We start from the raw sequence: 57,671 nt of genomic DNA, 5'->3' as shown, positions 1-57,671 counted from the left end.
TGATGTTGCCAATTACACTTTCGGAACCAATGCAGTAATCGACTCTGCCGTATTGTCTTTAAGCTTTGGTGGTGAATTTTATGGCGATAGTACCAGTAACTATAGCATTGATGTTCGTCAATTGAGCTCGAACTTAAGAGAAAGAACTTCTTATTTAAGCTCTGCACAATATGCAACCAATAGTACATTAATAGGAAACAGAACAGGTAAAGTATACCCAACTACTCCATTTAAAATTACCGACATTGTAGTAGGCAAACCTGATACCTTAAAAACAGTTTCGCCTCAAATAAGAATAAAATTAGATAATAGTTTTATCCAAAATAATATTGTTGCGCTTTCTGAGGCTACGCTGAAAACAAATTCTCGTTTTGCTGATGCTTTTAAAGGTTTATATGTACAGGTGAACAAGGTTGGTTCTACCGGCACAGGCGGTTTAATGTTCTTTGATTTTGCGAGCACTAAATCTAATTTAACTTTGTACTACAAAAAACAAAGTACAGCTACAACTACTGAGAAGGATACTGTGGCTACAAATTTCCCGATCGACAATAACTTCGGTCCGGTAGCCGCATCTATTAAACATGATTATACAGGAACGCCTATTGCTACGCAATTGGCTAACCCAACCCAGCAATATGGAGTAACCTACCTACAGCCATTAATTGGTGTAAGAAACAAGATTTCTTTTCCATATTTAGATAAATTTATGGCCGCTGCGGGTAAAATTGTAGTGAATAAAGCAGAATTGATCATTGATCTAAGTTCGGGTACAGATGCCCAACCTTTCAATGCAGCACCGCGATTAGCGCTATATAGGAATGATATTGCTGAAAAAAGAAAAGCACTGGCTGATGATGACCGTTCAGACTTCAGGTACCCTACAGATGCGTCTTATACCTTTGGAGGCACATTTAATGCAGTAAAAAAACAGTATGTTTTTAATGTAAGTCTATATGTACAAGATTTATTGAATGGCAAAACTAAAGATTATGGTACATTTTTGGTGCCTGTGGCAACTGCCGAGACATCGGGCTTTGCACCTACCTTAACATCTGGAGCCAGATCAGTTATTGGGGCCTTTAAAAAGAACCCAGCAACTGGCGATAACATTATGAAATTGAAGATTTACTATACGAAAACAAACTAATTTAATTTATAGTTATTTTTATTAATCCCCCGAGAAATTAAGTATTTTCGGGGGATTTACTTTTATGAAAAAAATTTATGTGTGGAATTGTAGGTTATATTGGCTTTCGTGAAGCTTGGCCAATTGTTATTAAAGGACTAAAAAGATTAGAATACCGAGGCTACGATAGTGCTGGAATTGCATTGATAGACCATGGCAATCTTAACATTTATAAAAAGGCTGGCAAGGTTCAAGAACTTGAAAACTATGCAGAAGGCAAAAATCTTGCTGGAACCATTGGCATGGGACATACCCGTTGGGCAACCCATGGCGCACCTTCAGACAGAAACTCTCACCCACATACCTCTAACAATGGCAGGTTAAGCATCATCCACAATGGTATTATAGAAAACTATGCTACGTTAAAAGAAGAGTTATTAAGAAGGGGGCATACTTTTAACAGTGATACCGATACAGAGATCTTGATCCACTTGATTGAAGAAGTATATAAAAACGAACATACAGACCTCCTAGAAGCGGTAAGATTAGCTTTAAACAAAGTTACTGGAGCTTATGCCATTGTAGTAATGGACCAGGATAATCCTGACGAGCTAATTGCGGCAAGAAAAGGAAGTCCGATGGTAATTGGCGTAGGTAAGGGCGAATATTTCATCGCCTCAGATGCTACTCCTATTATAGAATATACCAAAAACGTAATTTATTTAAACGACAACGAAATTGCCTATTTAAAACGTGATGAACTTTTAATTAAGCGATTAGATAATGTGGTACAAACTCCATATATCCAAGAGCTCGAGCTTCAACTAGAAATGCTCGAAAAGGGCGGCTATGATCACTTTATGTTGAAAGAGATCTATGAGCAACCTCGCTCCATTAGAGACTGCATGAGAGGCCGTATTTACCCCGAAGAAGGCAAAGTACAGCTAGGTGGCATTAAGGAATTTGCCGATAAGTTAAAAAACATAGATAGAATCATCATTGTAGCCTGTGGTACCTCATGGCATGCAGGTTTAGTGGGCGAATATCTGATTGAAGAATACGCCCGCATTCCGGTTGAGGTTGAATATGCTTCTGAATTCAGATATAGAAATCCGATCATTACTGAGAAAGATGTGGTAATTGCCATTTCTCAGTCTGGCGAAACGGCCGATACCATGGCCGCCATAGAAATGGCAAAAGAAAAGGGAGCTACTATCTTTGGTGTATGTAATGTGGTTGGTGCATCCATCCCAAGAATTACACATGCTGGTGTATACACTCATGCTGGCCCAGAAATAGGAGTGGCTTCTACAAAGGCATTTACTGCCCAAGTAACGGTATTAACTTTAATGGCCTTTTACATGGCCCAACAAAAAGGAACCATCTCTAACTCTAAATTAATAGAACTGTTAACAGAGCTAGATTGCATTCCTGATAAAATTCACTTAGCCTTACAAAGCAATGATTTGATCAAAGACATTTCAGAGAAATTCAAGGACTCAAGAAATTGTTTGTTCTTAGGCAGAGGAAGTGGTTTCCCTGTGGCTTTAGAAGGTGCTTTAAAATTAAAGGAGATCTCTTACATCCATGCCGAGGGTTATCCTGCGGCAGAGATGAAACATGGACCTATTGCTTTAATTGATGAAGAAATGCCTGTTGTGGTAATTGCAACTAAAAATTCATCTTACGAAAAGGTAATCAGCAACATTCAAGAAGTAAAAGCCAGAAAGGGTATAGTAATTGCCATTGTTACCGAAGGCGATGAAGAAGTTAAAAAAATGGCCGATTATTGTATCGAAATTCCTGATGCCAGTGAAGCTTTCTTGCCTTTACTAGCCACTATTCCTTTACAATTGTTATCCTACCATATAGCGGTACTTAGGGGTTGCAATGTAGATCAGCCTAGAAATCTGGCCAAATCTGTAACTGTAGAATAAATAAAAAAGGCTCGATAAATTATCGAGCCTTTTTTATGTTACCATTTGTGATTTAAAAGGGTAAATCGCCAGTTGCATCAACAGGACTTACAAAATCATCTTCGCTTTTTGGTGTACCACTACTCACAGGTGTGTTTTCAAAATCGCTTTTTCTACCCAACATGGTAAAGTTCTCAGCAACAACTTCAGTTACATATTTTTTTACTTTTTCTTTATCTTCAAATGAACGTGTTCTTAATTTACCTTCTATGTAAACCAACTTTCCCTTTTGCAGATATTTAGATGCTACTTCTGCCAAACCCCTCCAAAGCACAATATTGTGCCATTCTGTTTGTTCTACACGTTTTCCATCCTTATTGTAAGTTTCCGAAGTAGCCAATGGGAAGCTGGCTACTGTAACTCCTCCCTCTAAATGTCGAACCTCTGGATCTTTACCCAGATGCCCAACCAAAATAACTTTGTTAATACCCGACATACTTATATTTGATTAGTTTTTATGTACACGTCTATAAAATCGCTAATTACTTTTGGATGTGGTAAGTCCTCAAATTCCTCCAGCAAAACCGATTTAATGTCCGTCTTTAGATTAAAGTTAATAATATAATTATCTAAAGCAAAAAATTGAACATATATAATTTGGTGGGTTAATAAATGCTTTTTTTCTGAAACTAGCGTGATTTTAACATCCTCCCCAAACTCGTTTTTCACCTTTTTTATAAAATCAGCTTGGTTAAGACTTGGCTGTTCATCAGTCTCGATCAATGGAAAATCAAATAGCTGTTGCCATATATCTCCTGGGCTGCGTTGTTTAGTTAAAATATGTCCATCGCTAATCCCAACAAAATAATTAAACCATCTTTTTTTAACTTTTACCTTTTTTAATTTAATTGGTAGCACATCTACTTTTTTGTTTTTCAAGGCATAACAGCCCAACTGAATTGGACAGCTATGACATAGTGGCGATTTTGGCTTACACTGTAAGGCGCCAAACTCCATTATGGCCTGATTATACAATGCTGGCTGCTCATTTTCGATGAGCGATTGCGCAAGTGCTGTAAAAATCTTTTTACCGGCAGTAGAATTGATCGGTTCTTCTATCCCAAAATATCGGGCCAATACCCTAAAAACGTTCCCATCTAAAACTGCTTTTGCTTCGTTATTAGAGAAAGAAGAGATTGCTGCAGCCGTATATTCTCCAATTCCCTTCAGCTTTACCAGCTCATCGTATTGAACAGGAAAAGCACCATGATGCATATCAACCACTTGTTTTGCTGTAAACAACATGTTTCTTCCTCTAGAATAATAGCCCAATCCCTGCCAAAGTTTAAGCACCTGGATTTCTGATGCAGCGGCAAAAGAACTCACTGTTGGAAAATTTGCTAAAAATTTATTGAAATAGGGCAGTCCCTGTTCCACTCTGGTTTGCTGTAAGATAATTTCAGACAGCCAGATCACATAAGCATCAGTAGTATTACGCCATGGTAGTTCGCGTTTGTTAACTTTATACCATTTTATAATTTCATTTTGGAAGTTCATTTCCTCAAAAATACAATCAAAATATATCTTTTTTATAAAACTTGCAATTACATGATACGTTTCATTGTAAATAAATCATCTTTTATTTTCCTATCTCATTAAAAAGCAATACTTTTGCAACCCCAAAACAGTTATAATATTTAACACTCAATAACTTAATAAATAGAAAATATGACTAAGGCAGATATTATTTCAGAAATATCAACAAAAACAGGAATTGAAAAAGTAGATGTACAGGAAACCGTAGAAGCATTTTTCAAAGTGATCAAGAACAGCATGATTGGCGGTGAAAATGTATACGTAAGAGGCTTTGGCAGTTTCGTTGTAAAAAAGAGAGCGCAAAAAACTGCTAGAAATATTTCTAAAAACACTGCGATTATTATCCCTGAGCATTTCGTTCCTAGCTTTAAACCAGCAAAAGTTTTTGTTGATAAAGTAAAAAACAATTCAAAAAAAGTTAAAGCAGAAGCTTAATTTATCATGATAAACAATATCCGTTCAAAACAAGTTATAATTATTGTTGCAATGCTAGTGCTTGTAGGATTTTTGTTTACAAGAGAGATTAAAGGTTTAGTAAAGCCTAAAGACGAAGCAGGTCAAGCGCCAATGGCTTCAACAAACAAGGCTGCAAATACACCACAACTTAGTATAGAAGAGGTTTCTACAACCGCCAAAAATTTAATTAGCGGAGCGTCTGCCAAAGAAATATCTGCTTTAGAAGCTGCTTATTTAAGTGCTTCTGGTAGCGATAAAAACACACAGGCAACCTTATTGGCTCAAAAATGGGACGATTTGGAACACGCTATCCCTAGTGCAATGTATTTAGAGGTTGTAGCTAAAGGTGATCCGTCTTTAACCCATTGGGTAACTGCTGGAGACCGCTTTATGAAAGCCTTTGACAATACTAATCAGCAAGACAGTGTAGTACGCCCAGTAATGCTACAAAAAGCTAATGCGGCTTTTACAAGTGCATTAGCCTTAGACTCTAGTAGTACAGCGGCCAAAACCGGCCTAGGTATTACCATTGTAAACGGTATGGGTGCACCAATGCAAGGTATTACAATGTTGCTAGAAGTGGTAAAAAAAGAACCTAAAAATTTAAAAGCAAATATGAATTTAGGCATGTTTGCGATAAAATCTGGTCAGTTTGATAAAGCGATTACGCGTTTCAACGATATCATCAGCAATATTAAAGCTACTCCAGACGCCTATTTCTACTTGGCAACAGCGTACGAAAGTTTAGGCAAAAACAAAGAAGCAATAGACGCTTATTTAAATAGCAAGAAATTAGCAGCCAGTCCAACTTTATCAAAGTTTATTGATACAAAGGTGACTGAGTTAAAGAATAAACGTTAATTAACAGATTAATAAAAACATTTAAAACTTAAAATTATGCCAAGCGGTAAAAAAAGAAAAAGACATAAAATGGCTACGCACAAACGTAAAAAACGTTTAAGAAAAAACAGACACAAGAAAAAATAGGCTTTCCCTATTCGTGTATAGGCCAAAAATAAACACCCGATTGATCAGGTGTTTATTTTTGGATTCCATTGTTTTTTGTCCATGTGTAATAAGGCATTGATTTGCCTTAAAATCTGTAGCTTTTGGTAAAGGAATTAATAATCGATTCGACTCCTACGGGAGTAACCATAGCTTTAATTGAAGACAAATATCTTGTAGAGCTTCATAAGGAACACATCAACAACAATTACGCCGTAGGCGATATTTATTTAGGTCGCATAAAGAAAATTATGCCTGGCTTAAATGCTGCGTTTGTTGATGTAGGTTATGAGAAAGATGCATTCTTGCATTATTTCGACTTAGGCCCACAAGTACAATCTTTAATAAAGCTTACTAAAATTAAGCGTAACGGCACAGTTAATGGAACTTTATTAGATAATTTTAAATTAGAAGCTGACATCAATAAAGCGGGTAAAATCTCCGAAATTGTCAGTAAAAACCTGATCCTACCCGTTCAGATTGCTAAAGAACCAATATCTACTAAAGGCCCCAGATTAAGCTCTGATCTTTCTATTGCAGGAAGATACATTGTTTTAGTTCCTTTCTCTAACGTTATATCGATCTCTAAAAAGATTAAAAGCAATACCGAACGTAATCGTTTAAAAAAGATTATTGAAAGTATTAAGCCCAAAAATTTTGGAGTAATCATTAGAACGGTATCCGAAGGTAAAGGCGTTGCCGAATTACAAAAAGACTTATTGGATTCTGTATCCAAATGGGAAAGCTTTGCTAAAAAGCTACCTGATGCAGAACCTTCTAAAAGGGTTTGGGGGGAGATGGATCGTACTTCTACCCTAATCAGAGATATTTTAAATGCCGATTTTGCCAACGTTTATGTAAACGATGCAAATCTGTTCGAAGACATCCGTTCTTATGTTCATGAGATTTCGCCAGAAATGGAGAAAATTGTTAAACATTACAAACATAAAGAACCCATTTTTGAACATTTCGGTGTAGAAAAGCAAATTAAAAATGGTTTCGGTAAAACAGTTAATCTTGCTGGCGGAGCCTATTTGGTAGTTGAACATACTGAAGCTTTACACGTAATTGATGTAAATAGTGGTAATAGAACAGCTAGCAAAGAAAACCAAGAAGAAAATGCGCTTCAGGTAAACAAAGAAGCTGCTAAAGAAATTGCTCGTCAACTTAGGTTGAGAGATATGGGTGGTATTGTGGTGATCGATTTTATCGATATGCATAAACCCACCAACCGTAAATTGCTTTTTGACTACCTACGTGAACTCATGTTGTTGGATCGTGCTAAACACACCATCTTGCCTCCAAGTAAATTTGGACTTGTTCAGATTACCCGTCAACGTGTAAGACCTGAAATGAACATTGTTACTGTAGAAAAATGCCCTACATGTGATGGTACGGGAGAAATTAAAGCCAGTATCGTGTTAATGGACGATATTGAAAGCAATTTAACTTACATTTTACAAGAGCAGAACGAGAAGAATATTACACTTTGTGTACACCCTTATATTGAGGCTTTCATTAAAAAAGGATTGATTTCTTTACAATGGAAATGGTTTTTCAAATTTGGTCAGCGCATCAAGGTAAAATCTATCTCTTCTTATAACCTAACAGAATTCCATTTTCTATCTTCAAAAGACGAAGAAATTAAATTGTAAAGCTGTATTAAAAGCATTCAAAAGCCTGATTTCTATTGATGAAATCAGGCTTTTTTGTTTATGGAATAGGGTGTCTTTAGATTTCATAATATTACAAAAGGCTACCCAAAAAAGTACTTTGAGTAGCCTCAATATTAATGTTAGGTGGTATAGTTTGCATTACATGCCAATTCGCAATTTGCCATGTTGCCCGAGAAATGCATCGAGCAGCACCAGATACACTCTTGTCCTGAACCATGATTAGCATAACACCATATCGGATCAGTTGTTCCACCCATTACTTTTTTCATCTCAGCTTTGCTGAGTACATTTTGTTTGTTCATTGTTTAAGTTTTAATTTAGGTTAGTTTGTTTTTTTACCACGTAAAAACATAAAACGTTATCACATAACTCTGTGATAATCTTTAAATTAATAAATATTAACTAAAAAGAAAAACAAGAATAGCATTAAAATTTGGGGCTTCTATTTCAACATCCCATTCCGGCAATAATATCGGGTCTTCGTTGTTTAAAACTTCGTCGGGTTTTGCCACAAAATAAATCTAAATTCGCATTAGATAAATCTAAAATCAATTGGCTAAAACAAGATCAGCATATTTCTGTCAAAGTTGTGGTTACGAATCAGCAAAATGGTTGGGTAAATGCCCATCATGCAACCAATGGAATACATTTGTAGAAGAGGTAATTGATAAAGGTAATTCGCATGTGCCAACATGGAAATCAGCCTCTGGGAGCCAAAAATTAAGTAGACCCAATAAAATTGAAGAAATCCAGAGTGCTACAGCAGACAGAACCACAACCGGCGATGCCGAATTAGACAGAGTGCTAGGTGGGGGGCTTGTGGCAGGCTCCGTAACCTTAATTGGTGGTGAACCAGGCATTGGTAAATCTACTTTAATGCTGCAATTGGCCTTAAATATAACCGGCAGAAAGATTTTATATGTTTCTGGCGAAGAAAGTGAGCAGCAGATTAAAATGCGGGCTGAGCGGATTACCAATAGTCCAAAAGCAGATTGTTATATCTTAACCGAAACCTCCACACAAAACATCTTTAAACAGATAGAACAATTGATGCCAGAAATTGTCATTATCGATTCTATCCAAACTTTACATTCTGCCCATATTGAATCTACTCCAGGAAGTGTTTCGCAAGTAAGAGAGTGTACCGCAGAACTGCTCCGTTTTGCAAAAGAAACTGATACACCTGTTTTTTTAATCGGCCACATTACTAAAGATGGAACCATAGCAGGGCCTAAGATTTTAGAACACATGGTTGATACGGTGCTACAGTTTGAAGGAGATCGGCACCATATTTATCGCATTTTAAGATCGATCAAAAATAGATTTGGGGCCGCAGCAGAATTAGGCATTTATGCCATGCAAAGTAATGGCTTAAGAGAGGTTTCAAACCCTTCAGAGATCTTATTATCGCAAAGAGATGAAGAATTAAGTGGGATAACCATTGGAGCCACCTTAGAGGGCGCCAGACCCATGTTAATAGAAACCCAGGCATTGGTAAGCATTGCTGCCTACGGAACGCCACAACGTTCTGCTACAGGCTTTGACACCAAAAGAATGAACATGCTCTTGGCTGTTCTTGAAAAAAGATGTGGATTTAGGTTAAGTGCCAAAGATGTTTTCTTAAATATTGCTGGTGGTATTAAAGTTGAAGATCCGGCAATTGATTTAGCCATTATGGCAGCCATTATTTCATCACATGAGGATATATTCATCTCTTCTAAGATTTGTTTCGCTGCAGAAGTTGGCCTATCTGGCGAAATTAGGGCAGTAAATAGAATTGAACAAAGAATATCAGAAGCTGAAAAATTAGGTTTTGAGAAAATCTTCATCTCTAATTACAATTTAAAGGGATTGGTAAAGGATAAATTCAAAATAGAAATTGTTACGGTAAGCAAAATTGAAGAAGTATTCTCTTTGTTGTTTGGTTAATTGCTCAAAAATTAATTTCAAACACAACTTACAGGTGTGGAAATTATTTGCCCATTTTAAGAAAAATAGACTTTTATTTCCCCAGTCATTCTAAAAAAATTCAATTCATTTTTTAGATAAAAAACACTCAAATATCTGATTATCAATAACATATGTATTTTTGACTATAAAGACAAAATTCTGGTCGCTTTATTGCCTTATGCAGCATGTTCTTATCCAGAAATGGGTTTTAACAAACAATAGGGATGATTGACCTCACTGCTTTTTAGTAGTGGGGTCTTTTTTTTTTGTTTTAAAATTATTTAGAGAACCTTCCCTATTTAGAAAGATTTTAAATATTTTTGCTACAGATCAGATTACACCAAATTAAAATGAACTGCCAACTCTTGTTTTCAGTTCAACTAAAAAACAATAATAGATTATGAAAAAAATTATTTTAAGCTTGACTTTCTGCTTGTTTACAGCATTTGCATTTGCTCAAGATGCTACTTCATTTGAAGGAAAATCTTTTGGTGAAGGTGTAAAAAAAGGAGATGTAATTACAACTGCAGAAGTTGATGCCAAATTAGGAAAAGACACTAAAAAGAACATGAAAGTAACTGGAGTAGTTACTTTGGTTTGTCAAAAAAAGGGTTGTTTTATGAATTTAGCTTTGCCAAATGGCGAAACGATGTTCGTTAACTTTAAAGATTATGCTTTCTTTATGCCAAAAGACCTTGCTGGTAAAAAAGTAGTGGTTGATGGTTTTGCAGAAAGAAAAGAAACTTCTGTTGAAGATTTAAAACATTTTGCTGAAGATGCCAAAAAATCAGAGGCTGAAATCGCAAAAATTACAAAACCTAAAAAAGAAATTGTGTTTGAAGCAAAAGGAGTTGTAATTTTAGAGAATTAAAAAGGTTCTCCTTTTTAATATTGATTGGTTGAACCCTGCTCTCTCCGGAGCAGGGTTCTTTTTTTGCCTTCATATTGTAACAGCCGTAACAATTCTACATCTATATCATTATATATTTTATTTATATTTATAAAGGACTTAAAACAAACTGAAAATGATTTATGTAATCGTAATAGCAATTGCCGTTTTATTGATCGGCATTAGCATGTACAATTCTCTAATTAGCAAAAAGAACCAAGTTGCTAATGCCTTCTCTGCAATAGATGTCATGTTAAAGAAACGTTTTGACCTTATTCCAAATCTAGTAGAAACGGTTAAACAATACATGCAATATGAGGGAGATACCTTAACCAAAATTACTGAGCTGAGAGGAAAAGCATTGGGAACTAATGTAAGTGAAAGCGACAAACTCCAATTAGACCAACAAATTGGATCGGCGGTAAAAGGCTTAATGGTAAGTGTAGAAAATTACCCTGACCTAAAGGCTAACCAGAATTTTTTAAACCTACAAAGTACCTGGACAGAAAGTGAAGAACAAATTGCTGCAGCAAGAAGAAACTACAACTCGTCTGTTACCACTTACAATAATGCCGTTATGATGTTCCCTGGCAATATGTTTGCAGGAATGTTGGGCTACCAACCCATAGCAGTATTAGAAACTGTAGAAGAAGAACGTAAAAACGTAAGCGCTAAAGAGCTTTTCAATAGTTAATGTCTTCTAATTTCACTATAAATCCGGCAGTAGAAAGTGTACTGGCTGATTTAGAAATTCAGCGAAAAGAAATTGTTTCTAGCAAATTAAAAGGCTGGGGCGCTGTTGTTTTGGGTCTTGTTGGCTTAGTTGCAGTATCTACAACCGGACAAATGCTCATCGCATTGCTTGTTGGTGCAGCTGCAATTATACCCGGTGTGGTAATCCTTTATCGCCTAGCAGAAAAAACGGGCTTATATAAAAATCGTTTTAAAAACGAGGTAATTGGCGCGGCTTTAAGCACAATAGATCCTAGTTTGACTTTAAGCCCTTATGAAGGCATTTCTGAGGGTGAATTTAGGTCTTCGCAACTTTTTACTACTAGCCCAGATCGTTACCATACCGAAGATCTGGTAAGGGGTAAAGCAGGCAAAACAAGCTTTTATTTTGCAGAGGTGCATGCCGAATATAAAACAGAAACACAGACTAAAAGTGGCCGACAAGTGCAATGGCATGATATTTTGAAAGGTATTGTATTCTCAGCAGACTTCAATAAAAATTTCAATGGTGTTACGGTCGTTAGACCAAAAGATCTGGGTTCTTCTATTGGTGCATGGTTTTCGAAAAATGTATTTTCTTTCGGAGATAAAAATGTGGTCCAATTGGAAAATGACAATTTCAATAAAAAGTTTGTCACCTACAGCACTGACCAAATTGAAGCCAGGTATATTTTAACGCCAGCTATGATGGAAAAAATCAGTGCCTTAGACGAGCGCTCTGCTTATACGGTATCTGTATCTTTTGTCAACTCTAGCCTTTATATAGCTTTTCCACTGAACAAGAATTATTTTGAACCACCTGTTTTTAAAACCTTGTTAAAACCAGATTTGTTAGATGATGACATGTCTGTACTCGGTTTTATGTATGACATTATTCAAGAACTAGATTTGAATACCAGAATTTGGACTAAACAATAAGATTTTGCTGGTCGAGATTACAAATCCCGACCAACTGTAAACAAAAAATCCCCTAGCATTACACTAAGGGATTTTTTATTCTTTTGTATTTATATTATTTAGACAAATACATCGATTTATCTTTATATAACTTACGGAAGTAAGGATCTTCTAAATCTTTAATGAAACGAATAGCTTCTCCTGTCGATTTCATTTCTGGACCTAGTTCTTTAGTCACTTCAGGGAATTTATCAAAAGAGAATACTGGTTCTTTAATGGCATATCCTTCTAGTTTACGAACGATATTGAAATCTTTTAGCTTATTAACGCCCAACATAATTCTTGCTGCAATGTTAATGTAAGGTACATCGTAAGCTTTGGCAATAAATGGTACCGTACGAGATGCTCTTGGATTAGCTTCAATTACATATACCTTATCGTCTTTTACCGCAAATTGGATGTTCAATAAACCAATTACATTTAAGGCTCTTGCAATCTTTATAGAGTAGGCTTCCATATCGGCAATTACCTTCTCCGATAGGCTGAAAGGAGGCAATACTGCACTCGAATCTCCAGAGTGGATACCAGCAGGCTCAATGTGTTCCATTAACCCTACAATATGTACATCTGTACCATCACAGATCGAGTCAGATTCTGTTTCTTCTGCTCTATCTAAGAAATGATCAATCAGTACACGGTTACCTGGTAAATCACCAAGCAATTTCACTACCGCTTTTTCTAAGTCTTCATCGTTAATTACAATGCTCATCCCTTGTCCACCCAATACATAACTTGGGCGTACCAACACCGGGTATCCTACTTGGTTAGCCACTACAATTGCTTCTTCTGCATTTTCGGCTACTCCGTATTTTGGATAAGGAATATCAAGTTCTTTTAATAAGTCTGAGAAACGACCACGATCTTCGGCAACATCCATATCATTGTATGCTGTACCAATAATTTTGATGTTATTTTCATGTAGTTTTTCAGCCATTTTAAGTGCCGTTTGGCCACCCAACTGAACAATTACACCTATCGGATTTTCTAATTCTATAATTTCACGAACATGCTCCCAGAACACAGGCTCAAAGTATAACTTATCGGCCATGTTAAAGTCTGTAGAAACTGTTTCAGGATTACAGTTGATCATGATGGCCTCAAAACCACTTTCTTTTGCCGCTAACAACCCGTGTACACAAGAATAATCAAACTCAATTCCTTGTCCGATACGGTTAGGACCAGAACCTAAAACAATTACTTTTTTTCTATCAGAAACAATTGATTCGTTGGTTCCAAGTTCATCTCCGGCCGAAAGGATTTCCGTTCCAACCAATGAGATCTGAATTGGCGCCTCCTCAAAAGTTGAGTAGAAATATGGGGTTTGTGCAGCAAACTCGGCCGCACAGGTATCTACCATTTTATATACTCTTCTAATGCCTAATTCTTTACGGCGATTGTAAACTTCATCTTCTGTTACATTACCTAAAACATAAGCAATCTGGATATCAGAGAAACCTTTTTGTTTCAAGTTAAAGAAGAAGTCTTTAGGAATATTATTGAGCGAATAACGCTTTAATTCTACTTCTAGGTTAACCAGTTCTTGAATTTGAGACAAGAACCATTTATCTATTTTGGTTACCTTACGGATAGACTCAAGAGGCACACCCATGCTCATGGCATCTTTGATCAGGAACAAACGGTTCCAGCTTGGATGCTCCAAACCATACATGATCTCTTCGATGTTTCTTTTCTGTCTACCATCTGCACCTAATCCGGCTCTGCCAATTTCTAAACTCTGACAAGCTTTTTGTAATGCTTCGATAAAGCTACGTCCAATGGCCATTACTTCACCTACGGCTTTCATCTGAAGGCCCAACTCCATATTTGCACCTTTAAACTTATCGAAATTCCAGCGAGGGATTTTAACGATTACGTAATCTAAAGTTGGCTCAAAGTATGCTGAAGTTGTTTTGGTAATCTGGTTTTCTATCTCGTCTAGGTTGTAACCAATGGCCAACTTTGCTGCAATTTTCGCAATCGGATAACCCGTTGCTTTACTTGCCAAGGCTGACGAACGAGAAACACGAGGATTGATCTCGATGGCAATGATATCGTCGTTATCTGGATTAACAGAGAACTGAACATTACATCCACCTGCGAAATTACCGATGGCACGCATCATTTTGATGGCCTGGTTACGCATGTCTTGATAACACCTGTCTGATAAAGTCATGGCAGGCGCTACGGTAATCGAATCTCCTGTATGGATCCCCATCGGGTCAAAGTTTTCGATTGAGCAAATGATGATCACATTGTCATTGCTATCTCTCAACAACTCCAATTCGTATTCTTTCCAGCCCAAAACGGCTTTCTCTACCAAAACTTCGTGTGTTGGAGAAGCTTCTAAACCACGTTTTAAAGCGGCATCAAATTCTTCTTTTTTATGTACAAAACCACCGCCAGAACCACCAAGTGTGTAAGATGGACGGATTACCAATGGATAACCAATTTCTTGGGCAGCTTCTTTTCCTTCTAAAAATGAATTTGCAATTTTAGATGGCGCAACACCAACACCGATATCTACCATTAACTGGCGGAAAGATTCTCTGTTTTCTGTTTTCTCGATGGCAGCTACATCTACTCCGATAATTTTCACGCCATGAGCTTTCCATAAGCCACGTTCTTCTGCTTCAACACATAGATTTAAGGCTGTTTGTCCACCCATTGTAGGCAATACCGCATCAATGGTTGGTAAAGTTGGAGAGTTTGCGTGTTCAGTTAAAATTTGTGCTATCGATTCTAACGTTAAAGGTCGCAGGTACACATGATCACCGATTACCTTATCGGTCATGATCGTTGCGGGGTTAGAATTGATGATGGAAACAGAAATACCTTCTTCTTTTAAAGAAAGTGCGGCTTGAGAACCAGAATAATCAAATTCGCAAGCTTGACCAATAATAATAGGTCCTGATCCGATAATAAGTACTGAACGTATGGAAGTGTCTTTAGGCATGGGGGTTTTTAAAAAGTCTAAAGTAAAAAGTCAAATCTGACTGATAGCTGGGAGAGATCCTCTGCTATGAAATGAAAAATCCCAACTGCTCTGTCGGGATGCAAAGATAGGTTTTTTGAATAGAAATATGATTCAATTTTTAAAATATATTACAATAAAAAAGAGGGCCCTCAAGCCCTCTTTCCCTTTTCCACACACACAAGGTTTTATTGTTGTAATTTTATTTCACCAATATCTGTTGTAGCACTGTCTGTAACTGCCACATTTTCTACTGATGCATCTTTATAAGGAGCATTTGCTTTTACCCAAACGGTATAAGTACCTTTTTTAACATTGCTGAATACAAAAGCCCCATTGCTAACTTGACTTCTTAAGGTATCTGTACCAGCAATTGCTACCACTTCTTTTGCACCTTCGGCTGGCGATACCTTACCTTGTATTCCTCCTTCTTTGATTGAGCCGAATGCAAATAAACCTATTGATAAACCTGCAACGGCTAAAAAATTTAAACTCGCTCTTTTCATGACATTAATTTTTAGTTTAACTTCTATTAATTAAGCGTAAATTTTTTCCATCCTATTTTTAAAAGGTTCAATTTTTTAAGGTTCGTGAGTAAGTAACAGCCCTTCTATAAGATTGTTTTATTTTTATACTTTTATTTTTTAACCAATAGTTAATTGTTGGTGATCGAATGACTAGAGATCATTGCTAAAATTCCTTATCTCTACACACTGTTGTCTTAAAATAAATACAGATCATTTTCTTCAAAAAGTTAAAACCCAAATCCAATTTATTTGTTGTTTGTATAATATGAAAAAGATATTGCTTTCATTTATTGTACTTTCAATAGTTGTTTCGGGCTGTGCAACGGTGCAGTCTATTATCAAATCTACGTTTCCATATACGGCTACTTTAATTGTACCAACAGGGGCCAAAAGTGGCGTTACGCTAACTACAACGAGCACAGCAAGTAGTTTTGATCAGATTTTTGGCAATCAGACAGGGGCTGATTACATTAAAGAGGTAAGAGTTACTTCGGTAAAAATAGAGGCAAGCAATCCCGTTAATCAGAACCTAGGTATCTTCAAATCGGTAAAGCTTTTTATTGTAAATGGGAGTAACGCAGAAGTCATGGTAGCGTCAAGAAGTGATGTGTCTGAAAATATTGGCAACAATCTTGTACTAGACATAGACAATACACGTTTTGTAGATGACTACATTAAAGGAAGCAATTTGAAAATGAGAATGGAGTACACGTTAAGGAATAATTTAACAAGTGACGTGAGTGTGAGAGCGGCGGTAAACTTTAGTTCATCGCCAAATCCAAAATAGATCTAAAGCATCCTCGACAATCATTTGTCCGAGGGTATTCTTCATAAATAGTTTGTTTGGTTTATTATCCGGTAGGGGTTGTTCCCTATCGGATTTTTTGTTTTATAGGCATTCATATATCAAGAAATAAGCCTCAGCCCAATACTCAATACTATTTTATATTTTTGGAACATGTTATTAACGGCCGACGCCTTTAAAGATAGTTTAGCCCAATTCGTATATGGAACTAGCCCATTAGAATGGTTTGGTGTTTTCACCGGGCTGCTCTGCGTTTGGCTGGCCGCAAAAAACAACATCTGGAATTGGCCATTCGCTATTGCAAGCGTACTTACTTATATCTTTATTTTTTTCGAAAGTAAACTTTATGCAGATATGGGCTTACAAGGTTACCTGTTAATGATGAATATTTATGGCTGGTATTATTGGAGCGAACAAAGAAAAAATTCGGGTAAACAAAGACCAATTAGTCGAATTACAAAAAAGGAAATATTTTTATCCGTAGTAGGCATCATCATTTTCACTTTAGTTTTGGGCCAATTGCTACACAAAAACACCGATGCTTCATTTCCTTTTATAGATAGTTTTTGTACAGCTACCAGCATCATTGCTCAGGTTTTTTTAGCCAGAAGGGTAATGGAAAACTGGTTAATCTGGATTTTTGTAGATATTATTTATGTAATTGTTTATTGCTCAAAAGACCTTTACGCCACTGGGTTAATGTATGCCATATACATGGCCATAGCATTAATGGGTTATATGGATTGGAAGAAAATTTATCGTGAACAAAATCATTAAAAAAATAGCCATCGTTGGCCCCGAAAGCACGGGCAAATCGACCATTTCGCAACAACTAGCGAAGCATTACAATGTGCCTTGGGTACCAGAATATGCCCGTTATTATTGTGCTGCATTAACCACAGAATGTACCTTACAGGATGAAACCAATATGTTTCACGGACAAGTGGCTTTAGAAGAGTCGGTAATGGCAATGGCCAATACCGATTTTATCATCTGCGATACCACATTTGTAACTGTTAAAATTTGGAGCGACGAGATGTTTGGTGAAACTCCACAGGTTGTGTTAGACGAGTTGTACAAACGTCCTTATGATCTGTATCTTTTGTTGGATATTGATCTTCCTTGGCAAGAAGATCCACTCAGAGATTTTCCAACCATGCGTGAGCATTTTATGGAGATTTGGCACAAAGAGTTAAAAGCGTTAAACGCCAATTATGTGGTAATCGGGGGTATAGAAAACCGGCTACAAAATGCAATTACAGCTATCAATAATTTCTTAAAAACCTAATAAACAGCTAATAGAAGACTGTTTTTAGAAACAATTTTATAATATCAATCCTTTTACCTTACCTTTGTGCCATCAATAAGGGGTGCCTTGTTTTGTAAAAACACAAATACAGGCTGAGATCATACCCATTTTGAAAGGCTTAAGGTTAAAGGCTTAAGGCGTAGGGTAAAACCTTACACCTTAAAACCCTACACTTTTTACCTCTCAAATGCACCTGATCCAGGTAATGCTGGCGTAGGGATGGTTTATGGAGTTTAACTAAAGTCGGGAGTACCCCTACTGCCGGCAGGTTTAACTAAACAATTAAAAAAAATTGAAAAAATTGAAATTAATGGCAATCCTTGCCATGATGCTGCCTTGTTTCGCCATGGCACAAATTGCGCTTACTGGAAAAGTAAACGACAACAATCAAAAACCGCTTCCTGGAGCAACAATTAAATTAAAAAACAAATCAACTACAGTGATTAGTGATCTGAACGGAGCTTACACCATCAGCAACCTCTCTGCGGGGAAGTATGTATTGAGTGTAAGTTATGTTGGCTTTAAAACAGAAGAAAGAACGATTGATCTTTCTTCAAACACCACACTCAACTTTAATTTAGTGCAATTGAGCTACATTGCTGACGAGATTGTAGTGAATGCCACTCGGGCTTCAAAAAACTCGGCCACTACGTACAAAAATCTAGACAAGACCGAGCTTGCAAAAAACAATTTAGGTCAAGACATGCCTTATTTGCTAAACCAGACTCCTTCTGTAGTGGTTACTTCAGAGGCTGGCGCAGGTGTTGGTTACACAGGTATGCGTATCCGTGGAAGTGATGCGACAAGAATTAATGTAACCTTGAATGGCATTCCATTGAATGATGCCGAAAGCCATGGTAGTTTTTTTATCAACTTACCAGATCTGGCTTCTTCTGTAGACAATATCCAGATCCAACGTGGTGTAGGTACATCTACCAATGGTGCGGGTTCTTTTGGCGCAAGCTTAAATATCCAGACCACTACACGTAAAGACTCAGCTTATGCTGAACTAAACAACACTTATGGCTCTTACGAAACCTGGAAAAACACGGTGAGTGTAGGTACCGGTATGATCAATAACAAGTTCAGTTTTGATGGCCGTTTATCTCGGATCAAATCAGACGGTTATATTGACCGTGCGAGTTCGAACTTGAAATCATTCTTCTTTTCTGGCGCTTACTATGGCAAAAAAGATCTATTGCGAGTAAATGTATTTAGCGGTACAGAAAAAACATATCAAGCTTGGAATGGAGTTCCTGAAGAACTATTGCAAACCAATAGAACACACAACGATTTCACTTATGATAATCAGACGGACAATTACCAACAAGATCATTATCAGATGTTCTACACCCGAAACTTAAGTCCGAAATTGGTAGCCAATGCTGCACTTCATTATACTTATGGACGAGGTTTTTACGAAGAATATAAGAAAAAACAGACCTTAAGCGATTATGGAATCGCCCCTGTGGTAATTGGCAACAGTACAATAACACAGTCTAACCTTGTAAGACGTTTGTGGTTAGATAATGATTTTTATGGTGTTACCTATTCCTTAAACTATACCCCTAAGAATGACCTGAATTTTATACTTGGTGGTGCGTATAATGAATACAAGGGCAAGCATTTTGATGAGGTGATCTGGGCACAATATGCCAATTATGATGCAAGTAAATCATTACGTCATAGATACGATGACAACGATGCGCTTAAAACCGATTTCAACATTTTTGGAAGAGCAAACTACCGCATCGATCAGTTTAATCTTTTTGCCGACCTCCAGTACCGTAGGGTATACTACTCTTATTTTGGAAAGAATCTGAACAATACCCTATCACAACAAAATGCTACGCTTAACTTTTTTAATCCAAAAGCTGGTATAACCTATACCATTAATGCCAAAAGTAATATTTATGCATCGGTTGCTATTGGCAATAAAGAGCCAAACAGAAGAGATTTTACCGATTCGAACATCAACAGCAGGCCTCAGCCAGAACATTTAACAGATATTGAAGCTGGTTACCGCATACAAGCTACCAACTTTACTGCAGGCGTAAATGGTTTTGCTATGCTTTATAAAGATCAGTTGATCACTACTGGCGAACTCAATAATGTTGGAGGGCAAACTCGCCAGAATGTACCTGATAGCTACCGTGCGGGTATAGAGTTTGATGGCCGTTTACAGTTGACCAAAAAACTATCTTGGGCTGCCACAGCAACTTTTAGCCGTAACAAGATCAAAGAATTTACCGAGTATATTTACGATGAAGAAGACAAAACTGGAAAAACCTTTGTAAAAAGCACTTTCAAAAATACAGATATTTCGTATTCACCATCAGTAATTATGTCGAGTGAAATTGCTTATGGTATTATCAAAAATGGCGAGATTGCCTTGTTAAGTAAATATGTTGGCAAACAATACCTTAATAACATCTCTTCTGATGCACAATCATTGTCGAGCTTCTTTGTAAACGATATCCGTTTAAGTTATCAAACAGCTTTTACAGGGGTTAAAAATGTTGGATTAAGTCTTTTGATCAACAATGTTTTCAGTACACTTTACGAGAGCAATGGTGCTTCTTACCCTGCTTTATCTGAAGGTCTGGTTAGTCGTTATAATGTGTATTATCCACAAGCTACCCGTAATTTTTTGTTAAATTTGAGCTTAAAGTTCTAAAGATTACCTAAAAAACATAAGGTTAAACATTTGAACTACCTGATGAATATTAAACCATTCATCGGGTAGTTTGATTTAAGAGGTACCATGAAAAAATTCATCGAAAAGCTCCACTTCATTACCCATGACATTGCTCAGTACACGCATATTGAACAAACCCAATTGGCTTGTGAAGCAGGTGCCAAATGGATCCAATATCGCTGTTTAAGTAAAACTGACGATGACCTTTTAGCAGACATTAACCAAATTGCTGCGATCTGCGATGATTGGGGTGCAACTTTAATTGTTACCAATCATATCCATTTAAAAGGCAAAGCCGATATCCAAGGCTTTCATTTGGAAGATATGGACGCAGATTTTATCGCCCTGCGCAACCAGATTGGAGAAGAATTTACCTTAGGTGGTTCTGCAAATACGGTTGAAGGCTTGATCAGGTTAGCGAACGAAGGTGCTGATTATGCTGGTTTTGGCCCTTATGCCAGTACAAACACCAAACCCAATTCATTTCCATTATTAGGCTTAGCAGGTTATACAACTGCCGTTGAGCAATTAAAAATAGCAAACATTACCTTCCCAATTTTAGCTGTTGGCGGGATAAGCTTACCAGATGTAGGCCCTCTTTTACAAACTGGTATTGATGGTATTGCTGTTTCTTCAGCTATAGCACAGGCAGAAGACCTATACGAAGCTTATCAAGATTTCTATAAGCAAATAGAGTAAGCTGTTGAACGCTCAAATAAGAATGGCGAGGACGCCATTCCTCAGCAGTTGCATTGTGATGTGCTCACCTTCCCATTAGATAAATTTAGTGGTTAAAATCAGATCAAATTTAGTTGGATTGATTAGCTTTATCGTATAAAATCAATACATGGTTTATTTTATTAGTGGTTTAGGTGCCGACGAAAGAGTTTTTCAATTTTTAGATTTATCAAGAATCGATCACAAATTCATCCAATGGATTGAGCCACAAAAAAAGGAAAATCTTAATATTTATTGTGAAAAACTAATTGCCCAAATTGACACCACTCAAGAGGTGGTTTTAATTGGGCTTTCTTTTGGAGGAATCGTTGCCCAAGAGATCTCTAAAATTATTCCCTGCAAAAAGGTGCTGATTATATCGAGCATAAAGTCTATACAAGAATTTAGTTGGCAACTTAACCTTGTTCGTCAAACTCAAATCCATCGAATTGTTCCACATTGGCTTTTGGCTTTAAGTAATAAATTCACTGCTGATTTTTACTTTAGTACAGAGAACCCAGCAGAATCTAGGCTACTTCATCAGATTATAAAAGATACGGATCCTAAGTTCTTGTCTTGGGCAATCCATCAGATCATGAACTGGAAGAATGAAGTTTATCCTGAAAACCTTATTCATATCCATGGGACTAATGATCGGATTTTTCCAATAAACAAAATTTCTAATGTGATACAAATACAAAAATCAGGTCATTTTATGATTGTTAACAGGTTTCAACAAATTCAAGACCTTATATTTGAAATGATTATTAATGACTGACATGGAAACCTCAAATACCGACATTCTTAATTTGGCCGATGTAAAGACATTGGTTGACGATTTTTACAGCAGAGTTCGTGAAAATGAATTGCTATCTACAGTTTTTAATGCGGTAATTAAAGACAACTGGCCAGCTCATTTAGAAAAAATGTATGGTTTTTGGCAGACCATCTTATTGGAAACACCTGCTTATAGCGGTAGTCCATTTTTAAAACACGCCAAACTTCCAATCGCAAAAGAACATTTTGATACTTGGATCAGTTTATTCAACGAAACTGTTGATGCACATTTTAGTGGTGCAAAAGCAGATGAAGCCAAGTGGCGAGCAGCAAGAATGAGCGAAATGTTTCAATACAAACTAGATTACTACAAAAACAATCCCGCACAACCACTGATCTAAACGGTTAATTCCCTGTCAATTTTTGGTGTAATTTAGATTTAAGCTTTTCAGCACTACTGATTTAAGCCCGAAAGTCATACTTTTACCTGAAATTACTCTGCTTTGGAAGACCAATCTGCTCTACCCGAAAAAAAAGACCCTTTTGCCGCACTGCGCTACCGTGAATTTCGCTCTTATGTTGGGATGCGTTTTTTCTTTACGTTTGCCTATCAGATGCAGGCCGTAATTATCGGCTTTCACATTTACCACCTTACCAATGATCCTTTAGCCCTTGCATTTATTGGGCTTAGTGAGGCTATTCCAGCCATCAGTATCGCTTTATACGGAGGCTATGTGGCAGATAAAACAGAAAAAAGAGGGTTATTGTTAAAGATATTCTCTGGTGTTTTTCTCTGCTCTATCATTATGCTTATTGTGACCAGCAAACAGATGCACAGGTATGTACCCACAAGTTCTATTGTACCCATTATGTATGGTATGATATTTTGCATTGGGTTAGCTAGAGGTTTTTTCGGACCAGCTACATTTTCTTTAATGGCCCAGATCTTACCAAAAGAATTGTACCCCAATGCCAGTACCTGGAGTAGCTCCAGTTGGCAAATGGCCTCAATTGCCGGGCCAGCAATTGGTGGTTTAATTTATGGTTTCTATGGCATTACCACTACTTACATTGTCATCATCTCTTTTATCTTTCTGGCTTTAGTGTGTATTTTCTTTCTGAAAAAACACCCGCCTACATTTATTCCAAAAGAAAGTATTGCAGAAAGCTTAAAAGAGGGTATCAATTTTGTATTTAAGAGTAAAATGATGTTGGGAGCAATGAGCTTGGATCTGTTCTCTGTATTTTTTGGTGGGGCAGTTGCTTTACTTCCTGTATTTGCCAATGATATCTTAAAAGTAGGCTCAGAAGGTTTGGGCTTTATGCGGGCTGCTGCTTCTTTGGGCGCAGTTTTAACCATGCTGATGATGACCAGATTTTCGCCAATGGGTAGGCCTTGGCGTAACCTACTGATAGCGGTTACAGGATTTGCCATTAGCATTATTTGTTATGGCTTGTCTAAAAGTTTCTATTTAACCCTATTCTTCTTGTTCTGCGAAGGCGCTTTTGATAGTGTAAGCGTAATTATCCGTTCTACCATTATGCAATTGCTTACACCAGACCAGATGCGTGGTCGTGTTTCGGCAGTAAATAGCATGTTTATTGGTTCGTCTAATGAAATAGGAGCCTTTGAGTCGGGTTTAACGGCTAAATTAATGCGTACGGTACCCGCAGTAGTTTTTGGAGGTAGCATGACCTTGGGCATTGCCGCCATTACTTATTTCAAAACCAAAAGCTTATTGCCTTTAACACTCAACGACATTAAACCAGCTGATAAAATAGAAGACCAGATCTAGGTCTCTAAGAATAAAATAGTCAAACTGAAACCATCTAAGACACCTAAGAACAGCTAAGTCTAATTAAAACTCAGGTGAACTAAGCTGTCTTAGATGGTAAAAATTCATTCTGCTGGTTGGGATATGATATCCCGACCAACACTATTAATTATCGAGTCTTTCGCCAACCTGTTGTCTCCACATGGCAAAGTATAAACCTTTCTCGGCCAATAGATCTGCGTGTTTACCTTGCTCAATAATATGTCCCTTTTCTAAAACATAAATCCGATCTGCATGGCGAATAGTTGATAAACGGTGTGCAATTAAGATGGTAACATGACTGGTTAAAACGGAAACATCACGAATGGTTGCTGTAATTTCTTCTTCAGTTAACGAGTCTAATGAAGAAGTAGCCTCATCAAACACCAAAATATCAGGGTTACGCAATAATGCCCTAGCAATGGATAAACGTTGTTTTTCGCCACCAGAAACTTTTACTCCACCTTCGCCAATTACGGTATCTAATCCTTTATCGGCTCTAGCCATCAAATTCTGGCAGGCAGCCTGTTGTAATACCCGCATACAATCTTCGTCGCTTGCACCTGGTTTTACAAACTGTAGATTTTCTCTAATGGTACCTGAAAACAGTTGCGTATCTTGAGTTACAAAGCCTATTTTCTCTCTTAACTGATCGAGGTCAATTTCGGTTCCAGAGGTTTGGTTATAAAAAACCTCTCCTTCAATGGGTTGGTATAGGCCTACCAACAATTTAACTAGTGTAGTTTTACCAGAGCCTGATGGCCCAACAAAAGCAATGGTTTCGCCATTATTTACTGCAAAGCTAATCCCATTTAAGGCATTGGTTTTACCAGATAAATGTTTGAAACTTACATTGGCAAAGGCTAGGCTATTCACCTTTTCTAAAGTAACAGGGTTGGCTGGTTTTCTATCAACAGGTGTACTTAAGATCTTTTTAAAATTACCCAAAGAAACCTCTGCTTCTCTCCAAGCTAAAATCACATTACCAAGCTCTTGTAATGGTCCGAAAAGGAAAAATGAATAAAATAAGAATGAAAAATACTGGCCTGGAGTGATTGCTTTATCAAAAATTAACATCAGCAATACCACCACCATTGTACTTCGAACCAAGTTAACAGTTGTACCCTGTACAAAGCTCATACTTCTTACATATTTTACTTTTCTAAGTTCCAGGCCTAATATTTTATAGGTCGTTTTATTTAAACGTTCTATCTCTTGACTAGCTAAACCTAAACTTTTTACCAACTCGATATTACGCAATGATTCTGTGGTAGAACCTGCCAAAGCTGTTGTTTCTGCTACAATAGAACGTTGGATGGTTTTAATTTTACGACTTAAAAACCAACTTAAAAAACTGATGATAGGAATAGAAGCCGCATAAATTAGTGATACTTTATAACTTACGCTTAGTGAATAAACGATTACAAAAATCAGTCCGATCAAACTCACAAAAAGAATACTAATGAAAGAAGTAATAAACTTCTCACTATCTAATCTTACTTTCTGTAAAACCCCCAATGTTTCTCCGCTACGTTGGTCTTCGAAAACTTGATAAGGTAGTTCTAAAGAGTGCTTTAAGCCATCTGCATACATTTTTGCACCAACCTTTTGCACAATAATGTTGGTAAAATAATCCTGAAAGTTCTTGGCAATTCTAGACACCATAGCCGCACAAATGGCTAAACCAACTAAGCCTAAAATACCCCAGATATACTCTGATCTACTTAATTCGTTATGTCTGTTGATATATCTGTCTAAGATTCTACCTGTAAAATAAGGATCCATTAAAGAGAACCCGATATTAAAGGCAGCCAGTACTAATGCTAAAACTACAACCCACTTGTGGGCCTTTAAATATTGGAGCAGTAAATTCATCTTTTTGATTGTTTGGGTTGCAAAAATAAACAAAGGGAATGAAGCTCAGCTACATTCCCTTTTAAATTACATTTAGACTATACAGAGATTAGATCGTCATGATATCTTTTTCTTTCACTTCTGCATGTTTATCTACTTTAACGATATAAGCATCAGTAATTTTCTGAACCTCGCCTTCGCCTGTCTTGATTTCATCGTCAGAAACACTTTCTCCTTTTAATCGTTGTATTTTACTATTGGCATCTTTACGGATATTACGCACGGTAATACGGCCTCTTTCTGCCTCTTCTTTAACTTTTTTAACCAGTTCTTTACGACGTTCTTCTGTTAAAGGTGGTACAACTAAACGGATAATTACACCATCATTTTGTGGGTTGATCCCAATATTGGCTTCCATTATGGCACGTTCTATTGGCACTAATAATGATTTTTCCCAAGGTTGGATAATTAAGGTCCTTGCATCGGGTGTATTGATACTACCCACTTGTGCCAAAGGCGTTGGTGTTCCATAGTAGTCTACCATAATGCCATCAAGCATTCCTGCTGATGCTTTACCCGCACGTATTTTAGTTAATTCAGCTTCACAATGGGCAATTGCTTTTTCCATTGTTGCCTGTGCATCTTCTAATTGTTTCTTTATGAGGTCGTTCATAATGTGTTATGTTTATACAAAAATATAAAAAATGGTCAAAATTTAGCCCTGAACTAAGGTACCAATTTCTTCGCCATTTGCAATTTTCATAAAGTTACCCGTTTTATTCATGTCGAATACGATAATTGGAACCTGATTTTCTTCACATAAGGTGAAGGCTGTCATGTCCATTACGTTTAAACCTTTGGCATAAACCTCTTTGAAAGAAATTTCGGTATATTTTGTGGCTGTTGGATCTTTTTCTGGATCGGCAGTATAAATACCATCAACCCTTGTTCCTTTTAACACTGCATCTGCATTGATTTCTATTGCTCTTAATGCAGCAGCAGAGTCTGTAGTGAAGTATGGGTTTCCTGTTCCGGCACCAAAAATAACTACACGTCCTTTTTCTAAGTGACGAACAGCTCTTCTTCGTACAAATGGCTCACAGATTTGCTCCATTTTAATGGCTGATAATAAACGGGTTTTTAAACCTACTTTCTCTAGTGCATCTTGCAATGCCATACTATTGATTACAGTAGCTAGCATCCCCATATAATCTGCTTGGGCCCTATCCATTCCTGATTTCTCCGCACTCAAACCTCTAAAAATATTCCCTCCACCAATAACGATGGCGATTTCTAGTCCTTTAGCATGAACTGCCTTAATGTCTTCCGCATACTGCCTAACACGCTCATTGTCAATGCCATATTGCATTTCACCCATTAACGACTCGCCACTCAACTTTAGTAAAATCCGTTTATACTTCATGACCCCAAAAATATTAACAATTTTTTACTTAGCCGCTATGGTTTTAAATAAATGGTACAAATATCTATGATTTAATGATGGTGATGATAAAAAAACTTGGCTACGCAAAAGGCGGCACTTATTGGTGCCGCCTTTAAATAAGGTAAAAACTCTAGTTTACTGGGCTTTTGCCAACCATAGTGATGCATTTAAATGCAGTGCTGGATGTGAAGTATATCCAGATGGTACATCTCCAGACCAACCATTGAATAAATTATCATTGGGATCACCAGTACCATCATCAGAAGGAGAACTATCACCCACAAATGCTATTCTTCCCGTTCCATAAGTAGCAATTAGGGCCATCACACCAGTATTCCCTCCTAAAGTAGAACTATTGCGCCAAAATAAGCCTTGAACTGTTGAGTTTTGCGATGGGAACAAAGTGGCTGTTGTTCCATTGTAAAAGGCCAACTTGCTTGCAGTACCAGCAGCGCCATTTAAAACAATTTGTGCATTTGTACTTGTTCCAGTATAAACTTTTGTACTTGGTTTTTCACTGATATCAATGTAATCTACATTAAAACCGAAAGGCTTATTGTTGTTGATGCCATTGTTGCTCATCAGGTCATTCCATACTCTTGGCGAATCGTAACCATCGCCGTCTCTATCTGATGGATTGTAACCATTACTATCTGTTCCTGCAGTACTTGCTGCTGTATGATCTGCGACCATCATTAAACCACCACCATTGGCTACAAAATTCATAATAGCAGTTTTTTCAGCTGCTGTAAACAATTTGTTGGGTTCTATCACCACGTATACATCATAATTGCTGAGGTCTTGTGGGTTTGATGAATTGCCATAGGTAATTGCTGTTCCAACAGGTAGTGTTTCTACCAGTTCACCACGTTTAACCAGCTCAACAGCCCAAGCAGACATCGCTCCTTTCCAATAACTCTCAGACGTTGAAGCAGTTATTCCAGTATATGAAGGTGTCGGAAATCTTTGCGCTTTTAATTCAACAGTAGTTCCTCCAAGATAACTTGGTACATTTTCAGTTCCATCTGCATCAATCAGCCAATCTGCACTCCCTGCATTTTCCAATTTGGTAGCATCGAACAAAAATTTCTTCCCAGTTAATACTGTTCCAGGGTTCGTTCCTCCACCATTGTCATTGATGGTAATGTCATCGATATTGATTCGATTTGATCCGCCCGTTAATTTTCTGATTTCTAAACGTACATTTCCTGATACGTTTAATGTAAATGTACTGGTCAGTAAAGATGCTGTACTTGAAATATTTGCCCCTGTCTGTGTCCAAGAAGTACCTGCATTGGTTGAGTACCATAAACCCCACTCACATGCAGTATCTGAACCAAAGGTTGCCGATTTGATGGTAACCGTGCTAATCCCTGTCGAAACATCATGTAACATGGTTATTTTACCAGTATTTCGCATTCTTGCAGACCATTGTCCACTTTTTTTATCCGTTGCAAGATTACCGATCAAAGCATCGTATAAATTCCACGATTTTCCGTTCAATGTAACATTGTCTCCTGAACTTGAGCCAGCTGGCGCAACATCATAACTTGCTTTAGGGCTAGAGGCACCTACCTCAAAATCTTCTACAGTTTGAATACTGGTCAGTGCATTTGGCTGTGCTGCCAATGCCAAAGATTTTCCCGAATTTACACCAAGCTCGTTGCTGATCGCCTCTGTTTTTTTACAGCTATTCAGTCCGATTATTGAACTGAATAACAAAGTGGCCACATAGATTAATTTGAATTGTTTTTTCATAGGTTTTTGATTTAGTTTTTAAATAACTTAACTAACCTAAACCTAAGAAACACTCGTTAACTCTTTATTTCCAAGCAATTAAATTTTATCAACTCCCAAAATTGGCACCACTTATTTAAAAGCAGAAAAGGCAGTATTGAATTATTCAACACTGCCTTTAAATTAACATGAAGTACTGTTATTGGTTAAATCGGTACCTCAATCCCAATTGGATTCTCCAACGGGCCGTTTCATCTATACTATTCGAAAACGAGTTGACCAATGGTGTTGCATTATTCGCATTTAAATAAGGGAAAGAAAAAGTAGGTTTTCCACTAATTGCATCAATACCTTTAAAGTTTAACAAACCGTTGGCACGATTGGCAAACTTTGGTACTCCCCATGTTTTATTGATCATGTTTCCAAGATTGAACACATCAAATGTTAACTGCAATGAATGTTTTTTATTTGAAATTTTGGTAAATAGATCTTGGGCAATACGGATATCCATTACCCCAACCACGTTTCCAACAAGCCCGTTTCTTTCTGCGTACTTACCTCTTCTTTTATTCAAATAGCTGTCTTGGTTAATATAAGAATCGAGTTGCGACCAAATTTGGGCTTTTGTACGGGTATCTCCTGTGTTTTCACTTACCAGTTCAATTTCTGATTGATTGGCAGGCACATAAATCAGGTCATTGCCACTTAATCCATCATTGTTTAGATCACTTCCGTAAGTATAAGAGTATCTAAAGCCATCCTGTAGCTGATAAAACATGGAAATTGTAGTAGCTAGGTGATTGATATATTCCTTTTTATATACCATTGATGCAATGAAACGGTTTTTAACCATGTAGCTAGAATAGCTTAAAGCATCGGTATTCGGACTACCTGAAACCTGACGATCTCTCCACATCGATTGTGCGATGGAACCTCCATCATTCACTGACCTCGAATCGGTATAAGTATAACCCATTGTTGCAAAAAAACCACCTGCAAACTCTTTTGATAAAGTTCCAGTTAAAGCCAAACTATGACCTTTATTGGTATTGGTCATTACAATTGCATCAGAAATATTTGGATTTTCTGGCGTTGGTGTTGCCGCACCATAAATTCTTGAACTTGTGTATCGAGGGCGATTATCAGCACCCACCAATGGGGTAGAAGCCGAAGTGTTCAAGTTTGCATTTCTAAAGTAAACTGAATTGATATCTTTTGAATACAAGGCCTCCAATGTTCCTGTTACTCCACCTGGCAACTTTTGGTCAATAGCCAAATTTGAACGCCATACCTGCATAAATTTAAAGTTACTTTCTGTTACCGCTAGGTTATATGTGGTATTATTTTGCGCTGTAGCTTTATTTACGTTTCTGTAGGCATCAACATTTGGATCAAATGGCCTGTTTGTAGGGTTAACGATTCTTTCTGATCCAAACTGTACTCCATTGTTACTTGCTTGATTTGAGATCCAAACCAACGGAGGTCTACCAGCAAATAAACCAGTACCACCTCGTACTTGGGTTTTACCTTCTTTATTTACATTCCAATTGAAACCTAATCTTGGAGACCATAAAATAGATGATTTTGGATATCTGCTTACATCAATCTTCTCGCCGTTCTCGAAAGTCAGCTTTTCTACATTTGGATTTTTAAACACATCTGGAGATGAGATATCTGTTAAATCAGCTCTTAAACCTGCTGTTAATTTAAAACTATCACTAATGGTAAATGCATCTTGCACATATAAACCGTACATGTTCGATTGGATTCTTGCGTAAGGGAAAGACCCATCTGGTGTTACTGCATATTGGATCTGATAGAGCGACGGATTGGCTTTGTTCATGAAATCGGCCAAGCTGTTAAAGGTGTAGGCTCCGTAATAGTTTGGCGCAAAACCATTTAATGTTCTATAACCTTCATAGTTTGCACCAATGGTAAGCTCGTGCTTACCCGCATAGATATTGAAATTATTGGTGATTTGATACACCTTTGTTTTTAAGGTATTAAATGCAGTAAAAGGTTCAAATCCGAAGGCAGTAAGTGAACTTCCATCAGGATTCATGATATCCACCAAAGGAAAAGGTTTGTTTCCTTTTGATTCCCTAAAATCGTTCATGGCATTATAGCCCAATGTTAACTGGTTTGAAAATTTATTGTTGAAACGGGTTCTAAATTCAAGGTTAACATTATCCATATTGTTGTTGATGCCATAACCTGCAGATTGAAATGGCAGACCCAGTTGAGAAGGTTGACGATTTGCTTTTGGCGCACCGCTATTGCTTGGCAGGATATCTTTAAACGATCTGAAATAAAAATATTTTAAACTTAGCGTATTCTTATCATCGATATTATAATCTAGTTTTGCCGATAATTTATCACTTCGTGTGGTTAGCGCATAGTTTTCGTAAGGACCCGCCTCATATCCCAGTGTCTGTAAAAAAGAACTCAATTTATCCAAGTCTTCACCTTTGGCCTGAGAAACGTTTGGACCTGTACTGCCATTTCTAGAAGCTACAAAACTTGTTCCTGGATCTGATCTTCTTTCAAGCTCACCACTTGCAAAAAAGAATAATTTATTCTTGATAATCGGACCTCCAAAGGTGAAACCATATCCCTTTAAATTGAAATTATTAACTGGTGCTTTTAGACCTGCAAAATTGTAATCACTTACCAGATCCTGGTTTCTATAATAAGTATTCAAAGATCCTTGAAATTCATTTGTTCCACTTCTGGTAACCGCATTTATAGCCGCTCCAGTAAACCCACTCTGACGAATGTCATACGGTGCTATATTTACCGATATTTCCTCAAAAGCATCCATATTGATCGGTTGCGAACCTGTTTGGCTACCAATTGTACCTTGTAGCCCGAATGCATTGTTAAACAAAGCACCATCAACAGTAAAGTTATTTCCCAAATTACTTCTACCAGCAATACTTGGACTACCAAATTGCAAAGAGAATTGTGGGGTTAGTTTTACAAAATCGGTAAAACTTCTGTTCAATGTAGGCAAATTTTGAATGGCCGTTCTCGAAATATTTTGAGACGCACCAGTTCTACCAGAGTTAAAAACCTTATTTTGTTTAGTAGAAACCACAATTTCGGAAAGTGTGTTTTTGCTTTCACTGATAGAAACGTTTAGTGTATAGTTCTGCCCTAAAGCTAATTTCTCTACACGTTCTGTTTGGTTTTCATATCCTATAAAAGATACTGTAATTAAATAAGGACCACCGATACGCATGCTAGGCAAATTATACCTTCCGTCTGCCCTTGTTGACGTTGCATAGCGAGACCCTGATGGTTCGTGGATAGCTACTACCGTTGCCCCTGCTAATGGGCCTTTGGCATCGACTATCAATCCATTAATGGCAGAGGTAGTCTCATTTTGTGCCAAGGCATCTTTTTTGGCAAGAACCAGAAAAGATACAGTTAATAATAAAAGTAAAAATTTCTTCATAGTTTTTTTTGGTAAAAATACTATGACAAAACATGTTGGATGTTAGTTTAAGATTAATTTATCATGAACAACTTTCCTTGTTCTGGAAAAATCAGATTCAATTGGAGCTTGTTTTCTTTTTGCAGCTCTTGCTTAACTTCTGCATAATGGGGTGGTTTTATATGCGTTACAATTATTGACAGTTTTCCAAATGCCTCTGCATTTGTTAACTGTTGAAGCTTGCCCAATTCTTTATAAAAAAGCTTTGGGGTCAGGTGTCCAAAAAGTTGATTTTCTGGTTGTGAATTAGGGAATGATACTTCTAAAAAAATCGCTTTTAACTGCCCTGAGCTAATTAGTGGTGCTACCCTGCGCCATAGTTTCATCAGTTGGTCTGTTTTTTCTATTTCATCAGCCCCAGTATCACCTAGGTAAAGCAGATAATTGTTATTTGCTCCAATCAAAAATGCAGTACTTTGTGTAGGATTAACATGGCTTAATGGGTAAGCTTGCACCGTCATTTCGGTAGCTGTTAATTGCTCCTCCGTCCCCTCAACTAAGGGTTTATAGGTATATTTTTTTAATTGGGGCATTTCTCCCTCATTGCCAAAATTTGCCCAAGTATCCCACGAAAAATATTTATCTCTCATAATTCCCAATACTTTGGGCATTGCATAGATATATTTATTGGTATCTGCAGGCGAGTTAATAATCAGGCCTGCCACATGATCTAAATGTGCATGAGAGATTAAATATCCTTTAATATTTTTCCGCAAAAAATCTTCTACAACTCCCTTTAATGTTCCAAGGTCAATTGCTTTCTGAATGCCTGCATTTAGGGTTCCCGCATCCAAACTGATATAGTTGTTGCTATTAGATGGGGCAACCAGGTAAGCAGATAAGTTGCTTTCATCATTTCCTCCCTTAATGCCTAATGGAATTACCTTAAATGCATTTTGTGTCCACCCATTTAAATAAGCAAACAGCAAAAAGACTAAGAAAAGGCTTGGTTTTATGTTCATAATGAAATTAAAAGTATGCACAAATGTAGCAAATTCCAATGTCTGGTATTGATATGGTCAGATTAAGTTTTTGTAAATATGGCAGGGAAACCGTTCTTAAAACTAATAGTTATAAAGTTAGAAGGTACAGTATGTGAATTTAAGATAAATATTTTTGAAGAGCAGGTTCAGTACTCATCACTCCCACCAGCCCTGCTAAACGCTTTACTCCGCTCTTCTGGTACTCTGCTCCTCGCTCTCGCTTCGTGTTCGCTAATATCAGGTCTATTTAACAAAAAATCTGCTTTCTATTAGCCATAGATGAACATACTATAGGAAAAACACTTGTGGTTAGATCATACTTATTGTCTGCGCTTTTCCTTCTGTTTTAATGGCTTTTGTTTGATAGCCCCGATTGCAGCGCAAAGCCCGGAATGTAGCGCAGCGAAATGAGGACTTGTAGCCTAAAGCCTGCCTGCGGTAGGCAGGCGGGAACGGCGTTGTGAATAGCACTGAAATTGCGCTTCTAATCATTTAAAAGCAATTTCCTTACATTAGATGGAGATGCTTTGACCTCTAAAAATTACTTCTTTGAGATTGAGTTCTTTATCCAAAACCAATAGATCAGCCTGACAGCCAGCTGCAATTTTTCCGATTAGCTGATCTTTCTTCATTAATTTCGCTGGATACAGTGAACTCATTTTCAATGCATCGTTCAAATCAATACCACAATGGTTTACACAATTTTTAACGGCCTGTAACATGGTTAAAGACGAACCAGACAAGGTTCCATCGGGCATCACGAATTTATCACCAGTTAAATGATGTTGGTAAGGTCCGCTTGCACATGCTGTTACGGCATCTGTAATCAAAAACAGTCTTTCTTTTAACAGTTTTTGGCTCATTTTTACCACTTCAAAACTTACATGTTGGTTATCTACAATGATACTAGCCATTGCTTTGTTATGATTGAATACAGCTGTTGGAATACCCGGTTCACGATGATGAATTGGCGACATGGCATTGAAAAGATGGGTAGTGCTTTGTATGCCTTTATCATACGCAACCGTTGCCTCGTCAAAACTGGCATCACTGTGCCCTAACGATACAATTACACCATTATCCAATAAGTATTGGATTACCTCATCGTCTTGTAATTCAGGAGCTATGGTCATCATTTTAATTACGCCATCCCCAAAATCAAGTAAAGCCTTTACCTCATCTAAACTTGCTTTACGGATAAACGCTTCAACATGTGCACCCCTTCTTTTGGCATTGAGAAATGGGCCTTCCAAATGTAAACCTAAACAGTTCTTTGCTATTTTTTGGTGTTCTTTTGCAGCAACGATACAGGCATTAAAAACCTCAGGGGTATTTGTGGCCATACAGGCGAGAAAGCTAGTTGTACCTTTTTTTAACAGGTCATCTTCAATAATGGTTAAGGCTTCTACAGTTGGTTCTGCCGAAAACAATTTGCCTCCTGCACCATAAATCTGTAAATCTATAAAACCGGGTATCACCAAGTTATCGTTTTCGACACCAGCTATTGAATTTTCAATTTTTGAGATGTTTCCTCCCTCAATTTTAATATTTTGGTTCTTTACTAGTGTATCATCTTGAAAATAAGAACAATTGGAAAGTGCTGCTAACGACATATTTGATATAAATTTAATTTGACCTCGCTCAAAGTTAAATATAGTAAAGCATATATTTGGATAGAGATTACTTAACCAATTAACAAAAATGGATCAGAACCAAAGCCAACAACAACGAAGAAATTTTTTGAAGGCAAGTTTAACATTGGGTGCAGCAGCACTGATTACGCCTAGCCAGGCTGTGGCCAATTTACCTGCACAAGCTGATGAATTTGCTATTGCAGTTGGACCTTATCTACAAACCAATTTTGGTAACGAAATGACCATTTTATGGCTTACCAACAAAGCGGCAACAGGTTGGGTAGCATTTGGAGAAAACGCCAATCAACTAGATCAAAAAGCCTATGGCAAAACCGAGCTGGGTTTAAAAGCTGCCAATACCAAACTCAATGCAGTTACACTTCAAAATTTAAGTCCTGGAAAAACTTATTATTACCGTGTCTATTCTAAAGAGATCAAAGATTTTCAACCTTACAAGTTAACTTATGGGAATACCGTTAATACGGAGACTGAAAGTTTTGTCAATTCAGATATCACTAAACCAGAAGTATCTTTTTTAATGTTAAATGATATCCATGATCGACCACAATCCATCCCTTTGTTAATTGGACTCGACAAAGAAAAAAACAATGATTTTGTGTTCTTCAATGGTGATATTTTCGACTATCAGACCGATGAGCAACAAATTATCGATCATATGTTAAAACCTTGTGTAGACTCATTTGCGAAAAAAACACCCTTTATCTATGTAAGAGGCAACCACGAAACCCGTGGCAAATTTGCCAGAGAATTTCCTCAATATTTTAAACATGTAGGTCATGCCTCTTTTAGTCTGGGCCCGGTTCGTTTTGTGATACTAGATACGGGAGAAGACAAAGAAGATGCCCATCCTGTTTATGCCGGCATTGTTGATTTTGACCAATACCGAATAGAGCAGGCGGCATGGTTAAAGGAGGAGATCAATTCTAAAGCATTTAAAAAGGCTCCTTTTAGAATCGTGATGATGCATATTCCACCTCGTTTCTCTGGCGATGCGCATGGACCAAAACATTGTACAGAATTATTTGACCCTTTACTAAACCAAGGGAAAGTAGACTTGGTTTTAAGTGGGCATACCCACAAATATATCATCCACCAACCCAATAAGGCTGCAAATACCTATCCTTTGGTTATTGGTGGAGGACCTAAGGATGGTAACAGAACATTAACTAAAATTACTGCTACTGCTAAAGAAATAAAAGTGACAATGCTGGATGACTCTGGAAAAGAAGTAGGCAATTATACTGCAAAAAAACGTGCATAAAAAAAGGCCAGTTCAATGAACTGGCCTTTTTTTAAATTATGTTAGATTAAGCACCTAATTGTACGCGTTTGAAAGCAACAACAGTTAATCCTTTAACAGTATTATCTAAGAATTTACGAACATCTACTGAACCGTCTTTAACAAACTCTTGGTTTAATAAAGTACTGTCTTTGTAGAATTTATTCAATTTACCAACTGCAATTTTTTCAACCATTTCTTCTGGTTTACCTTCTGCACGGATTACATCTTTAGCAATTTCGATTTCACGCTCGATAGTAGCTGGATCAACACCGTCTTTATCAACAGCAACTGGGTTCATTGCAGCAATTTGCATTGCAACATCTTTACCTGCTTCAGTAATATCAACGCCATTAGCACCTTCGAATACTACCAAAACACCCATTTTACCGTTAGAATGGATATAAGAAACGATTTTTTCGCCAGATACATTTGCGTACTCTTGAATAACGATTTTCTCTCCAATTTTACCAGTTAGTTCAGTGATGGTTTCTGCAACTGTACGTCCATCTTCTAAAGTAATTGCTGATAATTCTTCAGCAGAAGCAGGATTATTTGCCACTGCAGCAGCTAAAACAGCCTGAGCTAGGTTACGGAAATCTTCAACTTTAGAAACTGGCTCAGTTTCACAAGCTAAAGCAACTAATTTACCATTTGTGCCATCTGCTGATACATTGATTGATACTAGACCTTCAGAAGTAGCATTACCAGAACGAGCGGCAGATACTTTTTGACCTTTTTTGCGCAATAAATCAACAGCAGCTTCGAAATCGCCATTGGCTTCTACTAATGCTTTTTTGCAATCCATCATTCCGGCACCGGTTTGTTGGCGTAATTTGTTTACATCTGCGGCAGTAATTTGTACTGTAGACATTTTTTAAATTTTATGAATTTTATAAAATGTTAAAAGTTACGGGTTACAGGTTAAGGGTTTAAACCCAAAACGCATAACTCGTAACTCGTAACTGAATTAAGCTTCTGTTGTATCTTCTGTTGAAGTTTGTGCTTCAGCAGTTTCTTTTTTGGTTGGTCTTTTAGCACCAGCTTCTCTAGGTGTTGCGCCTTCTGGAGCATCAGCAGCAGTTTTAACCGCTACAGCTTCTTTCTCAGCTTCATCATCTTTTTCACGTTTGCGCTCATCTAAACCTTCTTCAATTGCTTTGATAATTACATCAGTAATCAATAAAATTGATTTAGTTGCATCATCATTCGCTGGAATTGGGAAATCGATGTTAGATGGATCAGAGTTGGTATCAACCATTGCAAAAGTAGGGATGTTTAATTTCATCGCTTCTGCTACAGCAATATGCTCTTTTTTAACGTCGATTAAGAAAATTGCAGCCGGTAAACGGTTTAAATCTGCAATACCACCCAATAAGCTTTCTAATTTGATACGCTCACGTTGGATCATCAAACGTTCTTTTTTAGAAAGAATAGAGTAAGTACCATCTTTAGTCATTTTATCGATGGTAACCATCTTTTTAATTGACTTACGTACTGTAGCGAAGTTGGTTAACATACCACCTAACCAACGCTCGGTTACGAAAGGCATGTTTACTTTTCTTGCTTGCTCAGCAACGATTTCTTTAGCTTGTTTCTTAGTAGCTACAAATAAGATCTTACGACCTGATTTTACGATTTGTTTAATCGCTGCTGCAGCTTCTTCAGTTTTAGTTAAAGTTTTATTTAAATCTATAATGTGAATTCCATTGCGCTCCATAAAAATATATGGTGCCATTTTCGGATTCCATTTGCGGGTAAGGTGACCAAAGTGTACACCTGCATCCAATAAGTCTTGATATGTAGTTCTTGCCATTGTGTTTGTCTCCTTTAAGATTAACGTTTACTGAATTGGAATTTCTTACGTGCTTTTTTACGTCCTGGTTTTTTACGTTCAACCATACGCATATCACGGGTCATTAACCCTTTAGCACGTAATGCTGGTTTTTTCTCAGCATCTAATTCAACAATAGCCTTAGCGATTGCTAAGCGAACTGCTTCTGCTTGTCCTTTTACTCCACCACCGTTTACATTTACAGTTACATCAAATTTACCAACTGATTCAGAAACTTCGAATGATTGGTTAACAATGTATTGTAGAGGTAATGTAGGGAAATATTCTTTATGGTCTTTACCGTTAACGGTAATAGTGCCGTTGCCTTCTTTTAAATAGATACGGGCAACTGCAGTCTTTCTTCTTCCTGAAGTATTTGTAACTGACATTTCTTTTCTCTTTTAATTAAAGTTTAATGGTTTTTGGTGATTGTGCTGCATGCGGGTGCTCTGTACCTGCGTAAACAAAAAGATTGGTATACAATTTTTTGCCCAAACGACTTTTAGGTAACATTCCGCGAACAGCCTTCTCAATAACACGAGTAGGGTGTTTTGCCATTAACTCTTTTGGAGAAATGAATTTCTGACCACCTGGATATCCAGTGTATGAAACATATTCTTTTTCTTCGAATTTGTTTCCTGTCAATTTTACCTTGTCTGCATTGATAACAATAACGTTATCACCGCAGTCTACGTTTGGGGTAAACTCTGGCTTGTTTTTTCCTCTAATAATCATAGCGATTTTAGAAGACAAGCGCCCCAAAATCTCTCCTTCAGCATCAACAACAACCCACTGTTTATTAACAGTTTTGGCATTGGCAGAGACAGTTTTGTAACTTAACGTATTCACTTGCTTTTATTTAATTTGTTAAAAAATATTAATTATCCCAGTTTTTTAGGGACTGCAAAGATAGGGAGAATACTTTAATTACCAAAGGGTTGAGGCAAAAAAAGTTGAAAGTTAAAAGTTATAGGTTAAAATTTTGGGCAATTAGGGTAAAAAAAGCTCAAAATCAACCGAATAGATCCTTTTAAAAAGCAAGTACAGGAGTTCTTTTCAATCGGCAGTCTGGCTTTACGCTGTATTCCCGATGAAGAATCGGGAGATGCCGCTTCAATCCAGTTTAGTTAGCAAAGCTGGTGCAACTATCCAAGGTTACTAATAATATTTCATTACAGGTCATCTGGTTTAAAACCAATTCTTTTTCTAGGTTTGGCCTTCTTTTCTGTTAACTCGTCAATATAACTAAATACGAGCTCTATATTTTTATCCTGATTTTTCAGTTTCTTTTTAATGTCGTCTATCTCCAGTTTCAACTCACTGTTTTCATTAAGCAGTTTTCTCAATTTTGTAAAAACTCTTACAATCTAAATATTTACGGATATGGCTTGCGAACTATTTAAAACACTCGACAGCATTAAAACACCATGTTCAGTAAAAACAAAGGGGGCCTTCCGAAGACCTAGTCTTTCACGATTGGATATCACAATTTGTGATTTCCAATTCTCCAGCTCTTGTGTGTTTAATTGGAACATGAAATCTTCCGGAAAGCGATCCCTGTTCCGTTTTACAGCTTGATTTAACGTTCTTGTCTCTACACCATAAAGCTCTGCTAAATCTCTATCCAGCATTACTTTTTGATTTCTTATTTCATAGATCTTGTTCACAACACTATCATCAGATAGTATGGCAAGGGGTTGTTTGGTAATCATAGGTATACCAAATATAAAATTATATTTTGGCTTTAGGTTAGCATTACAGGCCCAAACAACTAATTCACAACCTTATAACTTTTCTTAAAATACAAACCTAGATGTAAGAGAACCGCTAAGCTAAAAACACTACTGATGGACAGAAATATCAAAGTATCAGTGCTGATAAAGTGATACTCCAATGAAGAATTTAAGATAAATATAGCTCCATAAATGATGGTGCCAATATAGTACAAACTCCACAAGCCTGTTAAATAATGCCAAATTTTCCATTGATAGTTAGCCAACTGGTAACTTCTTAAACTTAGCCAATTGAAAACAATAACCACAAGTATGCCAACAGTAGAATTAAAGGTTCCACTTTTTAAATACACCAGTAGGTAAACTATGGCCAATATCAAATTGATATAAGAGAGTTTTTGAAGCATTTTTCGGTTTTTTAGATAAAATTAGTCCCGTTTAATACATATGTACGTAAAATGACAAACAACTTTGTCGCAATTATGTTAAATAGATAAATATTGAAATTATGACAAAGCAAACGAAAATATTAACGGGTTTATTAGCTGGTGCGGCAGTTGGTGCTGTGGTGGCATTGGCACTTACATCTGATAGAAATGATGAGCTTAAAGGAAAAGTAAGCGATTGGTTCTGCGACCTATTGGGCAATTCGAAAGAAAAATTCGGTGCAATAGGCGATTTGGTCAAAAATAGTTTGGCAAAAGTTAAAGCCTAGATTTTAAGATAAGCTAAACCAATAGCTATCTTTGAAACATGGATGTTTTTGGTTTAGCACTTTCTGACTTTTACAAAAATGGTAATGCCGATATTTTGTGGTTGTACAACTCGTACGATGAACCTGAAGAAATGCCAATTGACATTTTCTTTAGAGATGGAGAAGAAATGCCCGATCTGGAGCACAAAGCACTGACACTTTGTTATGGAAAAACTTTAGATGTTGGGGCGGGCGTAGGTAGCCATGCCTTATTGTTGCAAGAGATGGGAGTGGATGTAACAGCCATCGATATTTCTGCGCCAGCAGTTAAAATCATGCAACAACGTGGTGTAAAAAAAGCTTTTGAACAAGATATCTTTTTAGCCACCGACAAATACGACACCCTTCTTTTTCTAATGAACGGCATTGGTTTAACTGGAACTTTGGCAGGATTTGCCAACTTTTTGGAAAAAGCCAAAAAGCTCATCCACCCAGATGGTCAGTTGATTTTTGATAGCTCGGATATTTCATATCTATATGAAGGTCTTCCAAAACCTGTAAACAAATATTTTGGGGAAGTGAGTTACCGGTATGAATATCAACAGCAAAAGGGCAATTGGTTTGATTGGTTGTACTTGGATCAAGAAACCTTAATTCGCACCGCAAACCAACAAGGCTGGCAATGCGGAATTGTTTTCGACGATGGTGAAGATCAGTACTTGGCTAGGTTATTTTTAGCGGAATAGCAATTCTCCGCTATCTCGAGCTTTGCAAAACCTTAGGCATTTTCTTCCCAAATACTTGCAATATTAACAATGGTTTGCACTGCTTTTTCCATATCCTGTACCGAAACCCATTCTTGTTTTCCGTGAAAAGCATGTTCACCCGCAAAAATATTCGGACATGGCAAACCCATAAAAGACAATCGAGAACCATCGGTACCACCTCTGATGCTTTGTTTTTTGGAGATTAAACCTGCTCTTTTTATCGCTTCTATGCCATTGGCCATAATCTGAGGGTATTGATCCAATACCTTTTTCATGTTTCGGTATTGTGCTGTTACCTTAAACTCGTAGCTCGAATTTGGATAGCTTTTCATTACTTCTTTCACCACATTTTCTAATGTCGCTTCATGCGCTTTTAACAATTCATCTTCAAAATCTCTGATGATAAATTGTGCCTCTGCCTGTTCGGCTTGCCCATGAAAACTAACTGGATGGACAAACCCTTCTTTTCCACTGGTTGCTTCTGGGGTTAATCGATCTTTTGGCAATGCCGATAAGATATCGGCCAATATTTTAATGGCACTTTCCATTTTACCTTTCGCAAACCCCGGATGGGCACTTACCCCATTGATAGTCAATTTTACGCCATCGGCAGAAAAAGTTTCATCTTCTATTGAGCCTAAAGTTTCTCCATCTATGGTATAAGCAAAATCAGCTCCTAACTTTTTCAGGTCTGCTTTGTCTACACCTCTTCCAATTTCTTCGTCGGGTGTAAATAAAATTTTGATGGCGCCATGTTTAATTTCCGGATTTTGGATTAAAAAAGCCGCAGCTTCCATAATTTCTGCTAGACCAGCTTTATTGTCTGCCCCCAACAGTGTTGTTCCACTTGCTGTAATGATATCATTACCAATTTGGTCTTTGAGGTCTTTATGTTCGCTTAGTTTTAATATAATTGAATGATCATCTGGCAACACCAAATCTTCTCCATTGTAGTTTTTATGGATGATTGGTTTTACATTCTCTCCGCTACAATCTGGAGATGTGTCCATGTGTGAGCAAAAACAGATTACTGGAACATTTTTTTCTGTATTGCTTGGAATTGTTCCATATACATAACCAAAATCATCCAAATGGGCATCTTCAACACCCATTGCCAACAATTCGGCCACCAATACTTTACCTAAATCTTTCTGTTTTAAAGTTGACGGGCAGGTTTTAGAGCTGGGATCAGATTGGGTGTCGATTTTTACATACTTAAAAAATCTGCCCTGAAGCTGTTGTTCTTTATTTGAATAAGTAATCATGTATCAAAATTAGCATATTGAAACAATAAGCAAGAGCAATTACGTAGAAAACTTGTTTTTTAAAGCCAATAGATGAAGAAAAGAGAATGTTACATTTGACGTCAAATAAAAAAAAGTAATTTAGTGCTTTAACCTTAATTTTAAACAATGAAGAAACTTTTACTTCTTTTACTTATAGCTATTCATATGGCATCCTTTGCACAACAAACTCCTTTTGAGCGTAGCAATAAAAAGGAAACCACCACATATACAGAAGCAATAACCTATTACGAAGGTTTGGCCAAAGCTTTTCCACAACAGGCCAAATTATTCACCTATGGCAACACCGATTTTGGAAAACCATTACATCTTTTGGTTTTATCAAAAAAGGGTGTATTCGACCCCAGCACTTTAAGGAAGAGCAACAAAAGGATTTTCTTGATCAACAATGGCATCCACCCAGGAGAACCTGAAGGGATAGATGCAAGTATGCTGTTGGCAAGAGATTTACTCAAAGGCAATAAACTACCCGAAGATGTGGTCATCTGTATCATTCCAGTATATAACATTGATGGCAGCCATAACCGCAGTGGCACCTCAAGGGCAAACCAAAATGGCCCCGTTGCTTATGGTTTCAGAGGGAATGGTAAAAATTACGACTTAAATAGAGATTTCATTAAAACCGATTCTAAAAATTCTCAGGCTTTTCAGCAAATTTTTAACACTTGGCAACCAGAAATATTTGTAGATACACATACCAGTAACGGAGCAGATTATCAATACACCATGACATTGATTCCTACCCAAAAGGATAAATTGAACCCCATTTTATCAAGCTACCTCACTAAAACGATGGTACCCGATTTGTATAGCCAAATGAAAGGTAAAGGTTATGAGCTGATCCCTTATGTCAACTCTATTAACGAAACACCAGATGCTGGCATTACAGGTTACATCGAATCTCCACGGTATTCTACAGGTTATGCAGCCCTGCACAACACCATTGGTTTTATGCCCGAAACACACATGCTTAAAACATTTGATAAACGGGTAGAATCAACCTATAAACTATTGCAGACCTATATTGATATTATTGTTCGCGATGCCAAAGTAATTGGAGAAAATAAACGCAAGGCCGATGAGTTTACCGCACAGCAAAAAGAATTTCCTTTAGACTGGAAATTAAATCGCTCTGTTTATGATAGTATTGACTTTAAAGGTTATGTTGGTAAAAAGAAACCAAGCGAAGTAAGTGGTACCGATCGTTTGTATTATGATAGAAATGACCCTTATACCAAAAAAATAAAGTATTGGGATCAATTTGAGCCGAGTTTAACCGTAAGCAAACCCATTGCATATGTTATTCCAAAAGCTTGGGATAAGGTAATTGAACTGCTGAAGTTGAACAATGTTAAAATGCAGCAATTAAGTGCTGATGCGAAACTGAACTTAGAGATGTACTACATTGGTGATATGAAAACTGGTACACGTCCGTATGAGGGCCATTACCAACACTCTGCTGTAGTTTTAAATCCGATAATGCAAAACGTACAATTTTATGCGGGCGACTATGTGGTATATGTAAATCAACCAAATAACCGTTATATAGTTGAAACGTTGGAACCACAGGCAATCGATTCGTTTTTCAACTGGAATTTCTTCGATTCTATTCTAGGACAAAAAGAAGGTTATTCTTCTTATGTTTTTGAGGATACCGCAGCCGAGCTGTTAAAAAAAGATCCAGAATTGAAACAAAAATTGGAAGCTGAGAAATTAAAAAATCCAGAATTGGCAAAAAGTGGAAGGATGCAATTAGATTTTGTCTATAAAAATTCCGACTATTACGAAAAAACCTATATGCGCTATCCTATTGGAAGGCTAAAACAGGACACCAAACTCAATTTGAAATAACATGATGCAATACCTTAATGAAACTCCAGTAGCTTCAATTATATTTCTTTTTACCATTGTAACAAGTATTTATGCCTTTAACGATGCTCAGGTATATGGTAAATTCATGATGCATCCTTACACAGTTAGCAAAGGCAAAAAACTCTATACTTTTATTACCAGTGGATTGATCCATGCCGATTGGGGACACCTGTTTTTTAACATGTTTACCTTCTATTTCTTTGCCTTTAAGCTCGAAACCATGATTGGGCATTGGCAATTTGGCTTATTGTATGTTTTGAGTCTAATTTTGAGTGATATACCAACGGTCATTAAACACAAGGATCATTTTTGGTACAATAGTTTAGGTGCATCAGGAGCAATTAGTGCCGTACTGTTCAGCTATATTTTATATAATCCTGTAAGTATCATTGGTGTAATGTTTATCCCCATGCCGGCCATTGTATTTGCGGTACTTTATTTAGTCTACTCTTGGTACATGTCTAAAAATGCAAAAGACAATATTGGTCACGATGCGCATTTTTTTGGCGCTTTAACCGGATTGATCTTTACAGTAATTTTTGTCCCAGGTATCATTCCACACTTTATAGAAGCATTAACGCTGGGCATACAGTCTTTAACCGGCGGTAGGTAAAAAGGGTTCTTCAAAATAGCTCATGGGCGCTGTTGGATCTTTGATGATCTCGAACAGCGTATGGCCCCAAGGTTTCCAGAAGTTTTCTAAAACCTGGCCATAAGTTTTGTTGGCCCAAGCATCAAAAAGTGCTTTGTTTTGGGTACCCCTTAATGGCATGGCATCAATATACACTATATCATTTACAGGCATAATGTTATATTCTGGCAATCGGTTAAATAAATAGGCCGAATAGAAAAAACGGGCCGCAAGCTCTTCAAACTGTTGTGCAGATAGGGCTCGCTCCTTAATAGAATCTAATATTTCTTGGTGGTATCTTTTATTAGTTCCATTATCTTGTAAACAAGCAATGATTCCAAAATCTTTAAATTTTAAAGAAAAAGTGAGCGTGTTAATTTCATCTCTAAAACTAAATGCAGTATCAGCGTCTGTTAAAGGCACCACAACAATAGACCAAGGTGTAAAATCTTCTAACACTACTTCGCGATAAATACTTTGCAACATGGTGTGTAGGTTGCCAAATTTATGCATCAAACCCTGCGACATGTTCATGCCATCGCCACTCAGTTGCTGCAAACGAATAGCCCCCTGCATTTCGATATACAGAAAGCTATACATTAATTTGCCAATCCAATTGAACAAGTCTATTTCTGGCAAAGCGACAACCCCAGCATAACCCTTACCAAAGGCCAGTGCAATTTTATCTTCTAAAGGAGATACAAATTGATCGTATACGGTGCTATTACAAGGCACAACCAAACTTTTATATGTACGGATAGTCTCGTCTAACAATTGGATCTGCTCATTACCTGTTAGGTTGGCCATAGACAAAAGCCAATCTGGCAAAACATTAATGGTTACCAAAGGTGATGTAAAACCATCGCCGCTTAGAAAGCATTTATCGGTCTTAAAATCGAAATTTTTAAAAGGATTGTATAAGCCAGTATTCATTGCTGCAATATTAGCTAATATATTTTTAGTGCCAATCCTTCTCTCTGTATTTTAACGTTCACATTACTTTTAAAATGAATACCATGCTCCTTAAACAAAAAAATCTCTATAGCCTAAACTATAGAGATTCTTTGATGTCATCGGTATCACAAAATTAATAGCGATTATAAAAGTATCCGATCTGGTCTACCAGTTGTGCATAAATAGGTTTGGTAAACTCTACAAAAAGTGCATCTGGTGGCGGTGGTAACGATTCTCTTCTTTTGGTCAATTGCAATTGTTGTTTGGTTAACGCCCTTTCATCACCTTTATAACTTGCCCAAGTATCTTGCCATATAAAAGTTCCAGGCAGCTTTTGCCTTTTGATAATTTTATGGCTTGCCCAATCTGTAATGGTCAAGTCTAATAATCCTGAAGAAGAAACTTTCTTGTCAAAAATGCTTAGCGTTGCCCTAACGGTTCCATAAACTTTTCCATCTGCTCTGGTTTCGCCAATTACTACACTGTCTCTTTTAAGTTTTTCAACCCTTTCTTTTACAAAGGTCTGGCCTACCACAAAATCATCAAAACTTAAGCTCAATACCTGGTCTGGTGTAATCCTTTGTTTTTCGGCCTGTTGTTCAGAGTAAAAAATAACGAATTTATTTTTTTGGTAGTCGGCCATAAACTGGTTCACCTGTTGCTGAAAATATTGGTTGCTCAATTTATAGTAATTGCTGTTAACAATAACTGGTTGTACAACTACTTTCAAAACAGCTGCCCAATAGGCATCTTCAATTTTGTCTTTTACATCTTTGTAATTTGGATACAATTGTTGTGCTTTTTCAAAACTGTAATAGGCATTTTTTGCGCTTACACGGTTGTTTTCGTTCAACAGTTTAATCCCTAAGGTATACCTCACCTCTGCAGCTTTGTATCTGCTATCTTCTACTTCTCTAACAAATCTTTGTGGATTTGGCACCACAGTTAAACAAGATGGGCAGCTATTGATCTCGTCTCCTAGTTGGTTGATCTGTTGATAATCTGCAAGAATAGATTCCCAGCGCAATACATTTGCAGATAGTTTTGCATCGTCTATTTTTCTAAGGTGATCTTTTAAGGCCAAGTCGTACGCTGTACCTAACACCTGTAATGCTTCTGTATTTTTTGGCGAACTCTTTAAACGGTCAACTGCTTTTGATACCGACGCATCATAATTCCCTTTTTGTAAAGCTTTTTTTCCTGTGGTACATCCAACAATTAGTATGGATAAATAAATAAAATACCGTAATCTTGAACTAGTTTTCATAACAATTGAGTTTAGCGTTATTAAATACAAATATAGGCTAGGATCAATCCCTTTTTAATAGTAAGACGATTTAAAATGAAGATAAGTTGCAAAGAATTTGAACTAGAATTAAAACATCCTTTTTCCATTTCTAAATTTACAAGAACAAGTACCCCTTTATTGCTTTTAAAGGTCGATTATAAAGGTTTCACCGGTTATGGTGAGGCCAGCATGGTACCCTATATGGGCGAAAGTTATGCATCGGCCAATGCTTTTTTAGCCAAAGTAGATTGGAATAGGTTCCAATATCCATTTGATTTTGCAGAGATTCATCACTATTTAGATCAATTAGAGCCGGGAAACCCTGCGGTAAAGGCCGCAATTGATATTGCTTTAAATGATATCAATGGTAAAATTTTAAATCAATCTTGCGCCACCATTTACGGTGCTGATTTAGCGAAGATGCCAATTACTTCTTATACCATTGGGATAGATAGCCCAGAAGTGATCAAAGAAAAGGTTGCAGATGCAAAAGGTTTTAAAGTATTGAAAATTAAACTGGGTAGGGACAATGACAAAGAGCTGATCCGAACCATTAGAAGCGTAAGCGATCTGCCACTTTATGTTGATGCCAACCAAGGCTGGAGCAATAAAAAAGAAGCGATTGACATGTGTTATTGGTTACATGACCAAGGTGTATTGCTGATTGAGCAACCTATGGATAAAAACAATTTAGAAGGCAATACCTGGCTTACACAACGAAGTCCGATACCAATTTTAGCTGATGAAGCCGTACAACGTTTGGCAGATATGGACAACCTAAGGGGCGCATACCATGGCATCAATATTAAACTGATGAAAAGTGCTGGAATGTACGAGGCCCATCAAATGATCTTAAAGGCTAGAAGTTTTGGAATGAAAATATTGATTGGTTGTATGAGCGAAACCTCTATTGCTACTTTGGCAGGAGCGGCATTAGCCCCGCTTTGTGACTGGGCAGATTTAGATGGCCCTTGGTTAACCAAGAATAATCCATTTGATGCGCCTGAGATGCTGGATGGTAAGTATATCTTAAACAACGAACCAGGCTTGGGATTGACTGGGATAACAGAAAGCTTATTTGAGAGCTGATAATTCTTGGACAACAACATCTGCAATCAGTTAAATAAAAAAGGGTCGACAAGAATAATCTCATCGACCTTTTGAGCATCAATTAGCGTAGTATTTATTGTTGTTTAGCCCACCATAAAGGAGTAAGTACAGCATCTTCTCCACCTAAATAACCAACTGCTTGATTATAACCTGTAGCATTACTGTTTTTTAAGCCAGAAGGGTATCTCAACCTTTGAGGGAAATTTTTCACACTATTGGTCATAAAGTTACCAGATGTTAAATTAGGTAAATTGACTAGCGGATTTTCAACAGCCGGATTCTCAAAAAATGGAAGACCTAACCTACGATGGTCGCTCCATGTTTCTAAGGGTAACCAAGGTGTTTGTGCAATAAATTTTTGGGTGATAATTTTGGTTAACAAATCATTCTTTACTGCCCCAGCTTTGTAAATCGTATTGTCCGGATATTTAATCTGAACCATACCGTCAGTATTTGTATAACCATCTTTATAATTCATCGCATGGCTTGCAGGTGGTTCAACTGTATGATCCCAACTTACTGAGGTTCCAGCATTGTTATAAGCTGTAGACATTAGGTATGTTGTGCTTTGGGCACCAACTCCCCAATACTCAAAGTTGGCTTTCACACCAGCTTCATAGGCGGCTTTGGCCGACATTGGTGCTGTCCAACCTCTCATTGCCCCTTCTGCCAATAAGAAATAAGTTTCCCAATTGGCAAAAAATATTCTCGAGCTTGTACTTGCCCTAAATGCATTAGAGGTACGTGGTATTGCACCATTAAATGCCCTAATGTTGTTTTTAGAACCTGGCACCCCCCAATCACCACTGGTATAAGCATTCCAACTGTACTTTGCATCTATTGTTTTTATAACTGCTGTCCCATCTGTTAACGTATTCGTAGTTGTTTCTGCATTATTATCCCAAGATGGATAACCGTTAAAATTTGGATTTGTAAAATCACCCGGAATGATAAAGGCTTTCAATGCTCTAGGGTCTATTTTATTTGGCAAACCATCTAACCAATACCCTGCAAAAGGATCATTTGTTTTCATTGTGAAATGATCTTGAAGGCGTAGACCAATGTAATTATCTGGTTTTACAAATGCTTGTATATCTGCACCTACTTGTGTGGTTGTTTCAATACCCCCAAGGTTGAAGGTTAGATTACGATATGCTGCACTCATCATTTGATCATTCCACTCTCTACTCATCACTCCAGTTAGGGCATCCCATCCCGGACGTTCATCCACTTTAAATACCTGATCAGTAGCCGTTAACAGTATCCCGCCAGCAGCTTCTTCAAAAGTTGCTTTTGCTTTAGCTACATCTACTTCTGATAAACGCATAGCCAATCTTAAACGCATTGAATTCGCATATCTTTTCCATTTATTATAGTCGTACTGAAAAGCTGGATCTTGTTTTTTAACATCATCTGGATTAACAACCGTCAAATCTAATTTTGCACTTGCATCTTTTAACTCATCCAATAAGTGATAATAAACATCTTTAACACTGGCAAATTGTGGGTTCGAACCCTGAAAGCTATTGATTGGAATTGGACCAAAATTATCAGATAACTCGCTCATCAAGTAGGTACGCCATATTCTTGCAACTTGTATCAAATTATTGGTGTACAGTTTACTTGTACCCTTGGCAATTTGCTCATTGCCAACCTGTATAGCTGAGTTAGCAGCATTTAACCAAGCAGACATGTAGCTATCATAATAATCAGATGACCACCCATCATTGTAACCTCCGCTTGAAATTCCTCCCCCCATTTGCTGACGACCAGCTGTTTTCCAATAAAGCACAAACATACGTTCAGCGATATGTGGGTCCATTTGCGCACCTATGATGCTATTATTGATAAAATAATCCACCTGAACCTGATCGCCATTGGCTGCCAAGGGATTGATATTAATTTCGTCAAACTTCTTGCATGATGACGCCATTACTAAAGCTGTAATTAGCAACCACGCTCCTTTATATCTATTTTTCATCTCTCTGTAATTTGTTTTTATATGTAATGAATTGGACATCATTTTTAATTCATTTCGTTGTCTAATTTGAACATCATGATCTTTTCATATTCTTATTTTAATTATTAAAATCCTAATGATAGGTTAATCAAAAAGGTACGCATTGTTGGCAAACCCGCATTTTCGAAACCTGTTGCATTGCTATTTGTTGCATATACAGATTCTGGATCTATGCCATTCATGTGGCTCTTTATTAGCCAAACATTGTTACATGAAACTCCAAATTTTGCATTCTTAATAGGTGCTTTTGCTAAAAATTTACGCGGGATAGTATAACTCAATTGAACATTTCTTAATCGCACATTACTTGCATCGTAAATATTCGCCTCTGTAACTCCTAAATTATTAGCAGTTGCTACTGCTAACCAGTATTCTTGTGGGCTCACTTCTTTGGTATTGGCAACATAACCACCATTGCCATTGCTTACTACGCCAGGAACAACAAAGCTATCTCTTGCACCATTTGGTGCAGTTACTGCTGCAGTACCACTAGCCTGCATAGCAACCTGTGTAGCAGAGAATATTTCGCCACCAATTCTGGCATCAATTAAGAATGAAAGGCCAATACCTTTATATTCAAAGCTGTTGGTAAAGCCAATAAGCGCTCTTGCTTGTTGATTTCCCAGTTTAACAATTTCTGGATCACGAGTAGGTACACCATTTGCATTTAATAATATTTGATTGAAAAATGGACTGCTTTGATCCTTTACTCTTGCATACCTTGTACCATAAATCTCTCCATATTTTTCGCCAACTACGGCCAAAACAGAAACGTCATCAAAGCCTCCAAGACCATATTTTGTAACCCCTTCTGATAATGCCTCTACGGTATTGTTGTTACGCGAATAATTAAATGAGGTATTCCAATTCAATCCATTTGGCTTACCGAATACCCTACCATCGATAACCAACTCAAAACCTCTGTTTTGTATATTACCCGCATTTATTTTCTTAGCCGCATAACCACTTAAGGCATCCATAGGCAAATTGATCAACTGGCGAGTAGCGTTCGTTTTATAATAAGAGAAATCTAGTCCAATACGGTTATGTAAAAACCTCATTTCAGTTCCTATCTCAAGCGACTTGATGAGCTCACTACGAACACTTGGATCGAACAATATTGTATTTCTTCCAGCAGTTGTATTTCCATTGGGATCTTTACCAATATTAAAAGTATTGTACAATTGATACGGAGAAAGGTCATTACCCACTTGTGCATAAGACGCTCTCAGTTTACCAAAGCTGAACCAGTTTGGCATTTTTGTACCCATAGCGATTAGCATATCTGAAAACACATAAGATAAACTCACTGAAGGATAGAAGAAAGAACGATTTTCTTTACTTAGCGTCGATGACCAATCGTTCCTGAAAGTAGCATCTATATAAAGGTAACCGTCGTAATTAATTTGAGCACTTCCATAAATTGAATTTATGCGACGTTTGGAAGCATCTTGACTAACTCCGGCAGGGCTTACTCCATTATTTAAGGAGAATAGGTTTGGCACTACTAACAATCCAACACTAGAACTTAATGCGCTGAAGTTGGTTTGCATCAAATTGCCACCTAGTGTAAGCATACCACCAAATTTACCAATTACATTATCCTTTGTAGCCGTTATTAATGTACTAAAATTGGTTTCTGAAAAAGTTTGTTTCCCCATTCCAAAACGACCTGAGGAGGCAATGGGACTGCCACCATACACTTTAGACTGGGTGTTTGTTGTATATAAATCAGCTCCTCCTTTCAGTTCTGCATTTAACCAATTCGTAAAATTGTATTTAACTGACCCATTTAATATGAATCGATCTCTCGAAGCCTCATTCAGATTATATTGGTTGCTCCAATAAGGGTTAACCTGACTTCCTGCTCCTGCAAACCAAAGCATATTACCAGCCGGATTTTTTGCTGCTTCGAAAGCAGTAATGTCCATAGAGCGAGGCAACAAATAAAGTGTATAGGCACTACTGTTATCTCTACCTCCAATTGGTCTGTTGTTAGCTTTCGTATTGCTGTATTGAATTTTAGTATCAGTTACCCAACGGTCATCTGCTCCAAATTTACTCACTGCCCGAGCAGTTAAGTTATTGCGCAAAAGTTTGGTGCCTGAAACAATACCCTCATCTTCTAAGCGATTATAAGAACTATAAATCGATGTGCCTTTAAAGAGCTGTTGGAAAGAGATACTATTGTTAAGGTTGGCTCCTTGTTGCATGAAGTTTCCAACATTATCATACGTAGCCAAGCCAATTTGTTTGCCATCCCAATTTACAACCGACTGGTTTTCGGCCTTTGGACCCCAACTGGTAGTTGAAGTTGCATTATAGGTGTTATTATTCCCTTGTGCATAAGCATTTTGGACTTCTGGATTGGTAAAGATATTAGACATCCCATAAGAGCTTGTAATTGTGATCCCTAAACCGTCTTGCGCTTTTCCCGTTTTAGTAGTAATTAATATAACACCATTTCCGGCTCTTGATCCATAAAGTGCCGCTGCAGATGGGCCTTTTAATACAGAAAGTGTTTCAATATCATCAGGATTGATATCGGCAATTCCATTCCCCCTATCTAATGGCCTATTCCAATATCCATTTTCTGAGGCACCAGTAAAGTTATCAATAGGTATACCATCTACTACAATTAAAGGCTGATTACTACCTGTAAGCGAGTTGCTTCCACGAAGTAATATCTTAGAAGACCCTGCTGGGCCATCACTTGACCTCACCACTTGCAAACCAGCAATTTTGCCTGTAAGGGTGTTGGCCAAATTAGATTCCTTTGCCGAAACTAAAGTTTCTCCTTTTACTTCCTGAACACCATAACCGAGTGATTTTTTCTCTCGTTTAATTCCTAAGGCCGTTACAACAACTTCATCTAGTTTACGCTCTGTCGCAGATAGGATGATGTTAAATGCTTGAGTATTTCCCACTAAAACTTCCTGTCTTTCAAACCCCAACATGGTAAATACAAGTACATCTGTTGGATTAGCAGAAATAGAAAATCTCCCCTTATCATCTGTTTGGGTCGCTTTTGTTGTGCCTTTAACAGCAACATTAACCCCGGGAACTGGCCCTGAATTTTCTCTTACCATTCCGGTAACAGTTTTTTGTGCAAATGCAGTAATACTTAGCATCATGAGCATAAGCACACTTAAACATCTTAAGTAGTTTTTTTTCATAGTTTTTTGGTTAATCGTTTTAGTAGATTGTTTTAAAGGTGTTTGTATTTGTTTTTAATAGTAATTAAATTTTTGAGGCTTGGTTTTTACTCAGCTTGGTAGCTTTTCACAATTACACCTGTAAATGCCAATCATTTAAATTGATCTTCGAATAAGCATCTCAGAGCTGAAGTATTCTTCATTTAAGAAAAGAACAATCCGACACATTTCGGGCTGCTTAAAGCACTTACTCTTGGCTATCTGCTAGTATAAATTTAGCGGTGGTTTTAAAGAAAAAATAACATTTCACCATGCGTTTTTTACAGGGCAAAAAAATTTAACAACATGATTTATTAACGTCAATAAATTAATTTCTTGAGAGTTTATTTAAGGCATTAACCAGTTTATTTTATTAACAAAGTGTTTAATTGTTTTCTTTTTGTTTTAACCGCTCGAAGACTTTAAGATCGTTTGAAAAATAATTCTATGAAAAAACAGCGCATTTATACGAACTATAACCCATAAAAACAGCCTTTAAGATATAAATTCTCCCATAAAATGAGCTGAGAGAAAAATCACAACAAACTAAGGGTCAGATGATTTGGCTATTTTAGTTGAGCCTAGACCTATGAAAAACGCAACTGGAAAAGTAATTAAAGCCGTTAGAAAGCATTTTAATTACAAACAAGAATTTTTAGCCAACAAGCTCCATGTTACCCTAACAACCTTAGCCAATATAGAGAATGGAAGAGTAGGGCTCGACTTAGAAAAGTTATATCGTTTAAGCCTAATTTTTAGGGTTAGGGCAGGCGATATCCTTAAACTGATTATAGAGATATTTGAAAATGGAAATGAAGAAGCGCTAAACTCCGCTTTAAAGATATCAAAAAGGATTCCTAGCGATGAAGATTAACATGAATTGTTAATGGCCTAAAATTGGCGACCATTAACAATTTATTTTCTAATGTCTTTTCTTACATCTTTAAGCAACTGGATCTTAAAGAACAAAAAAGCAGCAAATGTTGCTGCAAAAAAAGCAACAATTAACCAACTATTGTTGTTATAGGCCCATCCCATTCCAAAAATGGAAAGAATTAGTCCTAAATTATAGAATACATTGATAGCAATCTTTTTACCCATAAGTGAGAAATAATGATCGAATGGAAGAAATGATAATGTTATTTATGAATAGAATGATTGAATTGGCGCAACGTCATATTCAATCACTCAACATTCTTTATTCAAAATTAGTATACCGGCATATTTGGATCAAAAGCTTCTTGCCAAGCTAAAATTCCACCTTTTAGGTTGTACAAATTATCAAAACCATGCATTTGCTCCAATTGCATAATGGCTGCAGCACTTCTTTTACCGCTACGGCATTGTACAATTACAGGTTTGTCTGTAGCAATTTTATCCGTTTCAATTAAGATACCTCCCAATGGAATGTTTACACCATCAAGATTTGAAGTCTCATATTCGAAAGTCTCTCTAACATCGATTAACTGAAAATCTTCTTTGTTATCTATCTTTTGCTTAAGTTCTTGTACCGAAATCTCTTTCATGTTCTTTATATTTTTTACAAATATACAAAAAACACTTATTGTGAAGCTGTTGTTAATTGGCCCATTGGGATTTTGATTTTTTGGATCACAGAAACCCCATCACGGAAAGAAACATAATAAAGCATCTCTGTTTTTTCTTCATAAAAAGGATTGGTTTCAAAACTTTGTCCATTCACTTTTGGACCCAGATTTTTAGGTGTCGACCAATTTTTCCAAGTATCATCCAATCTGGTGCTTACATAAAGGTCAAAATCACCGTAACCACTATAGCCATTGCTGGCAAAAATCAGTGTCTTATTATCGCTTAACATAAATGGGTTGGTTTCATCTGCTGCTGTATTTAAACCCTTGCCCATGTTTTGAAGTAAGCCAAAGCTTTCTTCATCTTTTGGTTGGGTAAAGTAAAGATCGTAACCACCCTGAGTTAGATCAGATTCGATTCCAAAAATGAGATGTTGCCCATCTTTTGCCCAAAAGGCATCCGCATAATCGCCATAATTGTTATAGGCTATTATTTTTAATGGTTTCTGATAGGTAAAAACGCCTTCGTTCAGGTTAAAAAAATCAAAGCCTAATGCATCTCCATCTCTTCTAAATTTATTCTCACTACCCATCAATATCGTTTTGCTTGCCGCTGCATGGCCTAAAATGTAGTTTAGCTTTTTATCATTCTTAATCTTCTTCGTTACATCTATAATTTCCTTGGGGTTGGTCAAATCAACGGCATGGATCTCTCCAGCCGTTTGATATTTGCTGATGGTATAGAACAAGTCTTTCTCGATAACGAAGATAGAACTGAGGTCGTAATCGATATCTGGTGCATAAATGAATTTCTCAGCAGCTGGGAGTTGATCAGCACCATCCATCAAGTTAAGCTGTGGCTGAATGGGTTCTTCACTGTCGGAAATGGCAATGGCATCAATTTGTTTCTGCCCTGGTTTGAGCGAAAAATCAAACTCTACACGAACAATTTTAACCTTTTCTTCTGGCGCTTGTAAGAAAAAATAGGCAATATCCGCATTGCTTTCTACATTGGGCGCAACTTCTATTTTTCTACGTTTTCTATTGAAATAATAAGCCCTATCTGGATTTCCTTTCGACTGCAAGCTATTCATCCACCTGATAAAACTACCTTGTTTTCTATTTACCGTATGGAGCTTGCCAGCTGCATCGCCAACCATAATTTTGGTAATACAACCTGCATTTAGATTTTCGAATACAGCAATTTGTTTTACCGTTTGCGCCTGCTCAAACTCAACTTCAACATAGGCGCTGCCCAAAGCATCTTTAGCCACCCAGGCATTAGCACTTGTCCCACCTTGAGGAAAAGCATCTGGCTTGCCTAAAATTCGTTTCACACTATTGAGTTTTCCTCCAAGATCTGACGAATACTTAAGTACCTTATTTGCAAATTGGATTTGTTGAGCTTGTACAAATAATGGTGCGAGCAAAAAGCAGCAAATTATTTTTTTCATTGATTTGGCGTTGAGTTTATAAAAAACGGCTGCAGGTAACCCTGCAACCGAACCATAAACAATGTTGATTACACAACTAGTTGTTGACCTTAATTTTCTCTACTTTTTTGCCTTTAAAAGCAAAGATAAATTCCCCATCATCTGTAATGTCAATCCCATCACCATATCTTTCACTTCCGCCTTTACCTTTTGATTCTACCTTGCCTTTTATTGCCCCATTGGTCATATCAACACCATAGATTACATTTTTGGAGTTTTTCTGGTTACGCAAAAAGTAATTTCCACCAATTTCATAGAAGAAATCAACATCTGGTAGTTTATCTGTAGCATACACTCTTTTACCATCTGCCTTTTTGTAGCTGGCCAAACCTTTCTCTGATAATACCACCACAATTTCTCCAAAATCAATTACATCTGTTGCTTTACCTACTCTGGCATCATTGTGTTTCACATCGAACAACTGTTTGCCTGATTCAATATCATAGGCATAAAATTCATCTCCATCACCTACAAAAACTGTTTTGTCTTCATTGATGATCATGTCTGTAATTCGTTTGTCAAAGCGTTCAGAACGCCATACTGTTTGTCCAGTATTGTCATCTAAAGAGAGGATTCCATTTTTCTGATTGATGTAATCTGTATAAATTTTGTATTCTGTTTCAACCCCACTGGATGTTCTTCTGGTTTCAATTTCTTGAACTTCTACCTTTCCACCTACTTGTACCATTACCCTGTTGTTTGTTCTGTAGATATGCGGCATAGAAAATGCACCTGCAATTTTTTCTGAGGCCCAAATAAGCTTACCTGTTTCCAGATCGTGTTTTTCTACATACTTGGTACGGCTACGGTTGGCAAAGATGACAATATACACTGCGTCTTTAGTGAAAATGGGATTGG

At 37.2% G+C, this 57,671-nt stretch carries 52 protein-coding genes (2 of these 52 only partly in view); 24 read left to right on the top strand and 28 right to left on the bottom strand.

The window, feature by feature from the left end:
• Both AQF98_RS17185 and glmS read left to right on the top strand, forming a co-directional pair.
• Positions 1-1,150, top strand: the 3' portion of a protein-coding gene (locus AQF98_RS17185) for a DUF4270 domain-containing protein (RefSeq protein ID WP_055133200.1). The gene continues 266 nt to the left of window position 1, outside the view; only the last 1,150 of its 1,416 coding nucleotides appear in the window; the start codon falls outside the window, past its left edge; its stop codon occupies positions 1,148-1,150.
• Between the two features lie 77 nt (positions 1,151-1,227).
• Positions 1,228-3,066 carry a glutamine--fructose-6-phosphate transaminase (isomerizing) gene (gene glmS, locus AQF98_RS17180; protein ID WP_055133199.1) on the top strand — a complete coding sequence of 613 codons (1,839 nt, stop codon included), beginning with the start codon at positions 1,228-1,230 and terminating at the stop codon, positions 3,064-3,066.
• Between the two features lie 52 nt (positions 3,067-3,118).
• On the opposite strand, the gene AQF98_RS17175 is transcribed toward glmS, so the two are convergent.
• Together AQF98_RS17175 and mutY are read right to left on the bottom strand one after the other, a co-directional pair.
• Positions 3,119-3,541, bottom strand: coding sequence for a single-stranded DNA-binding protein (locus tag AQF98_RS17175; protein WP_055133198.1), 423 nt, complete (start codon positions 3,539-3,541; stop codon positions 3,119-3,121).
• 2 nt (positions 3,542-3,543) lie between these two features.
• Positions 3,544-4,602, bottom strand: a complete 1,059-nt coding sequence (gene mutY / locus AQF98_RS17170) for an A/G-specific adenine glycosylase (RefSeq protein ID WP_055133197.1) — start codon at positions 4,600-4,602, stop codon at positions 3,544-3,546.
• Positions 4,603-4,773: 171 nt separating this feature from the next.
• Here mutY and AQF98_RS17165 point away from each other — a divergent pair, with 171 nt between their 5' ends.
• The 3 genes from AQF98_RS17165 to AQF98_RS17155 all read left to right on the top strand — a co-directional run bounded on the left by AQF98_RS17165 (position 4,774) and on the right by AQF98_RS17155 (position 7,757).
• Complete coding sequence (locus AQF98_RS17165; RefSeq protein WP_055133196.1) at positions 4,774-5,076, top strand: HU family DNA-binding protein; 303 nt, start codon at positions 4,774-4,776, stop codon at positions 5,074-5,076.
• Positions 5,077-5,127: 51 nt separating this feature from the next.
• Positions 5,128-5,958: a M48 family metallopeptidase gene (locus AQF98_RS17160; RefSeq protein WP_235524257.1), complete on the top strand. Its 831-nt coding sequence runs from the start codon at positions 5,128-5,130 to the stop codon at positions 5,956-5,958.
• A 248-nt stretch (positions 5,959-6,206) separates the two neighbouring features.
• On the top strand, positions 6,207-7,757 hold the full coding sequence (locus tag AQF98_RS17155) for an Rne/Rng family ribonuclease (protein WP_055133194.1): 1,551 nt from the start codon (positions 6,207-6,209) through the stop codon (positions 7,755-7,757).
• A 140-nt stretch (positions 7,758-7,897) separates the two neighbouring features.
• On the opposite strand, the gene AQF98_RS22065 is transcribed toward AQF98_RS17155, so the two are convergent.
• A complete protein-coding gene (locus AQF98_RS22065) occupies positions 7,898-8,080 on the bottom strand; it encodes a hypothetical protein (RefSeq protein WP_152969748.1) in 183 nt (60 codons plus the stop codon).
• 250 nt (positions 8,081-8,330) lie between these two features.
• On the opposite strand from AQF98_RS22065, the gene radA reads away from it, so the two are divergent.
• From radA to AQF98_RS17135, 4 genes are all read left to right on the top strand, one after another.
• Complete coding sequence (radA, locus tag AQF98_RS17150) at positions 8,331-9,707, top strand: DNA repair protein RadA (protein WP_055133193.1); 1,377 nt, start codon at positions 8,331-8,333, stop codon at positions 9,705-9,707.
• 421 nt (positions 9,708-10,128) lie between these two features.
• A complete protein-coding gene (locus AQF98_RS17145; protein WP_055133192.1) occupies positions 10,129-10,599 on the top strand; it encodes a DUF4920 domain-containing protein in 471 nt (156 codons plus the stop codon).
• 154 nt (positions 10,600-10,753) lie between these two features.
• Entirely contained in the window at positions 10,754-11,311 is a 558-nt protein-coding gene (locus tag AQF98_RS17140; RefSeq protein ID WP_055133191.1) for a LemA family protein, read from the top strand.
• Positions 11,311-12,267 carry a DUF3137 domain-containing protein gene (locus AQF98_RS17135; RefSeq protein WP_055133190.1) on the top strand — a complete coding sequence of 319 codons (957 nt, stop codon included), beginning with the start codon at positions 11,311-11,313 and terminating at the stop codon, positions 12,265-12,267. Before AQF98_RS17140 ends, AQF98_RS17135 begins: the two co-directional genes overlap by 1 nt.
• A gap of 94 nt (positions 12,268-12,361) precedes the next feature.
• Here the strand turns inward: AQF98_RS17135 and carB are convergent, their stop codons facing one another.
• Positions 12,362-15,259: a carbamoyl-phosphate synthase large subunit gene (carB, locus tag AQF98_RS17130; RefSeq protein WP_055133189.1), complete on the bottom strand. Its 2,898-nt coding sequence runs from the start codon at positions 15,257-15,259 to the stop codon at positions 12,362-12,364.
• 206 nt (positions 15,260-15,465) lie between these two features.
• Positions 15,466-15,783, bottom strand: a complete 318-nt coding sequence (locus tag AQF98_RS17125) for a hypothetical protein (RefSeq protein ID WP_055133188.1) — start codon at positions 15,781-15,783, stop codon at positions 15,466-15,468.
• Between the two features lie 286 nt (positions 15,784-16,069).
• Here AQF98_RS17125 and AQF98_RS17120 point away from each other — a divergent pair, with 286 nt between their 5' ends.
• From AQF98_RS17120 to AQF98_RS17085, 8 genes are all read left to right on the top strand, one after another.
• Positions 16,070-16,591, top strand: coding sequence for a hypothetical protein (locus tag AQF98_RS17120; protein WP_055133187.1), 522 nt, complete (start codon positions 16,070-16,072; stop codon positions 16,589-16,591).
• Between the two features lie 171 nt (positions 16,592-16,762).
• Complete coding sequence (gene pnuC / locus AQF98_RS17115) at positions 16,763-17,386, top strand: nicotinamide riboside transporter PnuC (protein WP_055133186.1); 624 nt, start codon at positions 16,763-16,765, stop codon at positions 17,384-17,386.
• A complete protein-coding gene (locus AQF98_RS17110) occupies positions 17,370-17,897 on the top strand; it encodes an AAA family ATPase (protein ID WP_055133185.1) in 528 nt (175 codons plus the stop codon). The genes pnuC and AQF98_RS17110 overlap by 17 nt, the downstream gene beginning before the upstream one ends.
• A gap of 331 nt (positions 17,898-18,228) precedes the next feature.
• Positions 18,229-20,595: a TonB-dependent receptor gene (locus AQF98_RS17105; RefSeq protein WP_055133549.1), complete on the top strand. Its 2,367-nt coding sequence runs from the start codon at positions 18,229-18,231 to the stop codon at positions 20,593-20,595.
• An 87-nt stretch (positions 20,596-20,682) separates the two neighbouring features.
• Positions 20,683-21,315 carry a thiamine phosphate synthase gene (locus tag AQF98_RS17100; RefSeq protein WP_055133184.1) on the top strand — a complete coding sequence of 211 codons (633 nt, stop codon included), beginning with the start codon at positions 20,683-20,685 and terminating at the stop codon, positions 21,313-21,315.
• Between the two features lie 148 nt (positions 21,316-21,463).
• Entirely contained in the window at positions 21,464-22,111 is a 648-nt protein-coding gene (locus AQF98_RS17095; protein ID WP_055133183.1) for an alpha/beta hydrolase, read from the top strand.
• A complete protein-coding gene (locus AQF98_RS17090; RefSeq protein WP_235524256.1) occupies positions 22,104-22,511 on the top strand; it encodes a group III truncated hemoglobin in 408 nt (135 codons plus the stop codon). Before AQF98_RS17095 ends, AQF98_RS17090 begins: the two co-directional genes overlap by 8 nt.
• 102 nt (positions 22,512-22,613) lie before the next feature.
• Complete coding sequence (locus AQF98_RS17085; protein ID WP_055133181.1) at positions 22,614-23,906, top strand: MFS transporter; 1,293 nt, start codon at positions 22,614-22,616, stop codon at positions 23,904-23,906.
• Positions 23,907-24,050: 144 nt separating this feature from the next.
• Here AQF98_RS17085 and AQF98_RS17080 read toward each other — a convergent pair whose 3' ends face one another.
• The 7 genes from AQF98_RS17080 to nagA all read right to left on the bottom strand — a co-directional run bounded on the left by AQF98_RS17080 (position 24,051) and on the right by nagA (position 35,051).
• On the bottom strand, positions 24,051-25,799 hold the full coding sequence (locus AQF98_RS17080) for an ABC transporter ATP-binding protein (protein ID WP_055133180.1): 1,749 nt from the start codon (positions 25,797-25,799) through the stop codon (positions 24,051-24,053).
• An 88-nt stretch (positions 25,800-25,887) separates the two neighbouring features.
• On the bottom strand, positions 25,888-26,451 hold the full coding sequence (gene frr, locus AQF98_RS17075; protein ID WP_055133179.1) for a ribosome recycling factor: 564 nt from the start codon (positions 26,449-26,451) through the stop codon (positions 25,888-25,890).
• 42 nt (positions 26,452-26,493) lie between these two features.
• A complete protein-coding gene (gene pyrH, locus AQF98_RS17070; protein WP_055133178.1) occupies positions 26,494-27,201 on the bottom strand; it encodes a UMP kinase in 708 nt (235 codons plus the stop codon).
• Between the two features lie 156 nt (positions 27,202-27,357).
• Positions 27,358-28,980 carry a hypothetical protein gene (locus AQF98_RS17065; protein WP_055133177.1) on the bottom strand — a complete coding sequence of 541 codons (1,623 nt, stop codon included), beginning with the start codon at positions 28,978-28,980 and terminating at the stop codon, positions 27,358-27,360.
• A gap of 178 nt (positions 28,981-29,158) precedes the next feature.
• Positions 29,159-32,416 (bottom strand): TonB-dependent receptor domain-containing protein, encoded by a 3,258-nt coding sequence (locus AQF98_RS17060; protein ID WP_055133176.1) that lies wholly within the window; start codon positions 32,414-32,416, stop codon positions 29,159-29,161.
• A gap of 53 nt (positions 32,417-32,469) precedes the next feature.
• Entirely contained in the window at positions 32,470-33,417 is a 948-nt protein-coding gene (locus tag AQF98_RS17055) for an MBL fold metallo-hydrolase (RefSeq protein WP_055133175.1), read from the bottom strand.
• A 533-nt stretch (positions 33,418-33,950) separates the two neighbouring features.
• On the bottom strand, positions 33,951-35,051 hold the full coding sequence (gene nagA, locus AQF98_RS17045) for an N-acetylglucosamine-6-phosphate deacetylase (protein WP_055133173.1): 1,101 nt from the start codon (positions 35,049-35,051) through the stop codon (positions 33,951-33,953).
• An 88-nt stretch (positions 35,052-35,139) separates the two neighbouring features.
• Between nagA and AQF98_RS17040 the strand changes: the two genes are divergently transcribed.
• Positions 35,140-36,354, top strand: coding sequence for an FN3 domain-containing metallophosphoesterase family protein (locus tag AQF98_RS17040; RefSeq protein WP_055133172.1), 1,215 nt, complete (start codon positions 35,140-35,142; stop codon positions 36,352-36,354).
• Between the two features lie 46 nt (positions 36,355-36,400).
• Here the strand turns inward: AQF98_RS17040 and tsf are convergent, their stop codons facing one another.
• From tsf to AQF98_RS17010, 7 genes are all read right to left on the bottom strand, one after another.
• A complete protein-coding gene (tsf, locus tag AQF98_RS17035) occupies positions 36,401-37,246 on the bottom strand; it encodes a translation elongation factor Ts (protein WP_055133171.1) in 846 nt (281 codons plus the stop codon).
• Positions 37,247-37,342: 96 nt separating this feature from the next.
• Complete coding sequence (rpsB, locus tag AQF98_RS17030) at positions 37,343-38,188, bottom strand: 30S ribosomal protein S2 (protein WP_055133170.1); 846 nt, start codon at positions 38,186-38,188, stop codon at positions 37,343-37,345.
• A 20-nt stretch (positions 38,189-38,208) separates the two neighbouring features.
• Positions 38,209-38,595 carry a 30S ribosomal protein S9 gene (rpsI, locus tag AQF98_RS17025; protein WP_055133169.1) on the bottom strand — a complete coding sequence of 129 codons (387 nt, stop codon included), beginning with the start codon at positions 38,593-38,595 and terminating at the stop codon, positions 38,209-38,211.
• 16 nt (positions 38,596-38,611) lie between these two features.
• Positions 38,612-39,055 carry a 50S ribosomal protein L13 gene (gene rplM / locus AQF98_RS17020; RefSeq protein WP_055133168.1) on the bottom strand — a complete coding sequence of 148 codons (444 nt, stop codon included), beginning with the start codon at positions 39,053-39,055 and terminating at the stop codon, positions 38,612-38,614.
• 323 nt (positions 39,056-39,378) lie between these two features.
• Complete coding sequence (locus AQF98_RS22290; RefSeq protein ID WP_235524255.1) at positions 39,379-39,552, bottom strand: hypothetical protein; 174 nt, start codon at positions 39,550-39,552, stop codon at positions 39,379-39,381.
• A gap of 21 nt (positions 39,553-39,573) precedes the next feature.
• A complete protein-coding gene (locus AQF98_RS22285; RefSeq protein WP_235524254.1) occupies positions 39,574-39,918 on the bottom strand; it encodes an ORF6N domain-containing protein in 345 nt (114 codons plus the stop codon).
• A gap of 59 nt (positions 39,919-39,977) precedes the next feature.
• Complete coding sequence (locus AQF98_RS17010) at positions 39,978-40,346, bottom strand: hypothetical protein (RefSeq protein WP_055133167.1); 369 nt, start codon at positions 40,344-40,346, stop codon at positions 39,978-39,980.
• A gap of 101 nt (positions 40,347-40,447) precedes the next feature.
• On the opposite strand from AQF98_RS17010, the gene AQF98_RS17005 reads away from it, so the two are divergent.
• Both AQF98_RS17005 and AQF98_RS17000 read left to right on the top strand, forming a co-directional pair.
• The gene (locus AQF98_RS17005; protein ID WP_055133166.1) at positions 40,448-40,654 is read left to right on the top strand and encodes a hypothetical protein; all 207 of its coding nucleotides are present in this window, start codon (positions 40,448-40,450) and stop codon (positions 40,652-40,654) included.
• Between the two features lie 38 nt (positions 40,655-40,692).
• Positions 40,693-41,379 (top strand): bifunctional 2-polyprenyl-6-hydroxyphenol methylase/3-demethylubiquinol 3-O-methyltransferase UbiG, encoded by a 687-nt coding sequence (locus AQF98_RS17000; protein ID WP_055133165.1) that lies wholly within the window; start codon positions 40,693-40,695, stop codon positions 41,377-41,379.
• Positions 41,380-41,411: 32 nt separating this feature from the next.
• Here the strand turns inward: AQF98_RS17000 and pepT are convergent, their stop codons facing one another.
• Positions 41,412-42,665, bottom strand: a complete 1,254-nt coding sequence (pepT, locus tag AQF98_RS16995) for a peptidase T (RefSeq protein WP_055133164.1) — start codon at positions 42,663-42,665, stop codon at positions 41,412-41,414.
• 147 nt (positions 42,666-42,812) lie between these two features.
• On the opposite strand from pepT, the gene AQF98_RS16990 reads away from it, so the two are divergent.
• Positions 42,813-44,555 (top strand): M14 family metallopeptidase, encoded by a 1,743-nt coding sequence (locus AQF98_RS16990; RefSeq protein WP_055133163.1) that lies wholly within the window; start codon positions 42,813-42,815, stop codon positions 44,553-44,555.
• A gap of 4 nt (positions 44,556-44,559) precedes the next feature.
• On the top strand, positions 44,560-45,189 hold the full coding sequence (locus AQF98_RS16985; protein ID WP_082435181.1) for a rhomboid family intramembrane serine protease: 630 nt from the start codon (positions 44,560-44,562) through the stop codon (positions 45,187-45,189).
• On the opposite strand, the gene AQF98_RS16980 is transcribed toward AQF98_RS16985, so the two are convergent.
• Complete coding sequence (locus AQF98_RS16980) at positions 45,172-46,140, bottom strand: hypothetical protein (RefSeq protein WP_055133161.1); 969 nt, start codon at positions 46,138-46,140, stop codon at positions 45,172-45,174. The genes AQF98_RS16985 and AQF98_RS16980 overlap by 18 nt on opposite strands.
• 154 nt (positions 46,141-46,294) lie before the next feature.
• Entirely contained in the window at positions 46,295-47,428 is a 1,134-nt protein-coding gene (locus AQF98_RS16975; RefSeq protein ID WP_055133160.1) for a hypothetical protein, read from the bottom strand.
• Positions 47,429-47,503: 75 nt separating this feature from the next.
• Here AQF98_RS16975 and AQF98_RS16970 point away from each other — a divergent pair, with 75 nt between their 5' ends.
• Positions 47,504-48,538, top strand: coding sequence for a dipeptide epimerase (locus AQF98_RS16970; RefSeq protein WP_055133159.1), 1,035 nt, complete (start codon positions 47,504-47,506; stop codon positions 48,536-48,538).
• 94 nt (positions 48,539-48,632) lie between these two features.
• Here the strand turns inward: AQF98_RS16970 and AQF98_RS16965 are convergent, their stop codons facing one another.
• Together AQF98_RS16965 and AQF98_RS16960 are read right to left on the bottom strand one after the other, a co-directional pair.
• Positions 48,633-50,540: a SusD/RagB family nutrient-binding outer membrane lipoprotein gene (locus AQF98_RS16965; protein ID WP_055133158.1), complete on the bottom strand. Its 1,908-nt coding sequence runs from the start codon at positions 50,538-50,540 to the stop codon at positions 48,633-48,635.
• Between the two features lie 104 nt (positions 50,541-50,644).
• The gene (locus AQF98_RS16960; protein WP_055133157.1) at positions 50,645-53,755 is read right to left on the bottom strand and encodes a SusC/RagA family TonB-linked outer membrane protein; all 3,111 of its coding nucleotides are present in this window, start codon (positions 53,753-53,755) and stop codon (positions 50,645-50,647) included.
• 607 nt (positions 53,756-54,362) lie between these two features.
• Here AQF98_RS16960 and AQF98_RS16955 point away from each other — a divergent pair.
• Positions 54,363-54,647, top strand: coding sequence for a helix-turn-helix transcriptional regulator (locus AQF98_RS16955; RefSeq protein ID WP_055133156.1), 285 nt, complete (start codon positions 54,363-54,365; stop codon positions 54,645-54,647).
• A gap of 41 nt (positions 54,648-54,688) precedes the next feature.
• Here AQF98_RS16955 and AQF98_RS16950 read toward each other — a convergent pair whose 3' ends face one another.
• The 4 genes from AQF98_RS16950 to AQF98_RS16935 all read right to left on the bottom strand — a co-directional run.
• On the bottom strand, positions 54,689-54,874 hold the full coding sequence (locus AQF98_RS16950; protein ID WP_055133155.1) for a DUF6358 family protein: 186 nt from the start codon (positions 54,872-54,874) through the stop codon (positions 54,689-54,691).
• A 107-nt stretch (positions 54,875-54,981) separates the two neighbouring features.
• Positions 54,982-55,299: a rhodanese-like domain-containing protein gene (locus tag AQF98_RS16945; RefSeq protein ID WP_055133154.1), complete on the bottom strand. Its 318-nt coding sequence runs from the start codon at positions 55,297-55,299 to the stop codon at positions 54,982-54,984.
• A gap of 35 nt (positions 55,300-55,334) precedes the next feature.
• On the bottom strand, positions 55,335-56,774 hold the full coding sequence (locus AQF98_RS16940) for a PD40 domain-containing protein (protein WP_055133153.1): 1,440 nt from the start codon (positions 56,772-56,774) through the stop codon (positions 55,335-55,337).
• A 76-nt stretch (positions 56,775-56,850) separates the two neighbouring features.
• Positions 56,851-57,671, bottom strand: the final stretch of a protein-coding gene (locus AQF98_RS16935) for a PQQ-binding-like beta-propeller repeat protein (RefSeq protein WP_055133152.1). The gene runs 940 nt beyond the window's last position; only the last 821 of its 1,761 coding nucleotides appear in the window; its start codon lies beyond the right edge, outside the window; the stop codon is at positions 56,851-56,853.

The sequence above is a fragment of the Pedobacter sp. Hv1 genome, from assembly GCF_001412215.1.
Lineage (GTDB): Bacteria > Bacteroidota > Bacteroidia > Sphingobacteriales > Sphingobacteriaceae > Pedobacter.
The sequence above is the reverse complement of the archived record's forward strand: the minus strand, read 5'-3'. Positions and strand labels throughout refer to the sequence as shown.

Excerpts from the sequence above, each read along its gene's own strand:
- AQF98_RS16990 (WP_055133163.1), top strand. The coding sequence starts at position 42,813 with ATGAAGAAACTTTTACTTCTTTTACTTATAGCTATTCATATGGCATCC.
- AQF98_RS17135 (WP_055133190.1), top strand. The coding sequence starts at position 11,311 with ATGTCTTCTAATTTCACTATAAATCCGGCAGTAGAAAGTGTACTGGCT.
- AQF98_RS22065 (WP_152969748.1), bottom strand. The coding sequence starts at position 8,080 with ATGAACAAACAAAATGTACTCAGCAAAGCTGAGATGAAAAAAGTAATG.
- AQF98_RS17080 (WP_055133180.1), bottom strand. The coding sequence starts at position 25,799 with ATGAATTTACTGCTCCAATATTTAAAGGCCCACAAGTGGGTTGTAGTT.
- AQF98_RS17055 (WP_055133175.1), bottom strand. The coding sequence starts at position 33,417 with ATGAACATAAAACCAAGCCTTTTCTTAGTCTTTTTGCTGTTTGCTTAT.
- AQF98_RS17060 (WP_055133176.1), bottom strand. The coding sequence starts at position 32,416 with ATGAAGAAATTTTTACTTTTATTATTAACTGTATCTTTTCTGGTTCTT.
- AQF98_RS17140 (WP_055133191.1), top strand. The coding sequence starts at position 10,754 with ATGATTTATGTAATCGTAATAGCAATTGCCGTTTTATTGATCGGCATT.
- glmS (WP_055133199.1), top strand. The coding sequence starts at position 1,228 with ATGTGTGGAATTGTAGGTTATATTGGCTTTCGTGAAGCTTGGCCAATT.
- AQF98_RS16980 (WP_055133161.1), bottom strand. The coding sequence starts at position 46,140 with ATGAATACTGGCTTATACAATCCTTTTAAAAATTTCGATTTTAAGACC.
- AQF98_RS17165 (WP_055133196.1), top strand. The coding sequence starts at position 4,774 with ATGACTAAGGCAGATATTATTTCAGAAATATCAACAAAAACAGGAATT.
- AQF98_RS16965 (WP_055133158.1), bottom strand. The coding sequence starts at position 50,540 with ATGAAAAATAGATATAAAGGAGCGTGGTTGCTAATTACAGCTTTAGTA.
- tsf (WP_055133171.1), bottom strand. The coding sequence starts at position 37,246 with ATGTCTACAGTACAAATTACTGCCGCAGATGTAAACAAATTACGCCAA.
- AQF98_RS17160 (WP_235524257.1), top strand. The coding sequence starts at position 5,128 with ATGCTAGTGCTTGTAGGATTTTTGTTTACAAGAGAGATTAAAGGTTTA.
- AQF98_RS17100 (WP_055133184.1), top strand. The coding sequence starts at position 20,683 with ATGAAAAAATTCATCGAAAAGCTCCACTTCATTACCCATGACATTGCT.
- AQF98_RS16940 (WP_055133153.1), bottom strand. The coding sequence starts at position 56,774 with ATGAAAAAAATAATTTGCTGCTTTTTGCTCGCACCATTATTTGTACAA.
- pnuC (WP_055133186.1), top strand. The coding sequence starts at position 16,763 with ATGTTATTAACGGCCGACGCCTTTAAAGATAGTTTAGCCCAATTCGTA.
- AQF98_RS16970 (WP_055133159.1), top strand. The coding sequence starts at position 47,504 with ATGAAGATAAGTTGCAAAGAATTTGAACTAGAATTAAAACATCCTTTT.
- AQF98_RS17005 (WP_055133166.1), top strand. The coding sequence starts at position 40,448 with ATGACAAAGCAAACGAAAATATTAACGGGTTTATTAGCTGGTGCGGCA.
- carB (WP_055133189.1), bottom strand. The coding sequence starts at position 15,259 with ATGCCTAAAGACACTTCCATACGTTCAGTACTTATTATCGGATCAGGA.
- pyrH (WP_055133178.1), bottom strand. The coding sequence starts at position 27,201 with ATGAAGTATAAACGGATTTTACTAAAGTTGAGTGGCGAGTCGTTAATG.
- AQF98_RS17090 (WP_235524256.1), top strand. The coding sequence starts at position 22,104 with ATGACTGACATGGAAACCTCAAATACCGACATTCTTAATTTGGCCGAT.
- pepT (WP_055133164.1), bottom strand. The coding sequence starts at position 42,665 with ATGATTACTTATTCAAATAAAGAACAACAGCTTCAGGGCAGATTTTTT.
- AQF98_RS22285 (WP_235524254.1), bottom strand. The coding sequence starts at position 39,918 with ATGATTACCAAACAACCCCTTGCCATACTATCTGATGATAGTGTTGTG.
- AQF98_RS17125 (WP_055133188.1), bottom strand. The coding sequence starts at position 15,783 with ATGAAAAGAGCGAGTTTAAATTTTTTAGCCGTTGCAGGTTTATCAATA.
- AQF98_RS17145 (WP_055133192.1), top strand. The coding sequence starts at position 10,129 with ATGAAAAAAATTATTTTAAGCTTGACTTTCTGCTTGTTTACAGCATTT.
- rpsI (WP_055133169.1), bottom strand. The coding sequence starts at position 38,595 with ATGTCAGTTACAAATACTTCAGGAAGAAGAAAGACTGCAGTTGCCCGT.
- AQF98_RS17065 (WP_055133177.1), bottom strand. The coding sequence starts at position 28,980 with ATGAAAAAACAATTCAAATTAATCTATGTGGCCACTTTGTTATTCAGT.
- AQF98_RS16960 (WP_055133157.1), bottom strand. The coding sequence starts at position 53,755 with ATGAAAAAAAACTACTTAAGATGTTTAAGTGTGCTTATGCTCATGATG.
- AQF98_RS16945 (WP_055133154.1), bottom strand. The coding sequence starts at position 55,299 with ATGAAAGAGATTTCGGTACAAGAACTTAAGCAAAAGATAGATAACAAA.
- AQF98_RS17095 (WP_055133183.1), top strand. The coding sequence starts at position 21,464 with ATGGTTTATTTTATTAGTGGTTTAGGTGCCGACGAAAGAGTTTTTCAA.
- AQF98_RS17000 (WP_055133165.1), top strand. The coding sequence starts at position 40,693 with ATGGATGTTTTTGGTTTAGCACTTTCTGACTTTTACAAAAATGGTAAT.
- AQF98_RS16975 (WP_055133160.1), bottom strand. The coding sequence starts at position 47,428 with ATGAAAACTAGTTCAAGATTACGGTATTTTATTTATTTATCCATACTA.
- AQF98_RS17040 (WP_055133172.1), top strand. The coding sequence starts at position 35,140 with ATGGATCAGAACCAAAGCCAACAACAACGAAGAAATTTTTTGAAGGCA.
- AQF98_RS17105 (WP_055133549.1), top strand. The coding sequence starts at position 18,229 with ATGGCAATCCTTGCCATGATGCTGCCTTGTTTCGCCATGGCACAAATT.
- mutY (WP_055133197.1), bottom strand. The coding sequence starts at position 4,602 with ATGAACTTCCAAAATGAAATTATAAAATGGTATAAAGTTAACAAACGC.
- rpsB (WP_055133170.1), bottom strand. The coding sequence starts at position 38,188 with ATGGCAAGAACTACATATCAAGACTTATTGGATGCAGGTGTACACTTT.
- AQF98_RS17120 (WP_055133187.1), top strand. The coding sequence starts at position 16,070 with ATGAAAAAGATATTGCTTTCATTTATTGTACTTTCAATAGTTGTTTCG.
- AQF98_RS17175 (WP_055133198.1), bottom strand. The coding sequence starts at position 3,541 with ATGTCGGGTATTAACAAAGTTATTTTGGTTGGGCATCTGGGTAAAGAT.
- AQF98_RS16950 (WP_055133155.1), bottom strand. The coding sequence starts at position 54,874 with ATGGGTAAAAAGATTGCTATCAATGTATTCTATAATTTAGGACTAATT.
- AQF98_RS17010 (WP_055133167.1), bottom strand. The coding sequence starts at position 40,346 with ATGCTTCAAAAACTCTCTTATATCAATTTGATATTGGCCATAGTTTAC.
- AQF98_RS16985 (WP_082435181.1), top strand. The coding sequence starts at position 44,560 with ATGCAATACCTTAATGAAACTCCAGTAGCTTCAATTATATTTCTTTTT.
- frr (WP_055133179.1), bottom strand. The coding sequence starts at position 26,451 with ATGAACGACCTCATAAAGAAACAATTAGAAGATGCACAGGCAACAATG.
- nagA (WP_055133173.1), bottom strand. The coding sequence starts at position 35,051 with ATGTCGTTAGCAGCACTTTCCAATTGTTCTTATTTTCAAGATGATACA.
- AQF98_RS16955 (WP_055133156.1), top strand. The coding sequence starts at position 54,363 with ATGAAAAACGCAACTGGAAAAGTAATTAAAGCCGTTAGAAAGCATTTT.